Raw genomic sequence first — 57671 nt, 5'->3', positions numbered from 1 at the left:
TTCACAGCCATCACCCGAGAGGGTAGCAGTGCATAGAGAGTGAGACAGGTTAGCTAAAGGGTGACTCGTACCGAAAGCTGTGGAACAGGCAAAAGTCGCGATAAACGGATGCTTCCACCTACCTCAATTCCAAGCGCCTGTGGTACGATTAAAAAAGTAAATGGGGTCAGAACCACATTTTTATAATGCGTCGTTGCGACGTGCCGCATAAACTGCGTCACCGTCAACCATCATCCGCGGCCATGTGAGTCCAATTGGAGAAGTCTAAAGTGAAAGTAGTAAAAAACATCGCAATTAACGCCATCGCTGTTGCAGCTGTCATAATGAGTAGTGTTACTCAGGCTGCCGATGACGCCGCAATTAAGCAGAAACTTAGCTCAGTATTAGGCTTAACCGTAGATTCAATTGCCGATTCCCCTGTTCCTGGTTTAGTTCAAGTTTCTACAGACAGAGGCTTTTTCTATATCAGCGATGATGGTCAGTTTCTTATTCAAGCTCGCGTGCTCAATATCGATGAAGGGATGCGAGATGAGACCGAGGTAGCAATGACGTCGCTAAGACTTAAGGGCGTAGAAGAAATGGAAGCGTCGTCTATCACATTTAAAGCCAAAAATGAGAAGCACGTGATATCAGTATTTACCGATATCACCTGTGGTTACTGCCGCAAGCTTCACAATGAAATTGGCGAGTTAAACGACAACGGTATTACGGTAAATTATTTAGCATTTCCTCGCGCCGGGCTAAATAGCGAAAATTATGATGACATGGTGTCGGTATGGTGTGCTAAGAATCCCCAGCAAGCCCTAACCAATGCAAAAGCCGGCGACAATGTTGCATCGGCTACCTGTAAAAACAAAGTGGCTGAGCAATATAAGCTTGGTCAGAAACTGGGTGTAAACGGCACCCCTAACATTATTTTACCAGATGGCTCGCTTATTCCTGGTTACCAACCTGCTTCACTTATTGTCAGCGCTTTAGAGCAAGCGGGATAATATAAAAGCTTGTCAACAAGCTGAGCTCGTAAAAAAAGCAATGCTCGTAAAAAACAAAGAAAGAGTGGGAATCGTTCCCGCTCTTTTATCGTTCAGTTCTCTAATTTCTTTTTAGAGCCTCAGATTTTTAATGCCCCGACGTCAGTTCTTCATCACGTGTTTTTAAATTTATGCTGCGAAGTGAGTCCACTTTAAATGTAAAATGCAACGCACAAAGGTTTTATTGAATCACTGTACCCCTTTCTACCTCTGCGATAGAATCAATACCTCGAAACAACTCTTCAATACTTAGTGGTACCTCATGATATTGCCTATTGTGCGCCGAGAGTTAAGCCCGGTTATGCTTAGTTCACAGTTACACCCTGTTATCGATAGAATTTATAGAGGCAGGCAAGTCAGTCATACCGATGAACTTGAAAATAGCCTCAAGGGGCTTACCCATTACAAAGCGCTAAAAGGAATAGAAGCTGGAGCTGCGCTGCTTGCTGATGCAGTAGAGCAGAATAAGCGTATTATTATTGTTGGAGACTTCGATGCCGATGGGGCAACCAGCATCGCCGTATGCTTGCTATCAATGGGGTTAATGGGCTTTAACAATATCGATTATTTGGTCCCCAACCGCTTTGACTTTGGTTATGGCTTGAGTGTACCTATCGTTGATGTGGCTATAGAGCGCGATGCCGACGTTATTGTTACCGTAGATAATGGTATTTCCTGTATCGACGGTGTCACCCATGCCAAAGAAAAAGGCTTAGAGGTCATCGTTACCGATCACCATTTGCCTGGCGACACACTTCCGCCTGCCGATGCCATTGTTAACCCGAACCAACCTGGCTGTACCTTCCCATCAAAAAATTTGGCCGGTGTTGGCGTCTCTTTTTACATTATGCTGGCCATTAAGGCTGAGCTACAGCAACGCGGTTACTTTGAGCGCAGCGGTGTAGTGCCACCAAACTTAGCCACACTACTTGATATTGTTGCCGTAGGCACGGTGGCCGATGTGGTGGTTCTCGATAAGAATAATCGAATTCTGGTTCACCAAGGCTTGCAGCGCATACGGGCCGGTAAATGTCGACCGGGTATAAAAGCGCTGGTGGAAGTTGCTAATAGAGAGTGTTCACATCTGACGTCTACCGACTTAGGATTTGTTGTTGGGCCACGTTTAAATGCTGCTGGGCGCTTAGACGACATGTCGCAAGGCATTGCCTGCTTGCTAGAAGACGATAAGATTCAAGCAAGAATGATTGCCGCTGAACTTGACGCATTAAATAAAGAGCGTCGAGAAATAGAGACTGGCATGAAGGCGCAGGCTGAAGAAGCACTAGAAAAAATGTCAATTGATGAAGGCGATATGCCTGCAGCGCTGGTTGTATATCGCGCAGACTTCCACCAGGGTGTTATTGGCATTGTGGCAGGGCGATTGAAAGAAAAGTATTTAAAACCTGTTATTGCCTTTGCTCATCAAGATGAAGAGGTGATTAAAGGCTCGGCTCGCTCTATCCCGGGGGTGCATATTCGAGACGTGCTTGATGAAGTAAACACCCGTTACCCCAATGTTATTGATAAGTTTGGCGGCCACGCGATGGCGGCAGGGTTAAGTTTGCCCGTAGCTAAGCTCGCTGAATTTGAACAAGCTTTTGTGGACATCACGCAGGCTCATATGGACAAACTCGACACTGCGCATGCGCTATTATCCGACGGAGACTTGGGATCAGAGGAGCTATCATTGCCATTCGCTCATATGCTGCGCCAAGCAGGACCCTTCGGGCAGGGCTTTGAGTCGCCGCTTTTTGATGGTGAATTTCAGTTGGTCGACCAGCGACTGGTAGGGCAAAAACACCTTAAAATGGTTGTTAAGTCAAAAGAGGGCACGGAAATCGACGCCATTGCGTTTAATGTTGATTTAAAAACGTGGCCTAATGCCATGGTGAAAAATGTGCATATTGCCTATAGACTCGATATTAACGTGTTTCGCGGCCAAGAGTCTGTGCAGCTTATTGTTGAGCAGATTGATGCTGCATAGCAGCAAACGGCAGTGTTTGTTGCGCAGTCTGTGGCCAGCAGCGCAAAGCTTGTATTAGCAAAGCATAAAAGGTTGAAAAAGGTGAAAAGCGAAAGAGAAAAGCTTGTAGAAAAGCATAGCAAGCTTAATCAAACGGACAACGCCAAAGTGGTCTCTCACGTTCAACGGGAAGAGAAAGACGGCGACTGGATTCGGCACACTATTATGTTAGAAGGCATTGATGTGCCCTTTATTTATCGGCGCAAGCACAATTATAAATCCCTCACAGGTGCTAGGGTAAATCTAACCTACTATCGACACGTTGAAGAGGTTGCCGGTATTGAATTTGAAATCATGAAAGTGGTTCGGGTAAAGCGTAGTTAATTTGGTTAGGCTGGTTAAGTGAATTAAATGAATTACACAGTTAATTCAGGTGAAACACAGGCCAGAAAAGAGCCTGATAAAAGTCATATAACGCCCATTTAAGGGCAATATAAGGGCTTGGGGACAGACTAACGTAGACACGTTGAAGACGTTACGGTTGAGCGAAATATAATGAATAATGAATGGTTAACTGCGTACGTACTGCACCGTCGTCCTTATCGAGAAACCAGCTATATTGTGGATTTTTTCACCCTAGAAGAAGGTAGGGTTAGCGCTGTAGCAAAAGGCGTTAAAAATAGTAAATCAGACAAGAAAAGTTTATTGCAGCCCTTTCAAGCGCTGCGCCTTCAGCTTAGCGGCAAATCGGAATTAAAAAACTTACGCCACGTAGAAAGTACCGCTCCTTCTATTATCCTGCCTGGTACAACCTTATTTTGTGCCATGTATGTCAATGAACTTTGCAATCGCATCATGCCTATTGGGTTAGCAAGCGACCTGGTTTTTGAGGCCTATCAAGACGCCCTTGCGTCATTGAGTGAGCAAGGCGACGTAGAGATAACGCTACGCCAATTCGAGTTTGCCATTCTCGATGAAATGGGGCTACTTCCCGATTTTACCTTAGATGTAGAATACGAGCTTCCCGTTGAGGCGTCTCGCCAGTACAACTTTCAAGCAGAAGCTGGGTTTGTGGTTATTCCTGAAGACGCATTGCATCTCAAAGGGTTTCCAGGAGAAGCCTTACTAGACCTTGCACACGGTGAGTTCACACCACTGAGTAAACGAGTGGCGAAAGTCCTTTGTCGTGATTTACTGCGACCATTAATTGGCGACAAACCCTTAAAAAGCAGAGAGCTTTTTAGCCGTATGGCGCCAAAACGCTAGCGAAATTTGTTTTAGTAGCTGAGAACAGAAATTATTTTCTGTTAACACAAGCCGTTAGCAATCTAATTATCAGCAAAAATTTGATACACTTCACAGCGTAAATAATCACTTATTAGGCAGGTATATGAGCTCAATTTTGTTAGGCGTAAACATTGATCACATTGCAACACTGAGAAACGCACGAGGTACACACTACCCAGATCCTGTGCATGCAGCAGATATCGCGGAGCGCGCGGGCGCAGATGGGATAACGGTTCACCTACGTGAAGATCGCCGACACATTAAAGATAGAGACGTAAGAATTCTTGCTCAAACTATCAATACCCGCCTAAATTTAGAAATGGCAGTCACGGATGAAATGCTGGCTATTGCTGAAGAAGTAAAGCCAGTATTTTGTTGCCTCGTGCCTGAAAAACGCGAAGAGCTTACTACAGAAGGTGGCCTTGACGTAGCGGGTAATCTCGATGTTATGAAAGCGGCCTGCGAGCGCCTAGCTGCAGCCAATATTCAGGTATCGCTGTTTATCGATGCCGACAAAGCACAAATTGATGCAGCGGTAGCATGTAAAGCACCTTATATCGAAATTCATACGGGCCAATATGCCGAGGCAGAAAACGAGCAGCAACAAGAAGTAGAGCTCGCTCGATTGGTTGAAGGTATTGAGTATGCCGATAGCTTGGGCCTTAAAGTAAATGCAGGGCACGGTTTGCACTATCACAACGTTAAGCCTATTGCCGCCATTAAGCAGCTAATAGAGCTAAATATTGGGCACGCCATTATTGCCCGTGCCGCCTTCGATGGCTTGCACACTGCTGTTGCCGATATGCGCAAACTTATGTTGGAAGCAAGAGCCGGTATTTAATGGGGTATGGTGCTAGCGGTACTCACTGAGTATGAGCGCGTGGCTTGTAGTAAGCACTAGCACCGTCTAATACCTATTATTTGGTTTTATGAAAAAGGAAAGTTGAGTGGCCATAGCAGGATTAGGCACCGACATTGTCGAAATTGTGCGCTTAGGTAAAGACGAGGGAGCAATGCTGAGGCTTGCTAAGCGCGTATTAACCCCCAGCGAACTGCAGCAGTTTGAACAGCACCGCACGCCCCAGCGATTTTTAGCCAAGCGCTTTGCAGCGAAAGAAGCGGCAGTAAAAGCGTTAGGTACAGGTATTGGCAATGGGATAAGCTGGCAGCATGTCGAGGTTCAAAACAATGAACTGGGTGCGCCTACACTGGCGTTTAATGGTGAATTCGCGGCGCGTTGCGAGGCGCGTGGAATAACCAACAGTGTTATTAGCATTTCTGATGAACAGCACTATGCTGTTGCTACTGTTATTCTTGAATCAGCATAAAATACAATTTCCTTACGGAGCTTTCCTTGTCAAACCCCAATAAGCCTGCAAAAGGCAAAAAACAAAACGGGCTGTTTAGTACCCCAACATTGAAACGAAAAACCAGCGCTAATGCACAGGTAGCCAACCTGCGTTTTTCTGATAAAGCCAATGCCTCTCGCTCTTTAGTCTCTAACGCCGTAGCATCTGAACATGACTCCTCTGAAAGCCATGCTGCCAATCAAGTTACCAATCAGGCTCAATCTCCACTTCTCATAGAAAGTCTAGATTGGATGGGACAGGGAATAGCGCGAGCTACACCGGTGCATTTTGTCGAGGGCGCACTACCTGGTGAAACCTGTGATATCAGCGTTTTGCATGCAAAAAAGAATGTGGTGAACGCAAAAGCGACCACAATAACCCATCCATCTCCTATGAGAGCAACGCCATTTTGCCCTGTGTTTGACCAATGCGGCGGATGTCAGCTTCAACATATAGACGCTCAAAATGCCCTAACAGAGCGAGACAATGCGCTTAAGTCGATGATGGTTCGACAGTTGGCGATGGAAGATGGCGTATGGCAGGCTCCGCTTGCTGGCAATAAACCAGCCTACAGGCGAAAGGCGCGTTTAGCACTAGACGCAAGACGGACGGATAAACTCAAGCTAGGTTTTCGCTCACAGGCGAGTAGCGACATCGTTGATATTACCTCTTGTCCCGTACTTGTTGATGAGTTAAGTCGTCTTATCGCACCGCTGCGGGCAGTACTATTAAGGTGTGAAAGCACAAGGTTCATAGGCCATATTGGTCTGCTTGCTGGCGATAACGTGTGTCAGGTAACCATTAAACATACAAAAGCCCTTAGCCCCGAGCTATACAGTGAGCTCACTTTGTTTGCCAAGCAAGAGCGTATAAACGTGGTTCTGGAAAACAAGAAAGGGCGGTTTAACCCACTGCACTTTGAGGCCGCACTGACGATGAGTAGCTTTGATGAGTTCACGTTAAGCCCCGCGCCCAACGATTTTGTGCAGGTCAACAAATCCGTTAATACTCAAATGATAGAGCAGGCGTTGTCTTGGTTAGCGCCGAAGCCCCAAGAGCGAATAGCCGATTGGTTTAGTGGTCTAGGCAATTTTACACTGTCTATTGCAAAGCGCGGCGCGATTGTTCAGGCCGTGGAGGGGGTGGCTGAAATGGTGCAGCGTGCCAAGGAAAATGCGCAACAACAGGGCGTAGATAACGTAGAGTGGCTGCATTTAGATTTAGGCAACAATAAAAACGTGAGTGACGCGCTTGATGACGGCTTTGACAAAGTCTTGCTGGACCCATCAAGGGAAGGTGCCTTAACGGTTTGTCAGGCATTAGTTAATGCGAAACCAAGTACAATAGTGTACGTTTCTTGCAACCCAAGCACCTTTACAAGAGATGCAAATGTATTGATTCAGGGAGGATACTCGATGAAAAAAGCAGGGGCAGTGGAAATGTTTCCTTATACCCATCACATGGAAATGATGGCTCTTTTCACACGTTAGCAGCCGCAGTGAGTTACGGATATGGTATCAACAAGAAAGGTACACGAAGCGCATAGGCCACCCTTTGAGGCGTGGTTAGATAGTTTAGGGCTTCATAGTCACACAAAAGAAAAGTTACGCGCAGTGTCTGCTGCCCCCGAGCGGCTGCTTGTGGGTCAAGAGATGGTGGAAATTCTCTGTCAGCTCAATATGGACGACGTAACGCTTCAGGCCGCACTCGTCTTTCCCTATTGTGAACAGCACGGTTTAAATGAAGAAGATATTAGTGATGAATTTGGCGCTGAGATAAAAGAGCTTATCGTTGGCGTACGCAGAATGGATGCAATCAAGTCGCTTCATGCACGCAGGCTAAATAGCAAAGAACGCGCAGGCTCTTCAGATGAACAGCACACCGATAGTATTCGCAGAATGCTATTGGCCATGGTCGAAGATGTGCGCGCCGTTGTTATTAAAATGGCAGAGCGAATTTGCGCGTTACAGCAAGCTAAAGTTGCCGATGAAGAAACCCGAGTGATGGTGGCCAGAGAGTGCGCTAGCATTTATGCACCTTTAGCGAATCGATTGGGTATAGGGCAATTAAAGTGGGAACTCGAAGACTTAGCCTTTCGCTATCTGCACCCGGTTACCTATAAGCAAATTGCCAAGCAGCTTGATGGCAAACGCAAAGAGCGAGCTGAATACATCGATTCCATAGTCGACGATCTGCAGGGAATAATGAATACCGAAAACATCCGTGCAGAAGTATACGGAAGACCAAAACACATATTCAGTATTTGGAAAAAAATGCAGAAAAAGCGGCTCACGTTTGAGCAGCTTTTTGATATTCGTGCGGTGAGAATTATTGCCGATAGACTACAAGATTGTTATGCCGCCCTTGGCACCGTTCACGCCAACTATAAACATTTACCTACTGAATTTGACGACTATATCGCTACACCTAAACCCAATGGTTATCAGTCTATTCACACCGTAGTTGTTGGCCCCAAAGGCAAGCCTATTGAAATTCAAATACGCACACAGCAGATGCATCAAGATGCCGAGCTAGGGGTGGCTGCTCATTGGAAGTACAAAGAGGGTAGTGCGGGTAAACAGTCTGGTTACGATGAGAGAATAAACTGGCTGCGTCGTATTTTAGCGTGGCAAGAAGAAGTGGCAGAGTCTGGCGACTTGGTTGAAGAAATCCGAAGTCAGGTATTCGATGACAGAGTGTATGTGTTCACACCAAAAGGTGATGTTATCGATTTACCCCAAGGGGCTACACCGTTAGATTTCGCTTATTACATACACAGCAATGTAGGGCATCGCTGCAATGGGGCTAAAATAAATGGCAGGATTGTGCCCTTTACTTACCTGCTGCAAAGTGGCGATCAGGTGGAAGTGCTCACAGGAAAAGAGCTGAACCCAAGTAGAGACTGGATGCACCCCGGTTTGGGGTATGTCCATTCTTCTCGGGCACGCGCTACTATTCATTCTTACTTTAAAAAACAAGACAGAGAAAAGAATCTTGCCGCCGGTAAAGAACTGCTAGAGCGAGAGCTTCATCGTGCTCATTTACCTTTGAAAATCCCGGCACAGGCGTGTGAGAAGTTTAATCTGCAGACGAAAGACGACCTTTTCACTGCGGTGGGAGCAGGCGACGTTAGAGTGATGCAAGTTGTTAATTTCATTCATCACTTACAAGAGCCGCCCCAAGTTGAGCCTGAGATTAGCCCTAAAGTTAAAACCCGCAAAACGGCTGCTGGAACAGGTAAAAAAGACGCTGTCGTTGTGCAAGGTGTTGGCCACCTTATGAGTCAGTTGGCTAACTGCTGCAAGCCCGTACCTGGCGAGCCTATTATGGGGTATATCACTCAGGGCAGGGGAGTGAGTGTTCACAAAGAAAGTTGTGACCAATTGCAGAACTTATTGGTTCAACATCCCGAACGCCAAATAGAAGTTAACTGGTCACAAGAGCTTAAGGTGGGCTTTGAAACTGCGGTGGATATTCATTGTCACGACAGAACCGGACTACTTCGCGATGTCACTACCGTATTGGCAAACGAAAATGTACCGCTGCTTGGGGTAAACAGCTTAAGTGATAAAAACCGTCAAACCGCGTTAATTACCCTATCTATTGAAGTGCTTACGCTAGACAGTTTGTCCAAAGTCATCACTCGCCTGCGCCAGCTAAAAGGAGTCACTGATGCAAGACGTAAACAAAGCTAATTTGCCCGGCGTAACGCGTCTTTTATCTATTATGAACGCGCTGCGCTCTGATGACGGCGGGTGCCCGTGGGATCAACAGCAGACCATGGAGTCCCTAACGCGATTTACTATTGAAGAGGCGTATGAAGTTGTCGATGCTATCGCTGGTGGCGATATAGACGATATCCGAGACGAGCTGGGTGACTTGCTGTTTCAAATTGTCTTTTATGCTCATATTGCACAAGAAGACGGGCAGTTTGACTTTGACGATGTGGCAACAGCCATTAGCGACAAGCTGGTACGTCGCCATCCTCATGTCTTCGCTCAGGGGCAAACCAGCGTAAACACCGACGCCAAAACCAGTCAATCCGCTTTATCTCAGCAGTGGGAGGCCATTAAGGCCCAAGAAAAAGCAGAGAGAAAAGCAGCAAAACAGACCAACACTGACAGCAGCCAGCATCATCGAGTAAACAATGAGCCTCTTTTAGATAGTGTGCCCAAAGGAATGCCTGCACTGATGTACGCACAAAAATTGCAAAAAAAATGTGCCAAAGTAGGGTTTGATTGGCCAGATACTCTGCCCGTGTTAGATAAAGTTGAAGAAGAGTTAGAAGAAATTAAGCAAGAGCTTAACGCCTCAACACGAAACCAAGACGCCATTGAAGAAGAGATTGGCGATGCACTCTTTGCAATGGTGAATTTAGCCAGGCACTGCAACATAGACGCGGATACCGCACTGCGCAAAGCAAGTTTTAAGTTTGCAAAGCGTTTTACCGCGGTAGAGGAACTCGCTCACGCTCAACATCACTCATTAACCGATTTATCGCTAGATGAGATGGAGTCGCTCTGGGTGAAGGTAAAAGCGAAGGAAAAACTGTAAAAAAGTAGCTAGATTTCAGCGCTGTAATAACGAACCCGTGCTACGCTAATAGTATTATCAAATCGAAATTTGGCCGTTGTTGAATCGTCAGTGTACTGATTTGCTATTTTTATTCGTCACTGTCAGCGGTCTTAAGGGGAGTTCATTGAGCGTTCGCATCATTAAAAAAGTGGGTAAGCCATTTTTCGCCGTTCTCGGTGCGTTATTCACACTCTTAGGTGTCATTGGTGCTTTCTTGCCCGTTATGCCAACCACCGTTTTTCTCATTGGTGCGCTTTATTGCTTTACTCGCTCATCGCCTAAGCTTGAGCGCTGGTTGTTGCAACACCCTCGTTTCGGTGAAACCTTGCGCGCATGGCGCGACAATGGCGCAATATCTAAACGGACAAAGTGTGTGGCCTGCTGCAGCATGCTGCTTAGCTTCATCATATTTTGTATATTCGCCAACGCGCCGCTTTATGCATATGCTGGCGTTGCGGTGTTTATGAGCGCAGGCGCATACTTTGTCATATCTCGACCTGAATGCGTTAATGTTTAGCGGTTTCTGCCCAGTTTTTCATGACTAGACACCCATTCATTTGCGACAACGGCAGAACCAAGAGATAGATCGCCGCATAGCACAGTCGCCGCAATAATCTCTGCGAGCTTATTCACCTTTCCTTTTCCTGCACAGCCCAGAACATTTAAACACTCCTGCTGTGTTGCTAAGCCGGTCCCTCCACCATAGGTCGCAACGATGAGCGATGGTATGGTGACTGAAAAGTAATAGTCGCCGTTTGGTAAAATTTCAGCATAGGTGAAGCCTGCAGATGACTCAGCTACGTTCGCCACATCCTGACCGCAGGCAATGAATACCGCGGTAATGCCATTGGCAAAATGAGCGCCATTGTTAACACTGCCGGCCATCAAGGCTCCCATGTTGGAATACTGACGCTGCTTGAAAAGCGCCTCAGGGGGACAATGCATGATGTCTGTCATCAACTGCTTAGGCAAGGTGATTTCAGCAACAACTCGCTTACCTCTAGTGTGTAATGAGTTGAGGTGAGAGTGTTTTTTATCTGTGTCTAAGTTGGCAGCAAGTACAAAGTGGTCAACGTTTCCAGGATAGTTCTCTAATACCCAGTCGCATCCTGCCTTTGTTGCCTTACTCACCATATTTTGACCGGCTGCGTCACCACAGGTAAAGTTAAAGCGCAGCCAGCGCAGTTTTGAAACTGCATATTGTTCGATGTCTCTGAGTTTTCCCACTGAAGTGGTTTCTTCGCTCGCCACTTTAATCAAATCAAAGTTAGCCTCAATCCATTTCCCAAAGGCAAGCGCTTCTCTTGCGTCAGCAAAAGCAAACATAGGTGCGCGCTGCATAGCGTCGTCAATTACTGTGGTTTTAATGCCGCCTGCTTCCCGAGTTAAACGCATACCTCTGCTGTAGCTTGCGACTAACGTACCTTCTGTGGTCGCCATAGGCACATAAAATTCACCTTGAGCAGCTTCGCCGTTAACCAGTATGGGGCCTGCAAATCCAATAGGAACTTGCGCCACACCGGTAAAGTTTTCAATATTTCCGGCCAGAGATTCTGGTTCAAGAGAAAAATGACTCGAATGCGTAAGCGATGCATTGGTTTCGTTTTCGATAAACTGTCTGCGTTTTTCGCTCATGTCACGAGTGTAATCAAGTGCTGGAGAACGGGGTATCTTAGCCATAAACCATCCTTTCTACGTTTTAATTATAGTAGGAGCGTAATAGCCGAATTGAAACTGCTAAGCACTTATAGTTACTAATCATTCACATCAATAGCTAAAGAGGAGTAACCCATCTCTTGCTCAATGGCTTTAACCGCAAGATGCGGGGTTTTAACCCAATCTGCATAGTCAAGGGGGCCGGGAATGAACGGGTTTTTTAATTCATGGACTTGGCGTTTGGGGTCATTAAGCAGTTCGTTGGCAAGTAGGTGAGAATCTATACTAGAGAAAATGTCTTCTAATTCTCCCGATTGAATAAGTCTTATCAGTCCAAGGCGAACTCTATTGGCCAATTGCTGTTTGTCAGAGCGGACAAAGAAATACTCGTAGTTGGGGTAAGTAATCAAGTGGTTTTTATCTATGGCTAAGGCGTTATTGTCAAAATGCTGAATGTCATTATGTATTTCAATAATATTTCGAGGGAAACCGTCTACCACATTGCGCTCAACAAGCAGATACATAGAACGAAACCACGTGCTCCAGTCTTCGCTAACTACGCCAAATCCGTTGGCTTTGAGTATTTTCAAATCTGGCCAATCAGCCCCCTGCACAAACTGCTTTTCTTTTAAACTTTTCAGTGAGGTGATGCCGTCGAACTGTGCTTTTTCTTCTGCGTTAACTACGATGACGCGATGGCCTGAATATCCACGCAGTAAAGGTAAACGTATAGGCGTGAGTTTGCGCTCTCTAGACTTGCTCGTTACGCTCCACATAATATCGGCAGAGCCTTCAAGTAAGCTTCGCATTTGCCGGCTTTGAGACATGGGCTGTGGATGAAGGGATATGTTTAGCTCGCCGAACTCTGAAGTGACTTCAAGGGCTCGGGATAATACTGCTATTTGGTACTTTCCAAAGTCATCATTAGCGAAGGCTCTGGCAAGTACAACGGTGTCCGCTATAGCGTCTTTTTTATCCAGCGAGTCGTTAGACGTTTCATTAACCGTTTCGTTATTTACTTCAATAGCGGCCCCATTAACTGCGTTTTGAGCCGACTCAGGATAAAAGGCATTTGCGGGAAAGCACACAACAGATAGTGCGATAGCACACGCCAAAAGGTTTACAATAATAAATGCTGTAGAGCGATTCATAATGTCGTCGTTATTTTTCTAGTTATTTTCGTAGTTGCTTTTGTCGTTGTATTTATGGCTGCTTTTATGATTACTATAACTGGTCAAAAATAAAGCAGGTAAACGTTATCTTATATTGAAATGGAAGTCACCGTTTAAAGAAGAAAAACTGTACATTTTTTCACTCTAGGGGTTCGCATTTGCCATAAAATCTGTATAATTCGCGCCCTGCCCAGTTACGCCCACCTTTGGGAAGGTGGAAGAATCGACCGGCTCGAAGGGGTCCTTGTGTTGATTTTATGGTGATTTCTGGTGTTCAGAAATCAGTAACGACGATATTATTCGGGTGATATTTAAATGAAAACTTTTGTTGCAAAGCCAGAAACGGTACAACGTGACTGGTACGTGGTTGACGCCACAGACAAAACCCTAGGCCGTTTGGCTTCAGAAATCGCATTGCGCCTTCGTGGTAAGCATAAGCCAGAGTACACGCCTCACGTGGACACTGGTGATTACATTATAGTTATCAATGCTGACAAAATTACGGTTACTGGCCGTAAAGCGTTGAACAAAATCTATTATGCGCACAGTGGCTATCCAGGTGGTCTGAAAGAAACTAACTTTGAAAAGCTGCTAGCTTTCAAACCAGAAATGGTTATTGAGAAAGCAGTGAAAGGAATGCTGCCAAAAGGTCCTCTAGGCCGCGCAATGTTCCGTAAAATGAAAGTTTACGCTGGTGCAGAACATTCGCACGCAGCACAGCAACCACAAGTTTTGGACATCTAAGGGGCAATCGACATGGCAGATACTCAATACTACGGCACCGGCCGCCGCAAAAGTTCTACCGCTCGTGTGTTCTTGCGTCCAGGCTCAGGTAACATTCAAGTAAACAAACGCGCTCTAGATCAGTATTTCGGTCGTGAGACTGAGTGCATGGTTGTTCGTCAGCCTCTAGAACTTGTAGAAATGCTAGAAAAGTTTGACCTATACATCACTGTTAAAGGTGGTGGTTCAAATGGTCAAGCTGGCGCAATTCGTCACGGCATCACTCGTGCTCTTATGGAGTATGATGAAGCGTTACGTCCTGCACTACGCAAAGCTGGCTTCGTTACACGTGACGCACGTCAGGTTGAACGTAAGAAAGTGGGTCTACACAAAGCACGTAAGCGTCCACAATTCTCAAAACGTTAATTTACGTTTTTTGTTTTGCAAAAACCCGGCTCTGCCGGGTTTTTTATTGCCTGTAATATATTGAGCAAAATAAAAAAGGTTTAATTTCCCCTGCTTTTTAGGTGCTATTCATGCTAAAACCCTGATTTAAAGCGTTTATCACCGATTTTACCCCCAGCTTCAATGAATTAAATTTATGCTTAAATACCAGTAAAACCTTGTGTTTATAAGGGCTTTTCTTTTATCATTTGCAGTCGAAAAAATTGATAACTTTCGTGGAACCGTAAAACAGCGCCTTTTGCTGCTATTTCGTTCTTACGACAAGCCATATGATGCGGTAATACAGGCGAGATAAAACCAGTATAAGCCTTTTTAGATGGCATCATAATTATCCAAACCTGGAGAAATGTGGATGAGCAATGTATCTGTAGATGCAACAAAGTCTGCACACAACGAAAATCAGCCTGAGAACAACACCCGTCGTCGGTTTTTGACCGTTGCCACGTCGGTAGTTGGCGGTGTAGGTGTCGTTGGTGCTGCAGTGCCTTTTATTGCGTCCTGGAATCCAAGTGCCAAAGCGAAAGCGGCCGGTGCTGACGTTGAAGTTGATATCAGCGGGATTGAGCCTGGACAGTTAGTGCGTGTAATGTGGCGAAGCAAGCCCGTGTGGATTGTGCGTCGTACCCCTGAGCTTTTAGAGGCACTGGGCGGGCACGAAGATCAGCTTAAAGATCCAAATTCAGAAGCCGAGCAGCAACCTACTTTTGCGCAAAACCGCTTCCGCTCCATGAAAGAAGAATACTTAATCTTAGTGGGTATTTGTACTCACCTTGGGTGCTCTCCACAGCATCTAAAAGACGGTGCGTTTGAAGAATACGTTGAAGGTGTTCCTGAAGGTTTCTTCTGCCCGTGCCACGGTTCTAAGTTTGATATGGCAGGACGCGTATTTCAAAACGTACCTGCTCCATTAAACCTAGTCGTGCCGCCTTATCAGTTCGTTGATGATACAAACATCATCATTGGTTCAGAAGCGGAGGCTTAAATATATGAACGCTTTTCTAGGTTGGATTGAAGACCGTCTCCCAGTGGGGCGCGTTGCAAATATGCACGCTATTCAATACCCAGCGCCAAAAAACATGAACTTTTGGTATGTGTTTGGGTTTTTAGCAACTATCGTTCTGGTCAACCAAATAATTACTGGTATTTGGCTAACCATGAACTTTGTACCTTCAGCAGAGGGCGCTTTCGCTTCTGTTGAATACATCATGCGAGAAATCGATTACGGATGGATAATCCGTTATATGCACAGTACAGGCGCGTCAGCGTTCTTTATTGTTGTATACATGCACATGTTCCGCGGAATGATATACGGTTCGTATCAAAAGCCACGTGAGCTACTGTGGGTGTTTGGTATGTTTATCTATCTTGCGCTGATGGCTGAAGCCTTCATGGGATATGTACTTCCTTGGGGACAAATGTCTTACTGGGGTGCTCAGGTAATCGTTTCGTTATTCGGTGCCATTCCGGTAGTGGGTCCTGACCTCGTTATTTGGTTACAGGGCGACTATGTTATTTCCGGCGCCACGCTAAACCGATTCTTCGCCTTGCACGTTATTGCATTGCCGTTAGTGATTGTAATACTTGTATTCTTGCACATTATTGCGCTTCACGAAGTGGGTTCTAATAACCCGGATGGCGTAGCCATTAAGCACAAGAAAGGCTCTCTGCCAGAGTCAGAGAAAACGAAGTACAAAATTCACGAGTACTATACTAGCAAGTACGATATTGCTGACGACGTTCTACCGTTCTTCCCACACATTGTGTTGAAAGACTTGGTGGCGTTCTGTGTATTCTTGGCGTTATTTACTTACGTATTGTTCTTTGCGCCTGAAATGGGCGGTAAGTTCCTTGAACATCCTAACTTTGAAATTGCTAATCCTCTGAAAACGCCAGAGCATATATTCCCAGTGTGGTACTTCACGCCATTCTATGCAATTTTGAAAGCGGTACCTGACAAGCTGTTTGGTGTACTAGCTATGTTTGGCGCTATAGCTGCATTGTTCGCAATGCCATGGGTAGACCGTGGTCGCGTTAAATCATGGCGCTATCGTTGTGGTTTACACAAAGTGAACCTTGTCGTGTTCGCGATTGTGTTTATCTTCCTGGGTTACCTAGGTGGTACGCCACAAGAGAACTGGAAAATCATTGCGTCACAGGTTGCTACAATCATGTACTTTGGTTTCTTTATTGCATTGTTCTTGTACAGCAAAAACGAAAATACTAAACCTGTGCCAGAGAGGATTCCTAAATGAAAAAAATGATGTGCTTTTTAGCATTCTTTCTACCTGGCGTCGCGATGGCGGCAGGCGGGAACGTGCATCTAGACGAAGCGCCGATTGACTTGTCAGATAAGGCGTCACTACAACGCGGTGCGCAGTTGTTCATGAACTTCTGCTCAGGCTGTCACTCAATGAAGTATCAACGCTACCAGCGTTCATTTACCGATTTGGGTATCCCAGACGAACTAGGCGAAGAGTATCTGCAGTTTACGGGCGATAAAGTGTCTGATTACATGACACGTGCTATGCCTGAAGATGCCGCAGCACAGTGGTTCGGTGCTGCGCCACCTGATCTTACGCTAGTAGCTCGTGTTCGTGGTACAGATTGGATATACACCTATCTGCGCGCGTTCTATGTGGACGAAAGCAGACCGTTTGGTGTTAACAACACCGTGTTCCCAGAAGTGGGTATGCCGCATGTACTACAACCTCTTCAAGGCACGCCAACGCGTACCTATGAAGAGCAAATGGTAGATGGCGAGATGGTTAAGCGCTATGTGGGTATCAAATCTGACGGGACGGGTTCAATGTCTCCGGACGAATACGACCAAGCCGTTGCCGACATCGTGAACTTTTTGGAGTACACGGGTGAGCCAGCTAAACTTGAGTCTCACAAAATCGGTAAATGGGTACTTATCTTTATTGCCGTATTGTTTGTGTTTGTTTACTTGCTCAAGAAAGATTACTGGCGAGAAGTGCACTAATCGCACAGATTTATGTATAATACCGAAAGGGGGCTTCTCGCCCCCTTTTTTGGCATTTGTAATTCGCTCATTGTAACAGTGAGCTTTAACTTGTTTCTCGACGGAGGAAATTGAATGGCCGTAGCCGCGAATAAACGTTCTATCATGACGTTGTTCTCTGACACAATTGATATTTATAGCCACCAGGTTCGTATTGTGTTGGCAGAAAAAGGTGTGGGTGTTGAAATCAGCTACACAGATCCTAGTAACTTATCTGAAGATCTGTTGGAGTTAAACCCATACGGTACGGTACCCACTCTTGTTGATCGTGAACTCGTACTTTATAAGTCTCACATCATCATGGAATACCTTGATGAGCGCTTCCCGCACCCACCATTGATGCCGGTATACCCAGTATCTCGTGGTACAAGCCGTCTAATGATGCACCGCATCGAGCAAGATTGGTATTCACTTGCTGCACGCATTTTCCGCGGTGAAGGCGATGTTGAGTCATCACGTAATGAACTTCGTGAAGCTATTCTATCTTTAGCACCTGTTTTTGCTGAAATGCCTTACTTTATGAGTGAAGAGTTCAGCTTGGTGGATTGCTATCTTGCGCCGCTATTATGGCGTTTACCTGCATTAGGCATCGAGCTTAGTGGAACAGGAAGCAAAGAAATCAGTACTTACATGAACCGTATTTTCTCTCGCAGTTCGTTCAAGGCATCTTTGACTGACCAAGAGCGCGAGATCCATAACCCATTATGACATCTATGACGTCAAACCAGCCCTATCTACTTAGGGCTTTTTATGAATGGATAGTGGATAACGATATGACGCCATACGTTGTTGTTGATGCAACAAATGAATTGGTGGAAGTTCCGCAAGAATTTGTTAAAGACGGCCAGATTGTACTTAATGTATCACCGAGTGCCTGCGTGGGTTTTAACCTGGATATAAACGGTTTGTCTTTTCAAGCGCGTTTTGGAGGCCAACCTCGTCGTTTAAGCATGCCCTGCGAAGCGGTAATTGCTATATACGCTCGCGAGAATGGTGCTGGTACTGTGTTTGCCACAGAGGAAGACGTAGCACGTTCTGATGCTATTGAGCCAGCAGAGCCTATCTCAAGTGAGCCAGAACAAACAGGACCAACATCTATAGAAGATGCTGATGCTCCTGCCTCAAGCGATGCGCCCGTACCGCCTAAAAAGGGTAAGCCTACGCTGAAGGTCATTAAGTAGCTCAAGCGTAATTATCAACTAGGTTATAGATCGAATTATTCAAAAGCCGCAGTATTGTAAAATACTGCGGTTTTTTTATTTTAGACGGTTTTTTGAAAGGAGATGGCTGTTAAAGGTGATGGCTGTTAAACGTATTAGACAACCACCGCTACTTTTTAGATAGTAAAGTTATCTTGCCGAACACAGTCGCATCTATGTAACCACGGTTAAACTAAGCGCCTAATGATGCGTGGCAGATATCAATGGGGTATGTCTAATTAGTCTTTGCCGCTATACCAAAAACAATGTGGCGGTGCCTAGGAATGCAAAAATACCCACCACGTCTGTAATGGTGGTTAAAATGACACTTCCCGCTAGTGCAGGGTCTATCTTTAGCCGCTTCATTATCATAGGCAGCGTTGCGCCGGCTAATGCAGCCGCAATCATGTTAACAAGCATCGCAAATGCAATGATGACGCCCAGCATATAGTCTTGTTTCCACAGTGCGATGACAGAGGCTATTAATACCGCCCAAATGACGCCGTTTAGTACACCAATGGCAATCTCTTTACTAATCAGCCAGCGGGAGTTGTTTGCATTGACATGGCCCAGCGCCATACCGCGTATAACAAGAGTCAGGGTTTGGTTACCTGCCACACCACCCATGCTTGGTACAATGGTGTTTAAAATAGCGAGTACAGCTAAAGCGCTTAATGTGGCTTCAAATAAGTCGCTCACCATTGCTGCCATCAATGCCGTGGCTAGGTTCACCGCTAGCCACACTGAACGTCTCTTGGTACTTTGCATAACAGGGGCAAACGTATCTTCATCGTCGTCTAGACCCGCCATACTCATCATGGAGTGTTCGGCGTCTTCGCGAATAATATCAACCACGTCATCAATAGTAATTCGCCCGACGAGGCGATTATTTTCATCAACAACAGGTGCCGAGAGCCAGTTATAGCGTTCAAATAGGCTCGCTACTTCATCGTCTGGCATGTTAACCGGAATAGCTTCTGACTCTTCATCCATCACATCAGCGACTTTGTCGCTAGTGTCTGCGGTTAGAAGCCGTGTTACTGGTACGATACCCACGAGGTTATCGGTGCGATTGACCACATAAAAGGTATCGGTGTTTTCTGGGAGCTCGCCCTTGAGGCGGATATAACGCAATACCACATCAATAGTAACGTCGGGACGCAGGGTGATAGTGTCGGTATTCATGATGAAGCCGGCAGTTTCTTCACCATAAGATAGTGCTTGTTCGGCGCGCAACCGGTCTTGTGCATCCATGGAGTCTAGGATGTCGAGGAGGACCGTTTCTGGCAGGCTGCTTAGGGTCTCTGCCAGGTCATCGGTGTCCATTTCTTCAAGCGCGTCCACCACATTTGCAGGCAGCATTTTAGTAATTATGCCGTTACGAACATCGTCGGACAGTTCCTCTAAAATATCGCCGTGAAAGTCGCCGTCAATCAACTCCCATAGCTCGTCACGAGTGCGGCTAGGGCTAGACTCTAAAATGTGGGCTACGTCGGAAGGCGGAAGTTCAAGAAGGAGCTTTCTAACCGACACAAACTGGCCGTTACTCAGCGCATTGTTGAGCGTTCGCAATTGAGTTTGTACATATTTAGAAACGAGAGCTTCTGCCATGAAAAGCAATTCCTAACCAAGAGTGTGCCCAAAGAAAGCGTATTTCACGCCGTAGACAATGACCAAATAGATTGAGCTTATAGAATAGCGTATTTACCCTAGCAGTGTCATGATAAATACATTGTTTTAGAATGAGTTTTTAAGTGTTGGCTGTCGTGTCGGCAGTTATATCATCGGTTATATAAGCCTTTACGTAAACGCTTATATCTGCGCTCATATAAACGCTTAGCCAGCGGCCAGAAAAGAGGGAGCCTATGGGAAGGTCTACGAGATTACTCGTCTTCGTTAAAGCGTCCTTCAATGAGTGTTTCAATAGCGGCTAAGGCGTCCTCTGCATCATCGCCTTCAACAATCACGTTAACTTGCTCACCCTGATGGCTTTCAAGCATCATCAATCCAAGTACACTGTTCGCGTCGGCCTGTTTATCGCCTTTTTCAAGAATTATTTTGGCATCAAATTGATTAGCTAGCTGCACCAGTTGGGTTGCCGCTCTTGCGTGAAGGCCAAGTTTATTGACGATGGTGAGTGTTTTCTCAATGGTCACTAGTATTTACGCTCTTTTTTATGATTGCGAGTGATTAATTTAGCTCTCTGTGACGAATCTGCACATCCGGATGAATTTCACCGAATGTTTTTGACAACGTCTGCGCAATATAGACAGACCGATGCTGACCACCCGTACAGCCAATGGCTACCGTGACATAGCTTCTATTATTTCGCTCGAGATGAGGCAGCCATGTGGTCATTAAGTTTTGGATTTGCCATACAAATTTAGTTACCACAGGTTGTGAGCCAAGAAATACTTCTACAGGTGCATCTAAACCCGTCAAATGCCGCAAATCAGGCTCCCAGTGAGGGTTCGGTAAGAAACGAGCATCAAATACATAGTCGGCGTCTTTCGGTATACCATGCTTAAAGCCAAAAGATTCAAACACCAACACTAACCGAGAACTCTTTTTACCTAAAATCCGCTCGCGAATAATTTCGGCCAGCTGATGTATAGTAAGCTTATCGGTGTCTAAGTAGAGGTCAGCACGCTCAACAATAGGCCCAAGCAACGTTGATTCTGCCTTTATGGCCTCAGAGAGCGATTTATTCAATTTTGCTAGAGGGTGTAAACGTCTAGTTTCGCTAAAGCGCTTTACTAACACGTCGTCACTGGCGTCAATGTAAACAATCGTCATCGACCAAGATGAGGGAAGGTAGTCTAATATTTCTACCAAATCGTTGGGATTCTTTGGTAAATTGCGTACGTCGATACTCACCGCTACCTGATCGTATTCATCCACAACAGTATGGGTGAGCGTTGGTAGCAAATTGACGGGAATGTTATCGACACAATAGTAGCCCAAATCTTCCAGTGCTCTTAATGCCACCGACTTTCCTGAGCCTGAACGACCACTGATAATGATCAGCTTCACCGATATTTCTCCCTAAACAAAAAAATGACGAAAACGTCAATGTATCTTTTGAAACTGTCTTTAGATGCCAAGTGCTGAAAAAATATCTTCGTTGGTTTTGGCTCTTCGTATTGCTTTGACAGTGTCTTTGTCGCTCAGCTTACCAGCCACTGTCGCTAAGGTTTGTAAATGTCCCTCTGTCTGTTCTTCAGGCACTAGCAGTGCAAAAAATATATCGACAGGCTTTTCATCGAGAGCGTCAAAATTAATCGCTGGAATGCAGGTTACAATAATGGCCATAACGTGTTCTAAACCCGCTAAACGACCATGAGGGAGCGCTATACCGTTACCTATTCCTGTACTGCCCATCCGCTCTCTAGATAGAAGACTATTCAACACGGTGACTTGGTCAATGTCGGTATTGTCTTGGGCAGCAATATCGGAAATGATCTCTAATATTCGCTTCTTGCTATTGCACTGAACCGCACACTCGGTGCGGTCCAGGCTTACGATGGCTTTAATATCCATACTTAATTATCTATTAATGCTTTTTCAGTTTTTCCTTATGCTTGATCACCTGCCTGTCGAGTTTATCGACCATGCTGTCAATCGCTGCATACATATCGGTATTTTCTGAGGATGCAAATACTTCGGCACCACTTAAGTGCATCGTAGCTTCTGCTTTTTGATTTATTTTTTCTACGTTCAGGATGACATGCACATTAGAAATGTGATCAAAGTGACGCTCAAGTTTACTAAACTTCGTATCGACATAATTACGCAAAGAATCGGTGATTTCCACATGATGACCAGTTAGGTTGATTTGCATATTTCGTCTTCCTTTTTAATATAACGCCTTTAGATAAGGCTTTTGCGTTGGTTAGACGGGGGTATCGATAAAGACTCCCGGTATTTTGCTATTGTCCGCCGAGCGACTTTTATGCCTTGCTCTGCCAACAATAAAGCAATTTTGCTATCGCTTAATGGTTTGCTTGGCGTTTCTGCTGCTACCAATTTCTTTATTAACGCACGAATAGCCGTTGACGAACACTCGCCGCCAGACTCGGTTGCTACATGACTAGAAAAGAAATACTTCAATTCGTAAATACCGCGCGGCGTATGCATATACTTCTGAGTCGTTACTCGCGATATTGTGGATTCGTGCATATCCACCATTTCTGCGACATCATTGAGCACCATTGGTTTCATCATTTCTGGTCCGTGCTCAAAAAATCCCATTTGCTGCTGAACGATACAGTTAGCTACTTTCATTAAAGTATCGTTTCTAGACTCTAAACTCTTTATAAACCATTTAGCTTCTTGCATATGAGAACGAATAAACTGAGAGTCACTGCTGTTCTTCGCCTTTCGACTCATTGCTGCGTATTGCTGATTTACACCTAGCTTAGGCAAGCTGTCGGGGTTGAGTTCAACAGTCCAGCGACCGTTTTTCTTCGCCACCGATACATCTGGAATAACATACTCAGGCTCTTTAGTAACTAAAGCACTACCTGGGCGAGGATTCAAGGTTTGAAGTAAACGCATTGCCTCGCGCAGTTCATCTTCCTTCAAGCGGCTCTTGCGCATAAGGGTTCTATAATCTTTGCTACTGAGCAGGTCAGAATAGTCCTCAATGAGTCTTCTCGCTTCATCTAACCAAGGCGTGTCGTCAGCAAACTGGCGCAGCTGCACCATTAAACACTCTTGCGGAGAGCGAGAGCCAGAACCGATAGGGTCAAACATTTGAATGCGTTTCAGTACACACTCAACTTCATCTAATTCGATTTCTTCTTCAACATTTTCTGTTTCGATATCTTCAAAATTTACCGCTTCTAATATCTCATCTAGCGTAGCGGTTAAATAACCGGACTCGTCAATCGAGTCGATAATGGCAACAGCGATAGCTCTGTCGATATCAGAAAAAGGAGTTAAACGCATCTGCCAAAGCAGATGAGTTTGAATGTCGTCAGTGGTTTCGCCTTGGAAAACGTGGTCATCATCGTTATTTGACGGGCCAGGCGCAGGCGCTGAAGAGGCTGAGTAATATTCGTCCCAGGTGCTATCAATTGGCAGTTCATCGGGTAAGTCGTTCTTTTCTAAAGCATCACCCGACTCTAGTGTGTCGCTGGACGCTGACGCGGTAGCTTCGATTTGGCTATCGTCATTATCCATATTGTTTTTTTCTGCCTGAGGCTCGTCATTACCTTCTTCTACTTCTAACAGAGGGTTTGAGTCGAGGGCCTCCTGAATCTCCTGTTGAAGATCGAGTGTAGACAGCTGCAGCAGCTTGATTGCCTGCTGCAACTGTGGAGTCATCGTTAGTTGTTGACTAAATTTTAACTGTAAAGATGGTTTCATCTATATCTTATTTTAATGCTCTTGAGTGAATATACCTGAGCGCTTATGAAAAATGACAATTAGGTTACACACAATAACTATAGCCTGAATTGTTCGCCTAGGTATACATCCCTTACTTTTTGATTACTTAAAACCTGTTCCGCCGTTCCTTGCGCAATAAGTTCACCATGACTTACGATGTACGCCTTTTCACAGACATCCAATGTTTCTCGAACGTTGTGGTCGGTAATGAGTATACCCAACCCTCTGTCGCGCAAGTGCTGTATTATCTTCTTTATATCATTAACTGATATGGGATCAACACCAGCAAAAGGTTCATCAAGCAAAATAAATTCAGGTTTTGCTGCTAATGCTCGTGCTATTTCTACTCGGCGACGTTCTCCACCGGAAAGACTCATGCCCATACTATTACGTATATGGTTGATATTAAATTCATCAAGTAGCGCATCGGCTTCTTCTTCCTGCTGCTGTGAATTTAAATCCTTTCTGGTTTGTAAAATCGCCATAATATTTTCATGCACAGTGAGCTTTCGAAAAATGGACGCTTCTTGTGGTAAATAGCCAATACCGCCTCTTGCACGCTCATGCATAGGCTGATGAGTTAATTCATTATCATCAATAGATATTTGGCCTTTATCTGAGGGAACCAACCCTACAATCATGTAAAAGGTTGTGGTTTTGCCGGCGCCGTTAGGCCCCAACAACCCAACAATTTGCCCGGTAGAGACTGACAGGCTAACATCAATCACTACCTGTCGTGATTTGTATGCCTTAGCAAGGTTCTTTGCACTAAGAGTTGCCATCGTTACTGCTCGCTTTTGCCGTCGTTGTTGCCGTCACCATTGCTACCGTCATTATCGTTACCGTTATCATTTTCGCTGGTCTCGTCGTTCGCTTTGCGAATAGACTCAGGCGTAAATACGGTAGTAACGCGTCCACTAGCATCATCAGCACCACCTGTGGCTAGCAGTTGTTCGGTGATCATATCAAAGGTAATGCTGTTGCCTTTAACTTGGCTTGTATCCTGTTTAAGTTCTGCGTTTCCGGTAAGAGAAATAGTGCGCTTAGCCACTTCATACCGTATCTCGTTCGCCCTTGCAGATACAGGGTTACCGTCTTCAAGTTCTTGCGAATAGCTGGCCGGGTTTCCACGAGCAACAAAAATCTCGCGGCCGCTTCCTTGTGAGGCAATAACTTCAACTTCGTCAGCCTCGATGATAAGCGAACCTTGAGTAATAAGTACGTTGTTTTTATATAGCGCTGTCTTATTTTTACCATCGATGAACTGGGAGTTAGAGCCAATCTCGATAGGCAGCGTAAAATCATTTTCATTACTTAATGCAGGGCTAGTGCATAGCACTAGCAGCGCACTAGTTGCTAGGAGAATACGTAGTTTGTACATGGTCGATAAGCTCATAATTTTGGGTGCGCAGGTTTGCGTTGAATCCGTTACTTTGAATAACATATTGCATGCCGCGTATTTCTACGGGTTGATCTGACGTCATCTGCTTGTTATTCAAATTAATTTGAATGTATTCAGTGGTAATTGACTTTACAAAGTCGTCCTGACTTTGGTTTTCAATTGTCACATTGTTTTCTAATTGTATTAATTCATTGTTATACAAGGTTCCCTCTTGCGCTGTCACGACCCACGGTGAACCTGCATCATTCGTATAGAGAGTGTAGTTTGGCCGGTCGAAAGAAACAAAGCCAAGCTGGTCGTAATGCTCCATGGAAGAAGCGAAAACTTTATGGTTCAGTTGCCCTTCATTGTTATAAAGGGTTGTGGTTAAGTTTTTGGCTTTATAAGCAGGCTTTAACGCATCCAGTCCTTCAGACGTTTCTAATACTGGGCCTTCCTCCATCCAGGTAGGAATGTACATCAGCATGGCTAAAATAAATAGCGCCGAAATACTTATGCCAAGACGGTTGAAACCGAATTGATTCATACGCTGGCCCCGAAGATACCGTTGCTTACGCCTTGCGCCTGCAAAATCGTGTCACTTATCTCTCTCACTGCGCCATAACCGCCCGGTAGGGTGGTGATCCAATTTGCTTGTTTCACAACATAGGGGTGTGAGTCGGCAACGGCTATTTTAACGCTCGCGTGTTTAAACATGCCGGTATCAGGCATATCATCACCAACAGCGGCGACGTGTTCAGGTGATAATTCAAGGCGGCCCATAAGCTGTTTTAACGCGTCGAACTTGTTCTCTTCGCCTTGAATAATATGCGCTACCTGTAGTGCCTTCATTCTGTTGTCAACAATAGCTGAGCGTCTACCGGTAATCACCGCAACATCAATGTTATGACTGACAAGTGCTTTAACGCCGTACCCGTCGCGAGTGTGAAAGGCTTTTAATTCCTCACCGTCATTTCCAAGATAAATCCGTCCGTCTGAAAAAACACCGTCAACATCACACACCAACAGTTTAATATTGGCTAGTGCATCAAATAAGTCCGTATTGAGTTCGGTGTACAGCGTGGTTGTCGTGTCCTGTTTCTTGTTCATTTACAGTACTCCTGCTTTTAATAGCATATGCATATTAAACGCGCCGACTGGATGGTCATTATCGTCAAGCACCATCAATGCACTTATTTTAAAACTCTCCATAACATTAAGCGCTTCAACGGCAAGTTGGTCGGCTGAGGTTGTTTTGCCGCCTTGGGTCATTACGTCACTCACGGTTGCCTCATGAAGGTCAACCCTAGCATCAAGAATACGGCGAAGGTCGCCGTCGGTGAATACGCCCGTTAGCTTACCGGATTCATTCACAATACCGGTCATGCCTAAGCCTTTTTGCGATATTTCAAGTAGCGCTTGGGCAACGGTTGCTGTGGGTGCTATTAGCGGAATATCACTGCCGGTCAACATAATATCACTGACTTTTAACAGTAGTTTTCGCCCAAGGGAGCCCCCTGGGTGTGATAGCGCAAAGTCGTCGGAGGTAAATCCTTTCTTGTCGAGTAATGCCACCGATAGGGCATCGCCCATCACTAATGTAGCGGTAGTGCTTGTAGTTGGCGCTAATCCTAAGGAGCAGGCTTCCTGTTCCACACTGATGTTCAGTACTACATCGGCGTACTGACCTAGCGTACTGGAAACACTGTTGGTCATGGCGATGACTTTAACGCCAAGACGTTTTACAACCGGCAGCAAATTCACTAACTCGCCGGTTTCGCCTGAATTTGAAATGGCTACAAGCACATCGTTTTTACTGAGCATTCCCAAGTCGCCATGATTCGCTTCACCTGGGTGCATGAAAAAAGCTGGGGTGCCAGTGCTTGCCAACGTGGCGGCTATCTTATTGCCAATATGCCCCGACTTGCCCATGCCGCTAACTACCACCTTGCCAGAGCAGGCGTAGAGCATTTCGCAGGCAGCGACAAAACTCTCGTCCAGTCGCTGTGCTAAGTTGTCAATTGCACGAGCCTCAATGTCGATGACACGTTTTGCAGAGGTAATGTAGTCGTTTTGTTTATCAGTCATTATCCGAACAGCCAAAATTGATAGCCTACGAAGCAGGCTAAAAGTATTGCACCATTTGTGCGGGATATTTTACGTTTGCCAATTAAGTCAAAACTAAACAGAAATAGTAGCAATGTTAAACCCAACATGACGTACATATCTCTATTGTGTACGTCTGGGTCGAGAAACCCAGGTGCAATAAGACCTGGCATGCCTAGAACTGCAAGCAAATTAAAAATGTTAGAACCAATAATATTACCCAGCGCTAGGTCATCCTCACCTTTTAAGACTCCAGCAATACTCGCAGCAAGCTCTGGAAGGCTGGTGCCAAACGCAATAATTGTTAGTCCAATAACTAAGTCAGAAAGCCCCATGTACCGCGCTATTTCGACGGCTGAGTTAACCAAAAAGTGAGCGCTGAGGGGCAACATAATTAAGCCCAGACCAATCCACATAAGAGCGGCGGTGTTAGACACTCCTTTTGGAATTTCATCAGCAGTTTCTGCAATTAAAGGGTCTTCTTTATCAACTTGCAGTGACAACCACGCCATCATTGCAAGCATGAAAATAAACAAACCGAGCAGAATCACACCTTCATAAGATTTCAGCTCGCCATCAAACATAAATGCGATGGCGATAAGTGAGATTATCAGTAAGGCGGGAAGTTCACGCTTAAGCGTTGTCGATGAAACAAGAAGTGGCTTTACGAGTGCTGTTATACCAAGCACTAACGCGATATTGGTAATGTTAGAACCTAATGCGTTACCCACAGCAGTATTCATATTGCCATTTATTGAGGCAATAGCCGATACGACGATTTCAGGTGCGGATGAACCCATAGCAACGATAGTTAATCCTATCATCATGGGGGAAATACCAATATTTTTCGCTAATGCAGAAGCGCCGTAAACAAAACGATCAGCACTCCAGCTCAAAACAATCAATCCGATGATGAAAATAACAATGTTTAAAAGCACAACGACCTGTATTTAAATGCCTATTTCATAAGATTGTCGCAAAAACGGTGCCCTTTGCCTATGCTGCTAGGCTTTTATTTTTCATTATCGAGCTGAACTGTACGAAAAAGGACGCTTGTTCAGGTTTCGTTAATGAGATTCAGCCTATGTTATGAATCATTCGTCTTCATCGAACATAACTTGTAACTTTTTGACTTTGGCGAGTGATTCAAAAAAGCGTACAATGCTGAAAAATTTAAACTTACCGCTCATATCGGGGTCAGTTACTGTTCGAAGGCATGAATTTTGTATTGCTTTTGGACGATTGAAATCTAATTAGCACAACGCGCTTTGCATACTGCGCGTTATTTATGCAGCGATGTCTAGTCGAGGGTCGACAACAAAACACTATGGAACATTTAGTTGAGATAGATAATTTAACCTTTAGTCGGGGCGACCGCGTTATTTACGACGGCATAACGCTTAACGTACCTAAAGGAAAAATCACTGCAGTTATGGGGCCTAGCGGGATTGGTAAAACCACCCTGTTGCGCTTAATCGGCGGGCAGTTGATTCCAGACGAGGGCGATATTCTTTTTGATAAAGAATCTATTGTGTCTATGTCTCGCAAGGCACTTTACAAAGCGCGGCGTAAAATGAGCATGTTGTTTCAAAGCGGCGCGCTGTTTACTGACATGACCGTGTTCGACAATGTCGCTTTTCCACTTAAAGAGCACACCAACTTATCCGATGACGTCATTGCTACCATTGTTGCATTAAAGCTACAGGCAGTGGGCCTTCGTGGCGCTGCCGATTTAATGCCAAGTGAATTGTCTGGAGGCATGGCAAGGCGTGCTGCGTTAGCACGGGCCATCGCGTTAGACCCCGACCTTATTATGTACGACGAACCCTTCGCAGGCCAAGATCCTATTTCTATGGGCGTACTGGTAAAGCTAATTCGCGAGCTCAACGATGCCCTAAACTTGACTAGCATTGTGGTAACCCACGATGTGAAAGAGGTACTGACTATTGCCGACTATATTTATATTTTGGCTGACAAGCGAGTAATTGGGGAAGGAACCGCTCAACAAATTAGAGACAGCGATTCCGAACTGGTACAGCAGTTTTTGAACGGAAAAGCCGATGGGCCTGTTCCTTTTCATTATCCTGCGCCAGAGCTAGAAAAGAGTTTCTTGGGAGAGCGTAAATGAGGTTCTTGCAGTCTTTAGGCGCTTCTACTATTTCAAAATTGACCGCTATCGGGCGGGCGACATTAATGCTTTTCGGTGCGTTAGTGGCTGTGCCTCGGGTAAAAAATATCCCTCTGGTGATACAGCAGCTCTACGTGGTGGGCGTGCAATCTCTGCTAATCATTATGGTTTCGGGTTTGTTCATCGGCATGGTAATGGCTTTACAAGGCTATACCATCTTAGTGGACTACGGCGCTGAGGGAAGCCTTGGGCCCATGGTCGCGTTGTCCTTGTTACGAGAGCTTGGTCCTGTAGTGACGGCCTTGCTGTTTGCTGGGCGCGCAGGTTCTGCGTTAACCGCAGAGATTGGGTTAATGAAAGCGACTGAACAGTTAAGCAGCCTTGAGATGATGGCCGTAGACCCCTTGCGCAGAATAGTCGCTCCGCGATTTTGGGCTGGCATGCTCGCTATGCCAATGTTAGCGGTCATTTTCAGTGCTATCGGTATTTTGGGCGGACACTTAGTGGGTGTTGATTGGCTAGGCGTAGATTCAGGCAGCTACTGGTCTATCATGCAGTCCACGGTAGATTGGAACCAAGACGTTATTAACGGCGTAATAAAGAGTGTCGTGTTCGCCTTGGTGGTGACGTGGATTGCCATATTTAAAGGTTACGATTCTATTCCTACATCGGAAGGGATCAGCAAAGCGACTACTGAAACAGTGGTCTATTCATCATTAGCAGTATTGGGGCTGGATTTCGTGCTAACCGCCCTCATGTTTGGTATCGAGTAGAGGATAGAATGAACAAGTATAAAACGGAAGTCATGGTAGGGTTCTTCGTTGCCCTTACTATTAGCGCATTACTGTTATTGGCACTGAAAGTTGCCGAGCAGTCTGTTGCCACTGAAGGCGACAGTTATACCCTTTACGCAAAATTCGACAACATTGGTGGCTTAAAAGCACGTTCTGCGGTGAAAGTGGGCGGCGTCACAGTGGGAAGAGTTTCTTCCATTACGCTAGATAAAGACGATTTCACCCCAATAGTAGAGTTGTCCATTCTTAAGCAGTACAACGGCTTTCCTGAGACAAGTTCAGTATCAATATTGACGTCTGGTTTACTTGGCGAGCAATACGTTGGTTTCCAGCCTGGGTTTTCGTTTGATGGCGTGGCAGATTTGCAAGACGGTGATTATTTACAAGACACCAAATCAGCATTAGTGCTTGAAGACCTCATCGGCCAGTTTTTATTCAATCGCGATAGCGACGAATAGAGTAGAAGATTATTAAAAATTTATCAGGAGCGCGGGTGAAACTTATTAAGCATCAGTCCGGTCTGCTGTATAGCATGTTTTTGTTAGGAGAATTACGTTGAAAAAATTAATCGCCATATTAGGTATGGTTGTATTGTCGTTATCGAGCGCCGTAAGTGCACAAGAGGTAGACGAGCAAAATCCCTATAAATTAGTTCATGGTGTAGCTAACACTACCTTCGAGCGTATTAAGGCCAATCAGTCTGAAATACAAGCTGACCCTGAAATGCTGCGCACAATTATGCAAGAAGAATTGGTGCCTCATATCGACTATAAATTTGCTGCATTTATGGTGTTGGGCAAACATTTTAAGTCAGTGCCTAAAGAAAAAATGGGCGAGTACATCAGTGTGTTCCGTCAGTATCTTGTGACTACCTACGCGGTAGCAATGGGATATTATGATAACCAAGAAGTGATTTTTGAGCCTGAGTCAGACTTCTCTAAAGAAAAGTCAGTTACGGTACGTGCTGTGGTAAAAGATCCTACCCGTCCAGATATCAAAATTGCGTTTAAAGTGCGCAGAGATAGCAAAACCAATGAGTGGAAAGCTTACGACATGGTTGCTGAAGGTATCAGCATGCTGAACAGCAAGCGCAGTGAGTTTGAGTCTATCTTACGCACAGACGGTATTGACGCGGTTATCTCGCTAATGCGAGAAAAAATTGGCAAGCCGGTAGAACTCAAAGCCGGCGAATCTATCGACATTGACGGAGAGTCTGTGTGAGCCTTTTCGACGTTGGCAAAAACGGAGATATTGTCGTTCACGGAAATTTAGACCGTGACACACTCTCTACGAACTTTTGGCAGCGTCTTAGTTCACAGCAGCAAGACAGCCTGAAAAACGCAGGCACTTGTACCGTTGACCTAGGCGATGTAGAGCGGGTGGATAGTGCTGGATTAGCTTGGCTAATAAATGCCGTTAGGGATACGAACCAAAACGGTGTTAGCATGGTCATACAGCATATGCCTGTTAAGCTTCACAAGCTTGCTAAAATAAGCGATGTAGATAGCTTTTTGCCGGTAAAATAACGCCAATTTTTAAGATTAAAGAAGTACATTATGGAATTGTCAGAAATCGAAAGCATTTTGAAGGACGCATTAGACCTTCACGAAGTTCATGTAAAAGCCGAAGGCTCTCATTTTAATATCATTGCCGTTAGTGATGCCTTTAACGAAATGAGCCGTGTTAAACGCCAGCAAGCTGTTTATGCGCCGCTTGCCGATAAAATCGCAGACGGTTCAATGCATGCGATTTCAATCAAAACTTTTTCAGTGAAAGACTGGGAGCGCGAGCGCCAGTTTAATATTCCTCAGTAATAGGCGCTTTTCGTGGATAAACTTGTTATTAAAAAGAGTCCTGCTCTTAACGGAACAGTGCGAATTTCTGGTGCCAAAAATGCGGCTTTACCGCTACTGATGACCAGTCTGCTGACAGACTCTCCATGCCGTTATACCAACGTGCCTCGCCTCAGAGATATTAATACAACAACGGCGTTACTGCGGGAGCTTGGCGTTGAAGTAGCTCAGCCATCTCCTAACGACGTGTTAATCGATTCAAGCACACTTGAGAGTGTGACGGCGTCTTACGACCTTGTACGTACTATGCGTGCATCTATTTTGGTGCTTGGGCCTTTGCTGGCTAAACAGGGTAAGGCAAACGTGTCTTTGCCCGGTGGATGTGCCATTGGCGCCCGTCCGGTGAACCTTCATCTTACTGGCCTTGAGAAAATGGGCGCTATTATTGAGGTAGAAGAAGGCTATATTCGTGCCCATGTAGACGGTCGTTTAAAAGGTGCCCGTATCTTTATGGATATGGTCAGCGTAGGCGCAACTGAAAACCTTCTTATGGCGGCAGCACTGGCAGACGGTACGTCTATCCTAGAAAATGCTGCAAGAGAGCCTGAAATTGTTGACCTCGCCAACTGCCTCATTCAAATGGGCGCTAAAATCAAAGGTGCAGGGACTGACAAAATTACCGTTGAAGGCGTAGAAACCCTAAATGGTTGTGATTATGCCGTGCTTCCAGATCGCATTGAAACAGGTACGTTCTTAGTGGCAGCGGCAGCGACAGGCGGTAAAGTGCGCTGTACGCATGCGGCTCCAGATACTCTCGATGCCATTATTGACAAGCTTGAACAAGCCGGTGCTCACATTACTGTTGGTGAGAATTGGATAGAGCTTGATATGAAAGGCCAAAAGCCAAAAGCGGTTAGAGTGAAAACTGCACCTCATCCTGCATTTCCAACAGATATGCAGGCGCAATTTGTTACGCTTAACTGCGTTGCCGAGGGCACGGGTGTTATTACAGAAACTATTTTCGAAAATCGCTTTATGCATGTGCCTGAGTTACAGCGAATGGGCGCTGAAATAGCACTTGAAGCGAATTCTGCGGTATCTAAAGGAAGCTCAGTACTCAAAGGGGCGCCAGTAATGGCCACCGACTTACGTGCGTCAGCAAGTTTAGTGATTGCCGGGCTTATTGCAGAGGGTGAGACTCACGTTAATCGTATTTATCACCTAGATAGAGGCTATGAAGCCATTGAAGAAAAGCTGGGCGGCCTTGGCGCTATCATCGAGCGCATAAAGGAATAGAAAGTAAAGGAATACAGTGCAGAGTAACAGAACACAGCTACTGCTCTGCGGAACAGACATAAAAAAAGCGCCTAAGGCGCTTTTTTTATGTCTGTTTGTTTCTTATGTTTACTGACCCGTACGAAGTTCAGCCACGGTAGCAGTTAAGATCATCGATTTTTCATTGCGACTAATTTCAATTTCAAGCTTGGTGCCAGGCTCTGTCTCAGCAATCATATCCAGAGTTTTTGATGCACTTTCTGCTCTTACGCCGTCAATAGACAGAATAATATCCCCAGGTTGTAATCCTGCGGTATCGGCAGGACTGCCCTTAGCGACAGCAGTAACGTCAATACCCAGTATGCCAGCTAGGTTACGCCTTTCACTGCCAATAAAGCCAAGCTGCCCGCGAATAACCCTGCCGTTGCTAATAATTTCATCCATTACTCGCTTCGCCAATTCATAAGGAACCGCAAAGTTAATTCCATCGACGTTTCGTACTCTATTTCGCGAGTCTCTTACTTGAAAGTTAGCATTGGTTATTCCTAACAGAATACCGTTACTGTCAACAAGTGCACCGCCAGAATTACCCTGGTTCAAAACGGCGTCGGTTTGAATGAAATCGACATAGTTCGATAGTCCATTGCGGCCAGCACGACTCACAATGCCTTGTGTAATAGTTTGACCAAGGTCGAAAGGATTACCGATGGCCATTACCACATCACCAACGTGTGTATCGGGTTCGGCAACTTGTGGAATGATATTAAGGCCTTCTGCGGTGACTTTTAATACCGCGAGGTCAGTAAGCGGATCGTTGCCCACTATCTGTGCTTCTAGCACTCGCCCGTCTTGAACGGCAACATAAATACTGTCTGCATTTTCCACCACGTGATGGCAGGTAAGGATATAGCCGTTCTCGGTCATTATCACACCAGAGCCCAAGCTTGCTCGCTCACGAGGTTGATTTCTAAATAGGCCCGCATCAGTTTCTATGCTTACGCTATATATATTGACCACAGCTGGCGCCGAACGACTCAGTGATGCGAAGTAGCTTTCTCTACTTGCGCTTACCGAGGGCTCTGTAAACAGGCCGTTAGTAAATCCGTTACCCTGACGTAAATCGGGCAAGAATAAGAGTAGGAGCGCTGCTACTGCGGCACCAAGAACAACAGATTTGATGAAAAAACGGATAATTGAGCGGCTTGTCACTGGTCACACTTTTTTGTTAGTTAGCACGGTGTTCTTTTATCGTCAGCACATTTGTCGTTATGGGTTAAGTGTCAAAAACAGTTTTCCATTAACTCAATGCCTCACCGATACGAGAAACAGCTATTTATTATAACTTGTGGAACGAGGATATCATTTTATTTACTAAACTACTCTAACCCAAATTATTTTTTATATATCCGTGAGGAGAGGGGGAATGAAAGAAATACTAGAGACGAAAACAGCGCCCTTAGGCGCTGCTTTAAGTACTCAATGATCATTTTATGAAGAAAAATGTTCTCAAATCACAGTACATCGAGAGATGTTTATTGGCGAATCACCAAATACAAGGTTGAATTGCCACGTTTCACATTAAGTGCTATTACCCCTTTTGCTTCGTCAAGGGCATTGCGGAAATCTGCTACACTTGCTACGCGAACGCGGTTCACACCAATTATGACATCATCAGACTGTAAGCCGATGCGAGCAGCAGGTGCGCCTCGTTCGATTTCAGAAACAATGACACCTGCATTTCCAGCACCATCGCTACCGTTTGTCAGCGTCGCACCCTCTAGTGCAGGATGAATTTGCGCTGCGGTGACTGTTTGTTCTGTGGCGTCGTCTAAGGTGACATCCACGCTCATTTCATCGCCTTTGCGCATCACAGTTAGTTCAACTTCCGCTCCCGCGCCCATACTCGCGATTTTCGCGCGCAACTCTTGGAAGCTATTGATTTTTCTACCATTAATAGCGGTGATAATGTCGCCAGCTTGAAGGCCTGCATCTTCGGCTGCCGATTCTGGCTGAACTTCGCTAACAAATGCGCCAAGATTAACTTCGGCATTCATGGCTTCAGCAAGGCCAGCGTCAATATCACTACCTAGTATGCCAAGTAGACCACGACGCACTTCGCCGAACTCTGCAATTTGGTCTACTAAGCTTTTCATCATATTGGCAGGAATGGCAAAACCAATACCTACATTGCCACCATTAGGGCCAAATATAGCAGTGTTAATACCCACAAGTTCGCCATGAAGGTTTACAAGGGCTCCACCAGAGTTACCGCGGTTAATAGCTGCATCGGTTTGAATAAAATCTTCGTAGCCGCCAATGTTTAACCCAGAACGTCCCAGCGCGCTCACTATACCCGAGGTCACAGTTTGAGATAGCCCAAATGGATTACCGATTGCTACCACGAAATCGCCCACTCTAGCTGCATCAGAGTCAGCTAAGGGGAGTGCTTTTAGGTTATCGGGATCGATTTTGAGAAGGGCAATGTCGCTTTGCTCGTCAGCGCCAAGTTTCTTGGCAGTGAACTCTCGACCGTCCGTTAACTTAACCGTGATTTCGTCAGCGTTATCAACAACGTGATTATTCGTTACCACGTAGCCTTTTTCAGCGTCTATTATTACGCCCGAGCCGAGCCCTCTAAAAGGACGTTCTTGTGCTTGTTCTTGCGGTGCGCCAAAAAAGTAGCGGAACATTTCAGGCACCCGTTGACGAGATGTTTGCGTTCCCTCAACAGCAATACTTACTACAGCAGGCGTGGCCTCTTCGAGCATGGGGGCTAAAGAGGGCACTTCTGCTTTTTTATCAGAAAAGAAAGGCAACGCCGCTTGCGTAGTAGCGGTAAAGCCTAATGAACTTGCTACAACGGCTGACGCCAAAACACAATGGCGGAAAGACATTTTCATGTTCGGTTACACTCCTTAATATTATATGCAATAAAGCATGGTCTCACTCAAAGAGTCTGCGGCCTTTCAAAAGTTCCCGATGTTACTGTTTTTCTGCGGTATTCTTACCAGAATCGCCGACGAACAGCCCAGAACCTGAATTTGCAAAGTCTTTTGGCTGAGTGTCTGAAACACGTTTAACCTTCGACCCATCAGACCCTTTTAAGTTATTTCGAAGATAAGTTGTTGCTTGTTCCCCATAAAAAGGGACATTGCTTTCATTATCATCGCCGCTTTGATCAAGCAGCGTCTCATACTCTTCAAGTTGTTGCTTTAATATATCGCACTGACCTTCAATACTTTCAAGGCTTTGACGCGTTTGATGTATATGGTGTTGCGCTTGCTGTGCAAGGATCTCTTTTACTTGCTTCTCTGTTTGTGCAGCATTACCTGCTCCTTTTTTCGACTGAGCAAAACGACCGACAAAAAAGCCGATAATTAAGCCGACGACTAACAACGCAAGAGATACTAACAATTCCATTATATTCTCCGAATCAATCTACATCCCACAGCACAACCATTGATACGTGGGTTTTGCTGCTTTCGACCAAAGCTTGAATATAGCAAGGTCGAACCTGAAAAGCGCATTGTTCGTAAACATTAATTCTGATGGTTACGAGATAGCGCACTGTGAACGAGTGATTCTACCGTGATTTTCATTAAAATTAAGGTCATAATTAAGAAATTCAAGCAGGTCGGTGCAGCGTGCACCACTATTGACATTCGTATGGAGTGATTTTTGGCGATGACGCCCTGGGAAAAATATCAGCAAGATCTCGAATTAGCCGATTTTCATTACGACGCAGCGCAAGAAACTGCCGTGAAAGAGCTTCAACGTTTATACGATGAACTTACTCAACCAGAAAGTAAAGCGAACTGGCGAAGCAAGTTAAAAGCGGCCTTTGGTAAAGAGGATGCTCAGACGGATATCAAAGGTATTTATTTTTACGGCGGCGTGGGTCGGGGTAAAACCTACCTTGTAGACACCTTTTATGAGTGTTTACCCTTTGAGCGTAAAATGCGTGTGCATTTCCACCGCTTTATGCACCGAATTCACGACGAGTTAAAATTGCTGAATAATGCACAAGACCCGCTTAAAACGATTGCGCTTAAAATTGCCAAAGAAGCGCGGGTTATATGTTTTGATGAGTTTTTTGTGTCAGATATTACTGATGCCATGATACTCGGGACTTTAATGGAAGAATTGTTTGGTCACGGTATTGTACTGGTGGCAACCTCTAACATCATTCCCGACGAGCTTTATAAAAACGGGCTGCAGAGAGCACGCTTTTTACCAGCGATAGATTTGCTAAACCAAAACACTAACGTGGTGAATGTAGATAGCGGCATTGACTACCGATTAAGAACGCTTGAACAAGCTGAAATTTATCATTATCCACTCGATGCGCAAGCAACGGAAAATCTGAATAATTACTTTACCCAACTTGCGCCAGAAGCAGGTACACAAAACGAAGATATAGATGTCAATCATCGTCAAATTCCCACAATGAGAAACGCTGATGGCGTCCTCATGATTGAGTTTAGCAGTTTATGCAAAGGGCCGCGAAGCCAAAGCGACTACATAGAGCTTAGCCGCTGTTATCACTCAGTATTGTTAGCTAACGTTGAACAAATGGGGCAGGGAACGGATGATGTGGCAAGGCGATTTATTGCCATGGTTGATGAATTTTATGAGCGAAACGTTAAGTTAATCATTTCAGCACAGGTTGCGTTAGAAGAACTCTATACAGAGGGTCTGTTAAGCTTCGAGTTTAGACGCTGTTTAAGTAGGCTAAAAGAAATGCAATCTCATGAATACCTAGCTACCGAGCACCTTCCATAGTGCACACTGGATAAAGTAAAACGCTATAAACACTGTATTGTTGTGCATAAACTAGGTAGAATTTTACAATATTTATCTGCGTTTCGCGTGTCGAAGCGACACGTATTGCTAACCAATTTAGTGTATTGGTGACGACAGACGCAGCAACCCGATAAAATACGCAAAGTTGCACTGAAATTGCGAGGAAGAGAATCTTAAGATGGGAAGAGCATTCGAAGTAAGAAAAAACGCCATGGCAAAAACCGCTGGCGCGAAAACCAAGGTTTACTCTAAATACGGTAAAGAAATTTATGTGTGCGCCAAAAATGGCGGAACCGATCCTGACACAAACCTGTCGCTGCGTCGGTTGATGGAAAAAGCTAAAAAAGACCAAGTGCCTGGCCATGTTATAGACAAGGCTATAGACAAAGCTGCGGGCGGCGTTGGAGAAGATTTTCAGCCAATGCGCTATGAAGGCTTCGGGCCTGGTAACTGTATGGTTATCGTCGATTGCTTGTCTGACAACGCTAACCGTACTATCACTGAAGTGCGTAATTGTTTTACTAAAACCAATGCAAAACTTGGTGCGCAAGGTGCGGTTTCACACATGTTTGACCACCAAGCTGTGTTCCAGTTTGAAGGTAACGACGAAGACGCTATTTTAGAAGTATTGATGGAAGCCGACGTAGACGTTACTGACGTGGAAGTAGACGATGGCAAGGTAACGGTATACGCGCCACATACTGAGTTCTACCAGGTTAAAACTGCGCTTACAGAAGCGTACCCAGATATTAACTTTCTAGCTGATGAAATGAGCTGGATGCCTCAAACAGAAACACAAATCAGCGAAGATGATATGCCAATGTTTGAAAAGTTCATGGACATGCTTAACGACTGTGACGATGTTCAAGACGTTTATCACAACGCAATAACACCTAATTAACTGTTCACAGTTGTTCACAGTAATTAAGTTGTTTAACGGCTTTTTTAAACTTTTATTGAAAATAAGCTGTTTAACAAATCGTAAAAGAAAAAATATAATGCGAGTCTAATAAACCATACACCTTCGAGCCTTACAAAAGTTGTAAGGCTTGTTTTACATCTTCGCATAGTGCGAAGTTCAGTCATTTAACTTAATTGAAATAGTATCGCATTCTCACTATTTATGCATTGCTCTCCCATTTCGGGACTTAAGTATTGATAGTGTGTTTACTGCTTGCACCGAGCTTTTATCATCAGCCACTTCTCAAAGGTTCTTTAAGCAGTTCGCTGTTAGCATGCGGCAAATGTCTTTGTATAAATGACGGGCAGACAGCAGTCTTGATGAATATCTGTTGATCTCGAATATTTTGATTATTTTTAAATTAAGCTCTGCAAGTTTGCGGTCTAAGGCGATTTTCTCGTCTTGGCTTCGAAAGTCTTTTATAAGAATGTTAGATTTTCCAGCATTGCACAAATTACAAAGGATCTGAAGATTTGCGAGCTCATATTCAAGCGCGGGAAATTTGCTTCTTGGATACACATGGTCGACTTCGATACGTACCCCATCATCAGCAGCCCGATTACAACACATACAGTGCTGACCGTATTTATCAAAGGCTTTAAAACGAAGCGTTAGCCAACGCTTCGTGTTGTAAAAAGATACGCTCTTAGACGTTACTTCCTCTAGCTGCGATTGACATCGAAAAATACGCACGGGCTGGTGAGGTGAAATGATCGTTACTACAGATATTGGCGTGTTTTCATGTAACATCAAAAACTTATTTGTTGCATTGAGCGCACCAGATTCTCTCTTATATTTTCTTCTAGTGATTGTACTACCGGCGCGAAACGTAACGTGATGCAAAGCCATAAATATAACTCCCTAGTATGCGATAAAATTCCATTTGATTTGAGTATACTCGACAATGTTGCGGTTAACTCAAAGTCACCACTAAATAATCAAAAATAGGTTTTCTGATACTACAACTCAATTGTTTATCGAGTCGTATTAAAGTCAAGTTGAGACACTAGCCTAGGTGCTCTACTAAAAAGTCTATAAGAGTGCGCACACGCAATGGAAGAAATTGTGTATTGGGATAAATAGCATACAGCCCCATTCCGTACCATTTGTTACTGTCACGAAAGTGCTAGCGTGTGTACTGCATCTACTGGCAAATTTGCTATTTTCTGACTTGGGTTCGGTAATCACCTTTGGTTAAAAAGGGCCTCTATCAACATATCGATTTCATTGGCTACCATTAATTTTACTTGTTCAATTATCCATCTATCTACTATGATTCATTACGCTACATAACAGTGAAATTCGCTAGAGCGTACACTGTAAAGATTGCTCATAACGTTCTCATGGAAGAAAAATAGTGTATCGATTTTTTATTGTTCTATTACTCATAATATCTCCCCTGTTTGGAGCAGCTCACGAAGAGCGTATCGCAACAATAGAACGAGAACTTGCTAAGCTAGAGACGAACAGTTCGGCGCAACTGCCTTTGCTTATAGAGCTTGCGACCACCTACTTGTACAAAGATCCTAGTTTGGCCGAGAAGTATGCTTTAAAAGCGCTACCGATAAGTGTTCAAAGTGAGGATGACGTTAGCCGCTCGAGAGTTTCTCGATTACTTGGTATGGCAACCATGTATCAAGGTAAAAATGATGAGGCTTTCACTTATCTGAATCAGGCGGTTGCGGTGGCAACCACTACCGATGACCCCCATTTACTGTCTATTTGCAACCGTTCGCTCGGTGTTTTTTATGAGCTAACGGTAGATTACGACAACGCCATGAAGTTTTATATAGACGCGTTAAAATTTGCAAAAAAGAGCGACGATATTACCGATTTAGCAATGGTATACGGCAATTTAGGAAATGTGCTGAATTCTCAAGGCGACTTTAGCGAAGCAATAGATTATTTCCAAAAAGCCAAGAATATTCACAGGCAAACAAATAACGTAGAAATGGAGTTAAACATGACTGTTGGCCTTGGTGTGTCGTATCTCAGCTCGAATCAATTAGACAAAGCAAGAGAGTTACTGGAAGGTGTTTTAGCTAGCGATAGTCTTATCGTCAACTTTACCTACAGCGAGGCCAGTGTCAATTTAGCCCATGTTTATAAAGCGCAGGGACAGCACAAAAAAGCGATTGCAATGTATAAACATGTTATTGACGATCCTAAGGCGGGTTCTTACCCTCAGGCATTAGCGTCTGCATACCTTGGTTTAGCAGGGCTGTATGAAACGCTAGAACGATTCAACGATGCGCAGCGTTTGTATCAGCAGGGAATTAGCGTGGTAAAAAATAAGACGTCGGTAGAAAGTGAAATTGCGCTGTATGAAAGTGCTGCTATGTTACAACTCCAGCTCGGAAATTATGAAGAAGCAGCAAGAATTCAAGCTGAATATATCGAAAGGCGAAATACGATCCAACCTGTTACTCAATCAGGAATAATCAGAAAATTAGAAGCGCAGATTAAAAGTGAGAGGGAATCAATTAAATTACAGGAAAATTTACTTCAGCGAGAGCGTGAGGCACGTAATTCCTCGTTCTATTTATTTTCAGCTGTAGTCATCTCACTAATATGCGCACTATTGTTTCTCACATTATTATTGCGCAGACAAAAACTACTAAGGTTGGAGCATGCCAATGAGGTGTTAATAGATGCCTCTGAAACGGATTATCTAACTGGAATTGGCAATCGTCGTTACCTAGACCGTAAGTTTCGAAGTCAACGGGGCATTGATATAGATATGGCCTTTCTGTTACTAGATATCGATTATTTTAAAGCTATAAACGATACTCACGGTCACGATGCAGGTGATAAAGTGCTTGTTACGTTGGCTAATACACTTAAAGGGCAATGTCAAAGTGATGATGTTTTTGCCCGTATTGGGGGCGAAGAGTTTGTCATTATGACTTTCAACAAAAGTGAAGTTGACGCAATGGCGTTTGCTGAACGTTTGAGAGGGCACGTGGAGGCGATGATTCCACCAAGTGAATGCCCGCAAGATATAAGCGTTACGGTAAGTATAGGCGTTGCTATCGGAAGTATGAAATGTGCTAAGTATGATGAGTTATACAAGCAGGCCGATTTAGCGTTGTACCAAGCTAAAACTCTTGGTCGAAATCAGGTTAAGCTGCATAAGGCGCCTTAGTTAAAAGGCATATTTCAATAGGGTAATCGTTCTCTGATATACATACTGACAGCACAACAAGTGGTTCTCGCTGTGCCGTCACTCATGGCTCTTTAGAGAAGAGTTAACGAGCCATATTAGGTGTTATTAATACGTAGTCGACGACTACGGATTAATTTTTACTAACCAGTTATGTGTATCTTCTGCCTTGCCCCACTGTATGTCGTTCAGCGCTTGACGAAGCTTCATAGTAACGGGGCCTGCCTCGCCGTTACCTACTTGATACTCTTTTTCGTTGTGAATAAGTGTGCCCACAGGCGTTAGCACTGCCGCTGTGCCAGATAGAGCAGCCTCTGCGCCAGGCTTGGCTGCACGTTCTAGCAATTCACTCACCGTAAGCTCTCTTTCGCTTACCGTCATGCCATGGTCTTTTGCTAGTTGTAGAACTGTCGCGCGAGTTACACCGTGCAGGAAGCTAGAATCTAGGCCTTTGGTGATGATTTCGTTGCCATCGATAAGTAAGAAATTTGCCGCGCCAGTTTCCTGTACGTCACCATTTGGGCAAAACAGAATTTGATCGGCCTGCACTTCTTCTCTCGCCTTTAGGATAGGCGGTAATGCACTGGCGTAGTTACCACCACTTTTTACCATACCCATGTGCGGCGCACAGCGTATACCCGTTTCGTCTAGCAAAAGACGAAGCGGCTTTAAACCACCGGCAAAATAATCACCAACGGGTGATAAAAGCACGTATAGCATTGATGTGGCCGACGGTGCGGCTGCTTTACCAATAGACGCTTCAGTACCTACATGCGTTGGGCGAATATACATTGAACCAGGAGGCTCTGGCACCTCCAAGCTGTACTTCGATACCACGTCGATAATCATTGCTTCTACTTGCGCTTTATCTATCTCAGGCAAGTTGAGCAAACGACTGCTTTGCGCAAAGCGTTCGATATTTTTGTCCATACGAAAAATGTTAATACTGCCATCTTCGTGCTTAAACGCCTTAAGACCCTCAAAGCATGTGCTCGAGTAGTGAAGAACATGCGCGCCAGGATGCATTTGTATGGCGTCTGAATTGACAAACTCAGTCTCAGACCATGCGTCGTTTTCAAAGCGGGTAAGCGCCATTTCAGGCATGAATACGGTACCGAATACGGCCATTGGGGTTTCCTGTTTATGTGTTCTCAAAAATACTGCGGTGAGTTTATCAAAAATTACCCTGTTTGCTAAAAGAATGTGCAAAAGGAAATTATCTTTGTCATGTGAATTGTAAACTTAAGCGTTGGCCTTTCTCGACACAAAGAAAAGGCCCTATGCTTTTATGAAGCTAGGGCCTTAAGATGAAAGCGCTTAAAATACTAGCGCTTTTACATGCTGAAGCCGACGGGCATACTGTGGCTTTCCGCTTATCCACAGTATTACCGCGTATTTAGGCCTACTAAAGCAGACTAAAGCGCTCTAAAGTGCACTAAAGGACAGCGCCGTGAATATCCAGTTCTACCAGAGGAGAGTCTAGAGAGGCCGCGAATGCAGCTACCTTCTCTCGCTGAGTATTACCGTCGCCCGCAACAACGTAAATCATGGCTGGCTCTTGTATATACTGCTCGATTACCCGATGCACCTCATCTAAGTTGGCATCTAGCGCATAGTTTTGCTGTAGCTCTACGTAATTAGAAGGGCGATTGTATTCGCTGATTTCCTCTAGCATACGTAGCTTGCTTCTTAGTGTTTCAAACGCTCGCGCATTGCCCTTAATCACCATGTTTTGCATGACAGACAAATCTTCCTCGTTAAACGTATCTTTGTAATCACCCACAAGACGTTTAAATTCCTCTAACGATTCTTTAGTTACATTGCTTCTCACCTGCGAACTTGCAATAAATGCTGAATGATAAGGGCCACCTCTTACATATGAATATGCGCCGTAGGTGAAACCTTTCTCAATTCTCAATGTTTGGGCTAAACGCCCGCTAATGCCACCGCCAAGAGATGTGTTGGCATATTCAATGGGATAAATATCGTCGTTTTGTGCATTTGGAAGCAGCTTGCCCATATAGATAACCGATTGCTTTGCATCTGGAATATCAATAAAGAATACGCGGCTATCTGTCGATGTAACGGCAGGTTTTAGGTTAGGTAGTGAACCCGTTGCGCCAGACCAATCGCTGAACGAGGAGAGCGCGGCAATTACCGATGCTTTATTTACCGCACCCACACTGTGGTATTGGCTACCTCGTGGCTTGATGTTGGTTGCGTAATAGGCTTCAACATCTTCCAGCGTAATACTTTCTATACTGGTAAGTGTTCCACCCGTGGCAATGCCTAGCGGATGTTCATCACCGTAAAGTTTGGTAGAGAAAACGTTGAATGCTGTGCGCGATGGGTTACTTAAGCTCTGCTTGATGTTCGTCAGCTGAGCTTGTTTTATTCTATCGAAATCAGCTTGTTTAAAGGCAGGCATGGTGAGCATTTCAGAGACCAACGCCATTGTCTCGCGGTAGTTTTTAGCGAGCACACTTCCTCGAAGCGTAATATCGTATTTCGATGCACTTACGTTAACCGACGCACCAAGCAGACCAAGTGCTTGTTCAAACTCTGCCGCCGTTCTTTTTTCAGTACCCTCAAATAACATATCGGCAAGTAGTGCTGATGTGCCTTCTTTACCGCTTGCGTCTAACAGCTGGCCGCCTGGAAAGCGCATGCTGAAATTCACTAATGGCAGCTCGGTATCTTCAATACCATAAGCATTAATACCTAACTTAGTAGTATGCTGCCACACATCGGGTACGTTAATAGCAGGCAAGTCTGTGAGTGCGGGTTCACTGCGATCGTTTTTCGTCTTAGTGCGTTTGAATACGACGTTATCAGACTCGTTAAACTCCTTTTCCGCCCCTTCTATAATTTGCTCTTCAACCACATTTGCCTTGGTGGCGATGTCCATAGCAAGTTGAACTTCGCCTTTAGGAACGAAGTTGGTAATAACGGCGGGCTTGTTTAGTACATATTTGCTAAATACACGCATGATATCTTCGGTAGTCACACTGTTAATCTGTGCGATTTCAGTAGTATAAAAATCAGGAGATTGTGCATACTCATTGTATATCCCAAGCTGAAGGGACTTGTTCAGGATGCTTTCAAACTGTTCATAAAACGCGGTTTCGGTTTGCGCGCGTATGCGAGTCAGTTGTGCATCGGTAACGCCTTTCTCTTTGAAAGTGGCTAAACCTTGTTCAATAAGGGCATGGACTTCATCTAACGGTTGGCCTGAATTTGCCCGTACTCGCAATGTGAATGTTCCAGCAACTTCCTGGGCAGAGTGATAAGCAGAAACATTTGGAGCCACTTGCTTTTCAGTCACGAGTAACTCGTATAGCGGTGTGTCTTTAGACCCTGCCAGTAATTCGCCAAGCATATCAAGGGCGTATGCATCAGGGTGATATTGCTCAACAGTAGGTAATGTAATTCTAATTTCAGGAAGGCGCGCAAAATTATCTTCATGTACCAGAGTAATATCGCTGTCTAATGACACTGGCATAGGCTTTATCGGAGCCACCGACTTGCCGGCATCAATTTCGCCAAACCAATAAGCCACTTTTTCTTTTGTCGCTTCAATGTCGATATCACCAGCAATCACTAGCGTTACGTTCGATGGGGTATAAAACTCGTTATAAAAGCCTTTCACATCTTCCAGCGTAGCCGCCTGTAAGTCTTCTAAGTCGCCAATCACCGTCCAGCTATAAGGGTGTCCAGCGGGGTAAAGCGCTTTGCGAATAACGTGGTCGGTATGGCCGTAAGGGCGGTTATCCACACGCTGGCGTTTTTCATTCTTCACCACTTGTTTCTCGCGCTCAAGAGTCGGCTCGGTAACTGTATTGATCATAAAGCCTAAACGGTCTGAGTCTATCCAAAGCAGCTTATCAAACGCATCTTTTGGCACCACTTCGTAGTAAATAGTACCGTCACTCCAGGTTCCTCCATTTCGACTACCACCTAATTCAGGGATCATTTTGCGATTGGCGCCTTTAGGTACATTTTCAGAATCGTTAAAGGCCATGTGCTCAAAGAAGTGGGCAAATCCTGTTCTTCCAGGCTTTTCCCTGTTGGAGCCTACGTGTACCACAGTGGCAAGGGATACGATAGGATCAGATTTATCCTCATGTAGAATTACGGTTAAGCCGTTGTCTAACTGATATTTCTCGTAATCGATTTTAAGACCTGCTTCTTCGGCCTTCGTTTCTTTTTTTACACTTTCTTTTGAGGATGGTGCAGTAGGGGCACATGCGGTTACCGCCGTTGCCAAAGCAAAAATACCAAAGAGGTAAGTGCCTGCTTTCATGGAGTAAATCCTTTTTTAAGTGGATGCTAATCGCTCTACAATAGTAATTATTGGTGATGGGTACAAGTTGCTGGTGGTTTTAGAAATAGGCGAAAGTGCCTTTTTCGTAAAGTACAACTGACTGCATAAGTACAACAGCCAGCACCGTGTACCGACTAACTCTTATGATTGCCTATCCACCTAAGTTATTCGCGTACGGCTTTTCTTAGTGCTAGCGTAAGGTTATAAGCAAACGCTATTACTAAATACAATTACACGGAGAATGGTTACTGTGACAACATCAAAACAACTACTAACAAAAATTACTTCGCAAGGTCAGCTAGAAATTAACCTCGTTGACTCGAATATTCCTGAGCCAAAAGCGCACCAGGTTGTTGTTAAAATTGAAGCCACACCTATCAATCCGTCGGATATGTGGCCCATGTTTGGCCCTGCAAATTTGAATGAAGCCACCTTCGATGCAGACAAGGGACAGCTAACGGCACCCGTGCACCCTGGTTTACTACCTCGTATAAAATCCCGCTTAGATATGTCACTGCCTATCGGTAATGAAGGGGCTGGCGTAGTAGTAGCTGCCGGTGAAAGTGATGCGGCGCAGTCTATGATGGGTAAAACAGTCGCAGTGCTCTCGGGGGCGTGTTTTGCGCAGTACTGCTGCGTTCCGGTTCAAGCGTGTATCGTTCATAAAGAAGAAACTACGCCACAGCAAGCCGCGTCTTCATTTGTTAATCCGCTAACGGCATTGGGTATGGTAGAAACTATGCGCATGGAAGGTCATAGCGCATTAGTGCATACAGCAGCGGCCTCTAACTTAGGTATTATGCTTAACAAAATTTGTATTGCCGAAGGCGTGCCCTTGGTCAATATAGTACGTAAGCAGTCTCAAGCTGATTTACTCACTGAGATTGGCGCGAAATACGTGTGTAATTCGTCAAGCGATAGCTTTAAGAAAGACCTCTACAAAGCCATTGAAGAAACCGGTGCCACATTGGCGTTTGATGCCATTGGTGGAGGAGAGTTAGTTAGCGACATACTAACGGCAATGGAAGCGGTTGGAAGCAAGGACGCGGAAGGTTTTAATACCTACGGCTCAGATGCCAACAAACAAGTGTATATTTACGGTGGCCTAGACTTTTCACCTACTATATTAAACCGTGCTTACGGCATGACTTGGGGAATTGGCGGGTGGCTATTAATGCGTTTCTTAGGCAAGCTAGCCCCAGAAAAAGTGGGTGCGCTACATCATCGCGTGGCCAATGAAATTAACACCACGTTTAAAAGCGACTTTACCGACGTATTAAGCTTAGAAGAGGCATTGCAGCCTGAAAGAATAGCTCAATACAATGCAAAGAAAACCGGCGAGAAGTATTTAATTAATCCTCAGAAATAGGGTTTGTTGACAGCCTTGAGCGCATTAAGCTGAAACTAAAAGGCCTGAGTCCGATACAATATCGAAATCAGGCCTTGGTTGCCGCTTAGAAATGAGTCCAACTATTGGGGGTCACTTCACAATAGGTGGCTTTTTTATTTGGCCGCTAATTGCTTTTCTTTATAGTTAAAAGCTCTTTAGTACCGCCAAAGGCTTTCCATTAACGCTAAAGGCTTTCCATTAACGCTAAAGGCTTATCTGCAACGCTAATGGCTTCTCTGTAGCGCTAAAGGCTTCTCTGTAGCGCTAAAGGCTTTGTAACAGCAGCTAGAAGTTTATGAGCGTTTAAACTTAATGCACCGGCATACTACCGCTAAACTAAGTAAGAAAAAGCCTAAGCTTCCTCCGCCAGACGAATTGTTGCCAGAGCCTGGAACATCCGGAGTGACTGCGTCTATCAACGTATTTTCAACGGGAACAATATCTGGGTTGGTCACCGTTGCGCTATCTGTCACTACTACATCGGTAATAATCACCAAGTTGTCGCCTGTTACTTCAACATCATTACTCGCATCGGCGTTGGTATAGTCTTGCAGCGGAATAGAGTCCGCTGCGCCGCCTAAATTAAAACGTGGTAGGTCTTCAATAGCATCAAGTACCTCCATGCCGTTACCTAACACTTGGCCAAACACGGTAAACCCGCCATTTTGTACATCTAAGTTTGCGCTGTTGTCAGATAGATTGATAAACCATTGTGATGTGGCGCTATCTGGTGAACTGGCAAGCTTTGCCATTGCAATAGTGCCACGAACGTTAGATAACGTTGGTTCATTAATAACAGGTGTTCCTGTGGGCACGCTATCAAGAGGGAACATACCGTTATAAACAAAACCACCGCTTTGCGCGACAAAGCCTGGCTCTAAACGGTGTATCACTGTGTTCGCATAAGCACCTGAGTTTACATAGTCCAAAAAGTTCTCGACGGTTTCAGGAGTCTCTTCATCGAAAAGATTTATTTGAACGTTGCCTAGTGCGGTTCGTACCTCAACCACAGTGGCCTGTACTGTGCTGGCCATTATAAGACCTAGAACACCCATTACTCGTAAAGAGTTTGATTTAGCTAAAGTAAACATCAATTTATACGCTTATAGAAAAAATGAGAGCCTGATTCTACGGTAGAAGCCGAAACGAATACAAATAAAGATGAATCTGCATTTTTTCTCGTCAAAGGCGTTACCTAGTCGCTATTCATGTTGGCTTACTGTAGAATGCGCCGCGGAGTTGGCCAGGCAATCGCCGCTTTCGTAAGAAAGGGGAGGAAAGTCCGGGCTCCACAGGGCAGGGTGCCAGATAACGTCTGGGCGGCGCAAGCCGACGACAAGTGCAGCAGAGAGAAGACCGCCTAAGCATGTTTACATGCCGGTAAGGCTGAAAGGGTGCGGTAAGAGCGCACCGCACCTCTGGTAACAGAGTGTGGCGAGGTAAACTCCACCCGGAGCAAGACCAAATAGGATCCCTTAACGTGTGGCCCGCATGGGGATCGGGTAGGTTGCTTGAATCAGTGAGTAATTGCTGATCTAGAGGAATGGTTGCCCACGACAGAACCCGGCTTATCGGCCAACTCCACCTTTATTTTAAAAGTAAAAGGTTGTCAGTAACCTGTTTATACCTCCAGAACACAGCAGGCCGCACTGCCCAAAGCTTTACATATTTGGAAGGAGATTACCTTTCGGCAGACAGGGCAAACACATTCCACATGCCAATTACGGCCACTAGCGCACCCAATATACCCAAGTACTCAATTCCAAACGTGTTAATTACCAGCGCTGCTAGAAAAGCGCCTAAGCCTTGTCCCAAATACAGCATGGTGCCGTTAAGCGCGAATGCAATAGTTGTAGCAGCTCCTGCGTTTTGTGTCAGTTTTGCTTGAATAATAGGTAGTGAGGCAAACAAAGCCGCAGAACCAATTGCCATGGCAAGTAACAGCGTGAGTAAGGTAAACATTGCAAGGTCAAACAACATACCAATGCTGAATAAAACCTGTGTGATACAGGTTATGGTTAGCAAACACAAAAGTGCATTTCGCACTCCGAGCTTTGACAAACGAGCACCTAGCGGAAGGCCAACAATTCCGCCCACTCCAGTTGCAATTTGAACCCAACCTATACCTTGTCCATTTATATTGCTGGTTGCAGTTATCACGGGGCCAATAAATGAAACGGTCGAAAAAGTAGCAAAGAAAATGAGCATGCTGGTAATCATGAGGCGTGGATTGTCGCCAGACAGTGCCGACGAAAAATTGATAGATGAATTATTAACAGCCACAACATGGGGCGGGGCTAATAGAGCAATTGTAAGCAGTCCAACTGCCGAAATGGCTGCGGTAAACCCAAAGGCGGTTTGCCAACCAAATGCATCACCCAACATGCTTCCTAAAGGAATGCCAAGTAAAAAAGCGATAGTGTAGCCAACTAATACCGTAGAAATTGCAGAAGCGCGTTTATCCTCTGCCACCATAGTTACTGCAATTGTTGTGGCTAAAGGCAACGTTAAAGCCGCGAACATACCGGTGCCTAAACGCAAAAATAAAATGAAAGTAAAGCTTGTAGCAAATGCAGTGGCTGTATTGAGTACCGCAAGAATGAACATTACAAATACCAGCAGTTTTTTGCGGTTCATGTGCGAGGTTAAGCGCGCTAGAAAAGGTCCGCCGATGCCGCAAGATAACGCAAAAGCCGCTTGCAAATATCCAATTTCTGCAACCGTTACGCTAAGGTCGCTAGCGACTGGCGCAATTAAACCTAGAAGCACAAACGCACTGGTACCAAATGCAAAGGGAGCAAAACAAAGGGCAATCAAGCGAAAATTCAAATTTATCCCCTACGCTTTAAAAAGGACTAAGGTAAAGACAGTCAGTATGTGCACTTGGCTCTCTTCATTTGCTTTTCCACACTACTAACAAACAGATACTTTATCTACTTTTTTAACACTGACACTGCTTCTTTGTGAACTCCATGCAGCTGAGTGTTGGCGCGCAAAACTTGCAACTATGAATAGTGGCATGATTCTACTATTGCTTTTCTTACTTTATCGCCTAAGTTGAATTGACGATGAGTCTTTGGTTTTACAGCTTGGGCAAAGTGTGTAGTCAATATAACGCCCTAGTAATTAATTATGCGGAGAAAAAGTGCAAAATAGATGGCTCCCTTCTATCGTCGATGTTGAAGCAAGTGGTTTTGGGGCGGCGAGTTACCCCATTGAAGTCGGCATCGTGCGCTATGATGGTGCAAAGTGGTGTAAATTGATCCGCCCGTTTGATTCGTGGATCCACTGGGATGACAAAGCTGAACAACTGCACGGTATAACAAGAGAAATGCTTCACACTCGTGGAGTAGAACCTGTGAGAGTGTGTCACGAGCTTAATCACTTTTTAGGCAATACCATAGTATACAGCGACGGTTGGGTGGTTGATAATCCATGGCTGATCAAGCTGTATAGCGCCGCTCAGGTTGAGATGGCGTTCACGTGCAGGGCAATGGAATACATTTTGAGCGAGCCGCAGATGAACATGTGGCATGAGGTGAAGGATGATTTATCAGTTAATTTAGATACCCAGCGACATAGAGCTAGTGCCGACGCCTATTTAATTCAGCAAACGTTTTTACAAACTCAGATTAAGACCAGTAAAAAGACTCACCAGTCGTCCAAACAAAGTAAATAAAGGCAAGACAAATAAGGGCCGAACAAATAAAGGAAAGACAAATAAAGCCAAAACGAACTAAGAGCATGCCTTTGAAACACAACCCCTTAAAAGAGGTAATGCACACCTAGAGAGAGCGCCATGTTTTCTTCTTCTCCAACCTGTCGATGTTCAATTTCTACTGCCATGTTCAACCCTTTATTATCGCCTAAAAGCCACCCCAACCGGGTAAACGTGCCTATATCTGTTGGAACATACAGCCACTCTGCGTAATGACTAAATGCCGTGTTTTTCGTATTGTACGTGGCGTACACATGCTGAGGTAAACGTGTATTAAAACTGCGTTTGGCACTCACAAACGTTTGCGAACCGGCAGGGTAGGTAAAGCTGCTGTCGTACTGATGGGTTTCCGTGGTGGAATGTGGTCTGTAGCGGCTTTTCAGCTGCCAGTTTGCCATCTTTGCGCTTTTAAAATGAATAGGACCAAAGTTAGATTTCACACTTCTTTCACGCGCGCACGCATTGCTAGCGGCAAAACAGAGTCCGCATAGTAGCAATAAAACGTAGAAGCGCTTGGTTGTCATGTGTTTCACTTTAAGTGTCAATTTCATTGCTTGTTACAACACAATCAGCAACAAAGCAGTTTGGAGTAAAGAAGTAGAGAATAAAAGCACCACTCTTTGCTCAACAATCTTATTATGGCACTGCTTGTCGGCGTCTACGGTATCACGCTGATGCAGTACGTATTTTTCTGGCTACATATTAAATAGCGACTTATTTAGCAGCTACTTATTAATTGGCTAACTATTAAAAGCATAAATAGCCTTTATCTAAGCATAGACAAAAACGCAGGTTACGGAAATGCATTTAAAATACTTAACGCATATTCTTTTACTTTTAAAAACAAAAAGCCCCCGCTATAAATATGCTTTTCGCATTAACGAGGGCTTCTTTGGCGGCGCTGACACGCCTAGTTTATTTTACTAAACCGATGCTTTAAGCGCTTCGGCTTTGTCAGTCGCTTCCCAAGGGAAAGCTTCACGACCAAAGTGACCGTAGGCCGCAGTTGCTCGGTAAATTGGACGCTCAAGGTCTAACATCTTAATTAGGCCGTACGGGCGAAGGTCAAAATGTTCGCGCACTAGCGCAACCAATGTTTTTTCATCAACCACGCCGGTACCAAAAGTATCGATGCTGATAGAGGTAGGCTGCGCAACGCCGATAGCGTAAGAAATCTGAATTTCACAGCGTTTTGCTAACCCTGCCGCTACGATATTCTTCGCTACATAACGTCCAGCATACGCGGCACTGCGGTCAACTTTTGATGGATCTTTACCTGAGAATGCACCACCACCGTGACGTGCCATACCTCCGTAGGTATCAACAATTATTTTACGGCCTGTCAGCCCGCAGTCGCCCATTGGGCCACCAATGACGAATCGACCGGTTGGGTTAATATGAAATTGGGTATTTCCATCAATCCATTCGCTTGGTAGAACCGGTTTAATTATCTCTTCCATGACTGCTTCGCGAACGGTTTCAGTAGACACTGAGTCGCAATGCTGTGTTGATAACACTACTGCATCAATGCCAACAGGCTTGTCATTTTCGTATTTAAACGTGATCTGGCTTTTCGCATCAGGACGCAGCCAATTAAGCTTGCCCGATTTGCGTACTTCAGCTTGCTTTTGTACTAAACGGTGCGAGTAAGTGATAGGCGCTGGCATAAGCACGTCGGTCTCGTCACTTGCGTAACCAAACATTAACCCTTGGTCGCCTGCACCTTGCTCTTCTAAGCTAGCGCGGTCTACACCCTGATTAATGTCTGGAGACTGCTTACCAATAGCGTTAAGTACAGCGCACGAATCGGCGTCAAAACCCATATCTGAATGAGTGTAACCAATTTCTTTCACTGTATTGCGAGTGATTTCTTCAATATCAACCCACGCTGAAGTGGTAACTTCACCACCAACCAAAACCATACCTGTTTTTACATAGGTTTCGCAGGCAACACGTGCCCGAAAGTCTTGCTCTAATATAGCGTCAAGCACTGCATCAGAAATTTGGTCAGCGATTTTATCCGGATGTCCTTCAGAAACCGATTCAGAAGTGAATAGATTCGTGGCCATGTGTACTCCGTTTGCATTTAATTATCGAAATTATTTGTATTGTACTAAATCAAGTTATAAATACCAGTCTTTACTTCTAGACGTCTAAAAGTCTTTTGGCTCTAAACCGTTACGATTTGTTGACATTTACTGATCAGATTCTTTTTGTGTATCGCTTTTTAGTTGAGTATTGAAATCGTTCGGGGTCGAGTACTGACATACAAATTTGCGTTTTATCAATGAGCATTTACGTATGTTCTGCGTAATAGACCATTTTTTGTGAGTAGTTTCGCTTTTGGCATTATAAACCCATTGAACTGTGCGGTGGCATGGGTAAGAATAACGCCACATTCAAACGTACATAAAACGCAGAGCTTAAGTCGAATGCGCGACTTACCTCCACGCTCGCTTAGATACGAATTATAACCAGGAGACAACATGCCCTCTCGTCGCGAACTCGCCAATGCTATCCGTGCACTAAGTATGGATGCGGTTCAACAAGCTAAATCAGGTCACCCAGGCGCCCCAATGGGGATGGCCGATATTGCTCAAGTATTATGGCAAGATTTTTTATCTCACAACCCAGCTAACCCATCATGGGCTAATCGCGACCGCTTCGTGCTATCGAATGGTCATGGGTCGATGCTTTTATACTCGCTACTTCATCTCTCGGGCTACGAACTGCCGATTGAAGAGCTGAAGAACTTCCGTCAATTGCACTCTAAAACTCCAGGTCACCCAGAGTATGGCTATGCACCAGGTGTAGAAACCACTACCGGCCCACTAGGCCAGGGCGTGAGCAATGCAGTCGGTATGGCGCTAGCTGAGAAAGTACTTGCAGCCCAGTTTAACCGCGATGACCACGACATTGTTGACCACTATACCTATGCATTCCTTGGTGATGGCTGCTTAATGGAAGGTATCTCACACGAAACGTGTTCACTTGCAGGTACCTTAGGTTTAGGCAAACTTATCGCGTTTTGGGATGACAACGGCATTTCGATTGACGGTGAAGTCGAAGGTTGGTTTACCGACGACACGCCAGCACGCTTTAAAAGCTATGGCTGGGATGTAATTGAAGGTGTAGACGGTCATGATGCTGAGCAAGTTAAAGCGGCCATCGAAAAAGCGCAAGAAAACAGCGCTAAGCCAACCCTTATTTGCTGTAAAACGACTATTGGTTTTGGTTCTCCAAACAAAGAGGGTACTGAGTCTTGTCACGGTGCACCATTAGGTGATGATGAAATTGTAGCAACACGTGAAAAGCTAGGCTGGAAACACGGCGCGTTTGACATTCCTGATGACATTTATGCTCAGTGGGATGGCAAAGGTAAAGGCGGCGAAGCAGAGTCGGCATGGAACGACGCTTTTGCAGCCTATGAAGCCGCATACCCTGAACTAGCCGCAGAATTTAAGCGTCGCGTTAACGGTGAACTGCCTGCTGATTTCAGTGACAAAGCAGATGCAATTATTGCTGAGCTGCAAGCTAATCCGCAAAACATTGCGTCGCGTAAAGCGTCTCAAAATGCGCTGAATGCGTTTGGTCCATTGTTGCCAGAATTATTAGGTGGCTCTGCTGACCTAGCAGGCTCTAACCTAACAATTTGGGAAGGCAGTAAAGGCGTTGAAGCTAACGATGCATCGGGTAACTATGTTTACTACGGCGTGCGCGAGTTTGGTATGTCTGCCATGATGAATGGCATTACGCTACACGGCGGCTTTAAAGCATACGGTGCAACATTCTTAATGTTTATGGAATATGCACGTAACGCAGTGCGCATGGCTGCACTAATGAAGCAGCCTGCTATTTTTGTGTACACACATGACTCAATTGGTTTAGGCGAAGATGGTCCAACTCACCAACCTGTTGAGCAAGTGGTTGCGCTTCGCTCTACACCGAATCTTGATAACTGGCGCCCCTGCGACCAAGTTGAATCAGCGGTGTCGTGGAAGTCGGCAATCGAGCGTACTGACGGCCCAACCACACTTATCTTTACGCGCCAAGGTTTAGCGCAGCAAGAAAGAACCTCACAGCAAGTGGCTGATATTGCGAAAGGTGGCTACGTACTTATCGATAGTGACAGCACGCCTGAACTTATTCTTATTGCTACGGGTTCTGAAGTTCAGCTGGCAGTAGAAGCCGCCGCTGCATTAACCGAGCAAGGCAAGGCCGTGCGCGTGGTATCAATGCCATCAACAGACGTGTTCGATCGCCAGTCGAAAGACTACCGCGAGAGCGTATTGCCTTCGTCAGTCACCAAGCGTGTAGCGGTTGAAGCACTGTCAAAAGATAGCTGGTACAAGTATGTTGGCCTTAATGGCGCTATTATTGGTATGGATACCTTTGGCGAATCGGCACCTGCGGGCGACCTGTTCAAGCATTTTGGTATTACTACCGACGCTGTCGTAGAGGCCGCGCTGTCTCTGTAAGAGGTAAATAAAAGCCAATGGTAAATATTGCCATAAATGGGTTTGGTCGAATTGGTCGTAACGTATTACGCGCACTCTACGAGAGTGGGCGTAATAACGAGTTTAATGTTGTGGCCATTAACGACATTGCCAAGCCCGAAGGCATTGCACATTTACTGAAATACGATACCGCCCACGGGCGGTTTCGTTTCGATGTGGCCTTAAAAGATAAAACACTGTCGGTAGCAGGCGATGATATACAGCTGCTAGCTGAAGCCGACATTAGTAACCTGCCCTGGAAAACCTTAGGTGTAGACATTGTGCTTGAATGTACCGGTATATTTGATGATCGTGCTTCAGGGCAGTCTCATCTTAATGCAGGTGCTAAAAAAGTGCTGTTTTCATCCCCAGGTTCGCCCGATTTAGACAACACAGTCATTTTCGGTACTAACGAAGATACCTTAACCAGTGACCATAAATTAGTCTCTAACGGCTCGTGCACCACAAATTGTATTGTCCCTGTAATTCAGGCTCTCGATGCGGCATTTGGTGTACTAAGTGGCACGATTACCACCATTCATGCATCAATGCATGACCAGCAAGTTATCGATGCATACCATGAAGATTTACGTCGGACTCGGGCTGCAAGCCAATCTATCATTCCTGTCGATACGCGCTTAGCGGCGGGGATTGAGCGTATTTTACCCAAGTTTGCCGGCAAGTTCGAAGCAATTGCGGTACGGGTACCCACCATTAACGTCACCGCGATGGACTTAAGTGTTAGCCTTAAAAATGAAGTGTCTATTGAGCAAGTTAACCAAGCGTTGCGAAACGCAAAAGACGGTCGCTTGCAGGGAATTTTAGACTACACCGAAGAGCCTTTGGTATCAGTAGATTTCAATCACGACCCGCACTCGTGTATTGTAGATGGCACACAAACTCGCGTAAGCCACAAGCAGTTAGTTAAAACTCTGGTGTGGTGTGACAATGAATGGGGCTTTGCAAATCGAATGCTAGACACAGCCAAAGTGATGTTTGAAGCAAAATAAATCGTAAATGCTGCCAGGGTTGGTGGCACCAACCCGCGCAGCTTTCACACGTTAATGAATGACAACATTTTTAAATTAACATAGGAAAGATGATGCCAATTCCAAGTATGAACGATATGGCCTTGCACGGTCAGCGTGTTCTCATTAGACAAGATTTAAACGTACCGGTTAAAAACGGCAAAGTAACCTCAGATGCTCGCATTAAAGCATCAATTCCAACCATTAAAGCCGCGCTCGACGCTGGCGCAGCCGTTATGGTGATGTCTCACCTTGGCCGTCCAAATGAAGGTGAGCCTGCCGAAGAGTTTTCACTTCAACCTGTTGTCGATTACCTAAACGACGCCCTCGATGTACCTGTAAAGCTAGTTAAAGATTACCTAGACGGTGTTGAACTTTCCGATGGCGAACTAGTGATCCTAGAAAACGTACGCTTCAATCAAGGCGAGAAGAAAGACGACGAGACCCTTTCCAAACAATATGCTGCACTGTGCGATAT

Annotated in this window: 57 protein-coding genes, 1 other RNA gene and 1 pseudogene (2 of these 59 only partly in view); 35 read left to right on the top strand and 24 right to left on the bottom strand. The window is 45.0% G+C overall.

Annotated features, from left to right (window positions below):
* From xerD to V7R39_RS02495, 11 genes are all read left to right on the top strand, one after another.
* Window positions 1-26, top strand: partial view of a site-specific tyrosine recombinase XerD gene (gene xerD, locus V7R39_RS02545; RefSeq protein ID WP_334027821.1) — the final stretch only. 901 nt of this gene lie to the left of the window's left edge; the window shows 26 of its 927 coding nt (coding positions 902-927); its start codon lies beyond the left edge, outside the window; the stop codon is at window positions 24-26.
* 261 nt (window positions 27-287) lie between these two features.
* On the top strand, window positions 288-992 hold the full coding sequence (dsbC, locus tag V7R39_RS02540; RefSeq protein WP_438823504.1) for a bifunctional protein-disulfide isomerase/oxidoreductase DsbC: 705 nt from the start codon (window positions 288-290) through the stop codon (window positions 990-992).
* A 301-nt stretch (window positions 993-1293) separates the two neighbouring features.
* Entirely contained in the window at window positions 1294-3015 is a 1722-nt protein-coding gene (gene recJ / locus V7R39_RS02535; RefSeq protein WP_334027819.1) for a single-stranded-DNA-specific exonuclease RecJ, read from the top strand.
* Between the two features lie 81 nt (window positions 3016-3096).
* Complete coding sequence (locus tag V7R39_RS02530) at window positions 3097-3378, top strand: hypothetical protein (protein ID WP_334027817.1); 282 nt, start codon at window positions 3097-3099, stop codon at window positions 3376-3378.
* Window positions 3379-3549: 171 nt separating this feature from the next.
* A complete protein-coding gene (gene recO / locus V7R39_RS02525) occupies window positions 3550-4260 on the top strand; it encodes a DNA repair protein RecO (protein WP_287009992.1) in 711 nt (236 codons plus the stop codon).
* 124 nt (window positions 4261-4384) lie between these two features.
* Entirely contained in the window at window positions 4385-5122 is a 738-nt protein-coding gene (pdxJ, locus tag V7R39_RS02520) for a pyridoxine 5'-phosphate synthase (RefSeq protein WP_334027814.1), read from the top strand.
* A gap of 106 nt (window positions 5123-5228) precedes the next feature.
* A complete protein-coding gene (gene acpS / locus V7R39_RS02515; protein ID WP_287009990.1) occupies window positions 5229-5609 on the top strand; it encodes a holo-ACP synthase in 381 nt (126 codons plus the stop codon).
* 26 nt (window positions 5610-5635) lie between these two features.
* Complete coding sequence (gene rlmD / locus V7R39_RS02510) at window positions 5636-7120, top strand: 23S rRNA (uracil(1939)-C(5))-methyltransferase RlmD (RefSeq protein ID WP_334027811.1); 1485 nt, start codon at window positions 5636-5638, stop codon at window positions 7118-7120.
* Window positions 7121-7141: 21 nt separating this feature from the next.
* A complete protein-coding gene (relA, locus tag V7R39_RS02505; RefSeq protein ID WP_334027809.1) occupies window positions 7142-9325 on the top strand; it encodes a GTP diphosphokinase in 2184 nt (727 codons plus the stop codon).
* Window positions 9303-10184 (top strand): nucleoside triphosphate pyrophosphohydrolase, encoded by an 882-nt coding sequence (gene mazG, locus V7R39_RS02500; RefSeq protein WP_334027807.1) that lies wholly within the window; start codon window positions 9303-9305, stop codon window positions 10182-10184. The genes relA and mazG overlap by 23 nt, the downstream gene beginning before the upstream one ends.
* Before the next feature lie 145 nt (window positions 10185-10329).
* Window positions 10330-10722, top strand: a complete 393-nt coding sequence (locus tag V7R39_RS02495) for a YbaN family protein (RefSeq protein WP_334027805.1) — start codon at window positions 10330-10332, stop codon at window positions 10720-10722.
* On the opposite strand, the gene V7R39_RS02490 is transcribed toward V7R39_RS02495, so the two are convergent.
* On the bottom strand, window positions 10719-11885 hold the full coding sequence (locus V7R39_RS02490; protein ID WP_334027803.1) for a hydroxymethylglutaryl-CoA reductase: 1167 nt from the start codon (window positions 11883-11885) through the stop codon (window positions 10719-10721). The genes V7R39_RS02495 and V7R39_RS02490 overlap by 4 nt on opposite strands.
* Before the next feature lie 74 nt (window positions 11886-11959).
* Window positions 11960-13012 carry a transporter substrate-binding domain-containing protein gene (locus V7R39_RS02485; RefSeq protein ID WP_334027801.1) on the bottom strand — a complete coding sequence of 351 codons (1053 nt, stop codon included), beginning with the start codon at window positions 13010-13012 and terminating at the stop codon, window positions 11960-11962.
* 336 nt (window positions 13013-13348) lie between these two features.
* Between V7R39_RS02485 and rplM the strand changes: the two genes are divergently transcribed.
* The 7 genes from rplM (at window position 13349) to V7R39_RS02450 (ending at window position 18424) form a co-directional block, all read left to right on the top strand.
* Window positions 13349-13777 carry a 50S ribosomal protein L13 gene (rplM, locus tag V7R39_RS02480; protein WP_032096325.1) on the top strand — a complete coding sequence of 143 codons (429 nt, stop codon included), beginning with the start codon at window positions 13349-13351 and terminating at the stop codon, window positions 13775-13777.
* Between the two features lie 12 nt (window positions 13778-13789).
* The gene (gene rpsI, locus V7R39_RS02475) at window positions 13790-14182 is read left to right on the top strand and encodes a 30S ribosomal protein S9 (protein WP_032096326.1); all 393 of its coding nucleotides are present in this window, start codon (window positions 13790-13792) and stop codon (window positions 14180-14182) included.
* A gap of 391 nt (window positions 14183-14573) precedes the next feature.
* Window positions 14574-15203, top strand: a complete 630-nt coding sequence (gene petA, locus V7R39_RS02470) for a ubiquinol-cytochrome c reductase iron-sulfur subunit (protein WP_032096327.1) — start codon at window positions 14574-14576, stop codon at window positions 15201-15203.
* A gap of 4 nt (window positions 15204-15207) precedes the next feature.
* The gene (locus V7R39_RS02465; RefSeq protein WP_334027799.1) at window positions 15208-16473 is read left to right on the top strand and encodes a cytochrome b; all 1266 of its coding nucleotides are present in this window, start codon (window positions 15208-15210) and stop codon (window positions 16471-16473) included.
* Window positions 16470-17204: a cytochrome c1 gene (locus V7R39_RS02460; RefSeq protein WP_334027797.1), complete on the top strand. Its 735-nt coding sequence runs from the start codon at window positions 16470-16472 to the stop codon at window positions 17202-17204. Before V7R39_RS02465 ends, V7R39_RS02460 begins: the two co-directional genes overlap by 4 nt.
* A gap of 114 nt (window positions 17205-17318) precedes the next feature.
* A complete protein-coding gene (gene sspA / locus V7R39_RS02455; protein ID WP_032096330.1) occupies window positions 17319-17951 on the top strand; it encodes a stringent starvation protein SspA in 633 nt (210 codons plus the stop codon).
* Window positions 17948-18424: a ClpXP protease specificity-enhancing factor gene (locus tag V7R39_RS02450; protein ID WP_334027794.1), complete on the top strand. Its 477-nt coding sequence runs from the start codon at window positions 17948-17950 to the stop codon at window positions 18422-18424. The genes sspA and V7R39_RS02450 overlap by 4 nt, the downstream gene beginning before the upstream one ends.
* A 270-nt stretch (window positions 18425-18694) precedes the next feature.
* On the opposite strand, the gene mgtE is transcribed toward V7R39_RS02450, so the two are convergent.
* The 12 genes from mgtE to V7R39_RS02390 form a co-directional block, all read right to left on the bottom strand.
* Complete coding sequence (gene mgtE / locus V7R39_RS02445) at window positions 18695-20053, bottom strand: magnesium transporter (protein ID WP_334027792.1); 1359 nt, start codon at window positions 20051-20053, stop codon at window positions 18695-18697.
* Between the two features lie 272 nt (window positions 20054-20325).
* A complete protein-coding gene (locus V7R39_RS02440) occupies window positions 20326-20598 on the bottom strand; it encodes an HPr family phosphocarrier protein (protein WP_334027790.1) in 273 nt (90 codons plus the stop codon).
* A 34-nt stretch (window positions 20599-20632) separates the two neighbouring features.
* Window positions 20633-21475, bottom strand: coding sequence for an RNase adapter RapZ (rapZ, locus tag V7R39_RS02435; protein WP_163107415.1), 843 nt, complete (start codon window positions 21473-21475; stop codon window positions 20633-20635).
* Between the two features lie 60 nt (window positions 21476-21535).
* Entirely contained in the window at window positions 21536-21982 is a 447-nt protein-coding gene (gene ptsN / locus V7R39_RS02430; RefSeq protein ID WP_334027787.1) for a PTS IIA-like nitrogen regulatory protein PtsN, read from the bottom strand.
* Between the two features lie 13 nt (window positions 21983-21995).
* Complete coding sequence (gene hpf / locus V7R39_RS02425) at window positions 21996-22283, bottom strand: ribosome hibernation promoting factor (RefSeq protein WP_032096336.1); 288 nt, start codon at window positions 22281-22283, stop codon at window positions 21996-21998.
* Window positions 22284-22312: 29 nt separating this feature from the next.
* Window positions 22313-23812, bottom strand: a complete 1500-nt coding sequence (locus V7R39_RS02420; protein WP_334027784.1) for an RNA polymerase factor sigma-54 — start codon at window positions 23810-23812, stop codon at window positions 22313-22315.
* A 77-nt stretch (window positions 23813-23889) separates the two neighbouring features.
* A complete protein-coding gene (gene lptB, locus V7R39_RS02415) occupies window positions 23890-24615 on the bottom strand; it encodes an LPS export ABC transporter ATP-binding protein (protein ID WP_032096338.1) in 726 nt (241 codons plus the stop codon).
* 2 nt (window positions 24616-24617) lie between these two features.
* On the bottom strand, window positions 24618-25214 hold the full coding sequence (lptA, locus tag V7R39_RS02410) for a lipopolysaccharide transport periplasmic protein LptA (protein WP_334027781.1): 597 nt from the start codon (window positions 25212-25214) through the stop codon (window positions 24618-24620).
* Complete coding sequence (lptC, locus tag V7R39_RS02405; RefSeq protein ID WP_334027779.1) at window positions 25183-25761, bottom strand: LPS export ABC transporter periplasmic protein LptC; 579 nt, start codon at window positions 25759-25761, stop codon at window positions 25183-25185. The genes lptA and lptC overlap by 32 nt, the downstream gene beginning before the upstream one ends.
* Window positions 25758-26324: a 3-deoxy-manno-octulosonate-8-phosphatase KdsC gene (gene kdsC, locus V7R39_RS02400; protein WP_334027777.1), complete on the bottom strand. Its 567-nt coding sequence runs from the start codon at window positions 26322-26324 to the stop codon at window positions 25758-25760. The genes lptC and kdsC overlap by 4 nt, the downstream gene beginning before the upstream one ends.
* On the bottom strand, window positions 26325-27302 hold the full coding sequence (locus tag V7R39_RS02395; RefSeq protein ID WP_334027775.1) for a KpsF/GutQ family sugar-phosphate isomerase: 978 nt from the start codon (window positions 27300-27302) through the stop codon (window positions 26325-26327).
* Complete coding sequence (locus V7R39_RS02390) at window positions 27302-28258, bottom strand: calcium/sodium antiporter (RefSeq protein ID WP_334027773.1); 957 nt, start codon at window positions 28256-28258, stop codon at window positions 27302-27304. The genes V7R39_RS02395 and V7R39_RS02390 overlap by 1 nt, the downstream gene beginning before the upstream one ends.
* Window positions 28259-28647: 389 nt before the next feature.
* Between V7R39_RS02390 and mlaF the strand changes: the two genes are divergently transcribed.
* From mlaF to murA, 7 genes are all read left to right on the top strand, one after another.
* Entirely contained in the window at window positions 28648-29448 is an 801-nt protein-coding gene (gene mlaF / locus V7R39_RS02385; RefSeq protein ID WP_163107409.1) for a phospholipid ABC transporter ATP-binding protein MlaF, read from the top strand.
* Window positions 29445-30221, top strand: a complete 777-nt coding sequence (gene mlaE / locus V7R39_RS02380) for a lipid asymmetry maintenance ABC transporter permease subunit MlaE (protein ID WP_032096343.1) — start codon at window positions 29445-29447, stop codon at window positions 30219-30221. The genes mlaF and mlaE overlap by 4 nt, the downstream gene beginning before the upstream one ends.
* Window positions 30222-30229: 8 nt before the next feature.
* On the top strand, window positions 30230-30700 hold the full coding sequence (mlaD, locus tag V7R39_RS02375) for an outer membrane lipid asymmetry maintenance protein MlaD (RefSeq protein ID WP_334027768.1): 471 nt from the start codon (window positions 30230-30232) through the stop codon (window positions 30698-30700).
* A 124-nt stretch (window positions 30701-30824) separates the two neighbouring features.
* Window positions 30825-31463, top strand: a complete 639-nt coding sequence (locus V7R39_RS02370) for an MlaC/ttg2D family ABC transporter substrate-binding protein (RefSeq protein ID WP_438823503.1) — start codon at window positions 30825-30827, stop codon at window positions 31461-31463.
* Complete coding sequence (locus tag V7R39_RS02365) at window positions 31460-31768, top strand: STAS domain-containing protein (protein WP_334027764.1); 309 nt, start codon at window positions 31460-31462, stop codon at window positions 31766-31768. Before V7R39_RS02370 ends, V7R39_RS02365 begins: the two co-directional genes overlap by 4 nt.
* A 30-nt stretch (window positions 31769-31798) precedes the next feature.
* A complete protein-coding gene (locus tag V7R39_RS02360; protein ID WP_032096347.1) occupies window positions 31799-32056 on the top strand; it encodes a BolA family protein in 258 nt (85 codons plus the stop codon).
* A 12-nt stretch (window positions 32057-32068) separates the two neighbouring features.
* On the top strand, window positions 32069-33331 hold the full coding sequence (gene murA, locus V7R39_RS02355; protein ID WP_334027761.1) for a UDP-N-acetylglucosamine 1-carboxyvinyltransferase: 1263 nt from the start codon (window positions 32069-32071) through the stop codon (window positions 33329-33331).
* 108 nt (window positions 33332-33439) lie between these two features.
* Here murA and V7R39_RS02350 read toward each other — a convergent pair whose 3' ends face one another.
* From V7R39_RS02350 to V7R39_RS02340, 3 genes are all read right to left on the bottom strand, one after another.
* Entirely contained in the window at window positions 33440-34519 is a 1080-nt protein-coding gene (locus V7R39_RS02350; protein WP_334027759.1) for a trypsin-like peptidase domain-containing protein, read from the bottom strand.
* A gap of 323 nt (window positions 34520-34842) precedes the next feature.
* Window positions 34843-36204 (bottom strand): DegQ family serine endoprotease, encoded by a 1362-nt coding sequence (locus V7R39_RS02345; RefSeq protein ID WP_334028142.1) that lies wholly within the window; start codon window positions 36202-36204, stop codon window positions 34843-34845.
* Window positions 36205-36292: 88 nt separating this feature from the next.
* Entirely contained in the window at window positions 36293-36730 is a 438-nt protein-coding gene (locus V7R39_RS02340) for a ZapG family protein (protein WP_334027757.1), read from the bottom strand.
* A 264-nt stretch (window positions 36731-36994) separates the two neighbouring features.
* Between V7R39_RS02340 and zapE the strand changes: the two genes are divergently transcribed.
* Complete coding sequence (gene zapE / locus V7R39_RS02335) at window positions 36995-38092, top strand: cell division protein ZapE (protein WP_334028140.1); 1098 nt, start codon at window positions 36995-36997, stop codon at window positions 38090-38092.
* Window positions 38093-38291: 199 nt separating this feature from the next.
* The gene (locus V7R39_RS02330) at window positions 38292-39014 is read left to right on the top strand and encodes a YebC/PmpR family DNA-binding transcriptional regulator (RefSeq protein ID WP_334027755.1); all 723 of its coding nucleotides are present in this window, start codon (window positions 38292-38294) and stop codon (window positions 39012-39014) included.
* A 303-nt stretch (window positions 39015-39317) separates the two neighbouring features.
* Here the strand turns inward: V7R39_RS02330 and V7R39_RS02325 are convergent, their stop codons facing one another.
* Entirely contained in the window at window positions 39318-39923 is a 606-nt protein-coding gene (locus tag V7R39_RS02325; protein ID WP_334027753.1) for an HNH endonuclease, read from the bottom strand.
* Between the two features lie 508 nt (window positions 39924-40431).
* On the opposite strand from V7R39_RS02325, the gene V7R39_RS02320 reads away from it, so the two are divergent.
* Window positions 40432-42219 (top strand): diguanylate cyclase, encoded by a 1788-nt coding sequence (locus V7R39_RS02320; protein ID WP_334027751.1) that lies wholly within the window; start codon window positions 40432-40434, stop codon window positions 42217-42219.
* Between the two features lie 144 nt (window positions 42220-42363).
* Here the strand turns inward: V7R39_RS02320 and V7R39_RS02315 are convergent, their stop codons facing one another.
* Both V7R39_RS02315 and V7R39_RS02310 read right to left on the bottom strand, forming a co-directional pair.
* Window positions 42364-43392, bottom strand: a complete 1029-nt coding sequence (locus V7R39_RS02315) for a branched-chain amino acid aminotransferase (RefSeq protein ID WP_334027749.1) — start codon at window positions 43390-43392, stop codon at window positions 42364-42366.
* Window positions 43393-43672: 280 nt separating this feature from the next.
* Window positions 43673-46540 carry a M16 family metallopeptidase gene (locus V7R39_RS02310; RefSeq protein ID WP_334027747.1) on the bottom strand — a complete coding sequence of 956 codons (2868 nt, stop codon included), beginning with the start codon at window positions 46538-46540 and terminating at the stop codon, window positions 43673-43675.
* Between the two features lie 271 nt (window positions 46541-46811).
* Here V7R39_RS02310 and V7R39_RS02305 point away from each other — a divergent pair, with 271 nt between their 5' ends.
* Window positions 46812-47930: a zinc-binding dehydrogenase gene (locus tag V7R39_RS02305; protein WP_334027745.1), complete on the top strand. Its 1119-nt coding sequence runs from the start codon at window positions 46812-46814 to the stop codon at window positions 47928-47930.
* A pseudogene (locus V7R39_RS02300) lies at window positions 47918-48019 on the top strand (IS3 family transposase); the annotation flags it as partial. The gene V7R39_RS02305 and the pseudogene V7R39_RS02300, both read left to right, overlap by 13 nt.
* 225 nt (window positions 48020-48244) lie before the next feature.
* Here V7R39_RS02300 and V7R39_RS02295 read toward each other — a convergent pair.
* Window positions 48245-48985: a peptidylprolyl isomerase gene (locus tag V7R39_RS02295; protein WP_334027743.1), complete on the bottom strand. Its 741-nt coding sequence runs from the start codon at window positions 48983-48985 to the stop codon at window positions 48245-48247.
* 201 nt (window positions 48986-49186) lie between these two features.
* Between V7R39_RS02295 and rnpB the strand changes: the two genes are divergently transcribed.
* Window positions 49187-49538: RNase P RNA component class A (gene rnpB / locus V7R39_RS02290), an RNA gene on the top strand.
* A 93-nt stretch (window positions 49539-49631) separates the two neighbouring features.
* Here rnpB and V7R39_RS02285 read toward each other — a convergent pair.
* Complete coding sequence (locus V7R39_RS02285; RefSeq protein WP_334027741.1) at window positions 49632-50780, bottom strand: MFS transporter; 1149 nt, start codon at window positions 50778-50780, stop codon at window positions 49632-49634.
* A 316-nt stretch (window positions 50781-51096) separates the two neighbouring features.
* Between V7R39_RS02285 and V7R39_RS02280 the strand changes: the two genes are divergently transcribed.
* Window positions 51097-51630, top strand: a complete 534-nt coding sequence (locus V7R39_RS02280; RefSeq protein ID WP_334027739.1) for a 3'-5' exonuclease — start codon at window positions 51097-51099, stop codon at window positions 51628-51630.
* Between the two features lie 86 nt (window positions 51631-51716).
* Here the strand turns inward: V7R39_RS02280 and V7R39_RS02275 are convergent, their stop codons facing one another.
* Together V7R39_RS02275 and metK are read right to left on the bottom strand one after the other, a co-directional pair.
* A complete protein-coding gene (locus V7R39_RS02275; protein WP_334027737.1) occupies window positions 51717-52067 on the bottom strand; it encodes a hypothetical protein in 351 nt (116 codons plus the stop codon).
* Between the two features lie 525 nt (window positions 52068-52592).
* Window positions 52593-53738 (bottom strand): methionine adenosyltransferase, encoded by a 1146-nt coding sequence (gene metK, locus V7R39_RS02270; RefSeq protein ID WP_334027735.1) that lies wholly within the window; start codon window positions 53736-53738, stop codon window positions 52593-52595.
* A gap of 417 nt (window positions 53739-54155) precedes the next feature.
* Here metK and tkt point away from each other — a divergent pair, with 417 nt between their 5' ends.
* From tkt to V7R39_RS02255, 3 genes are all read left to right on the top strand, one after another.
* A complete protein-coding gene (tkt, locus tag V7R39_RS02265) occupies window positions 54156-56147 on the top strand; it encodes a transketolase (RefSeq protein WP_334027733.1) in 1992 nt (663 codons plus the stop codon).
* A 17-nt stretch (window positions 56148-56164) separates the two neighbouring features.
* Window positions 56165-57175: an erythrose-4-phosphate dehydrogenase gene (gene epd, locus V7R39_RS02260; protein WP_334027731.1), complete on the top strand. Its 1011-nt coding sequence runs from the start codon at window positions 56165-56167 to the stop codon at window positions 57173-57175.
* A 92-nt stretch (window positions 57176-57267) separates the two neighbouring features.
* Window positions 57268-57671, top strand: the 5' portion of a protein-coding gene (locus tag V7R39_RS02255) for a phosphoglycerate kinase (protein WP_334027729.1). The gene runs 772 nt beyond the window's last position; 404 of the gene's 1176 nt are visible here — the first part of the coding sequence; its start codon is at window positions 57268-57270; its stop codon lies beyond the right edge, outside the window.

The organism is Alteromonas sp. P256, assembly GCF_036864455.1.
Taxonomy (GTDB): domain Bacteria; phylum Pseudomonadota; class Gammaproteobacteria; order Enterobacterales; family Alteromonadaceae; genus Alteromonas.
The sequence above is the reverse complement of the archived record's forward strand: the minus strand, read 5'-3'. Positions and strand labels throughout refer to the sequence as shown.

Bases quoted from the DNA above. Each gene is read 5' to 3' on its own strand.
- recO (WP_287009992.1), top strand. From the start codon at position 3,550: ATGAATAATGAATGGTTAACTGCGTACGTACTGCACCGTCGTCCTTAT.
- V7R39_RS02275 (WP_334027737.1), bottom strand. From the start codon at position 52,067: ATGGCAAACTGGCAGCTGAAAAGCCGCTACAGACCACATTCCACCACG.
- mlaE (WP_032096343.1), top strand. From the start codon at position 29,445: ATGAGGTTCTTGCAGTCTTTAGGCGCTTCTACTATTTCAAAATTGACC.
- tkt (WP_334027733.1), top strand. From the start codon at position 54,156: ATGCCCTCTCGTCGCGAACTCGCCAATGCTATCCGTGCACTAAGTATG.
- V7R39_RS02460 (WP_334027797.1), top strand. From the start codon at position 16,470: ATGAAAAAAATGATGTGCTTTTTAGCATTCTTTCTACCTGGCGTCGCG.
- lptA (WP_334027781.1), bottom strand. From the start codon at position 25,214: ATGTACAAACTACGTATTCTCCTAGCAACTAGTGCGCTGCTAGTGCTA.
- V7R39_RS02465 (WP_334027799.1), top strand. From the start codon at position 15,208: ATGAACGCTTTTCTAGGTTGGATTGAAGACCGTCTCCCAGTGGGGCGC.
- V7R39_RS02330 (WP_334027755.1), top strand. From the start codon at position 38,292: ATGGGAAGAGCATTCGAAGTAAGAAAAAACGCCATGGCAAAAACCGCT.
- lptB (WP_032096338.1), bottom strand. From the start codon at position 24,615: ATGGCAACTCTTAGTGCAAAGAACCTTGCTAAGGCATACAAATCACGA.
- zapE (WP_334028140.1), top strand. From the start codon at position 36,995: ATGACGCCCTGGGAAAAATATCAGCAAGATCTCGAATTAGCCGATTTT.
- V7R39_RS02420 (WP_334027784.1), bottom strand. From the start codon at position 23,812: ATGAAACCATCTTTACAGTTAAAATTTAGTCAACAACTAACGATGACT.
- V7R39_RS02395 (WP_334027775.1), bottom strand. From the start codon at position 27,302: ATGACTGATAAACAAAACGACTACATTACCTCTGCAAAACGTGTCATC.
- hpf (WP_032096336.1), bottom strand. From the start codon at position 22,283: ATGCAAATCAACCTAACTGGTCATCATGTGGAAATCACCGATTCTTTG.
- V7R39_RS02295 (WP_334027743.1), bottom strand. From the start codon at position 48,985: ATGGCCAGCACAGTACAGGCCACTGTGGTTGAGGTACGAACCGCACTA.
- V7R39_RS02325 (WP_334027753.1), bottom strand. From the start codon at position 39,923: ATGGCTTTGCATCACGTTACGTTTCGCGCCGGTAGTACAATCACTAGA.
- metK (WP_334027735.1), bottom strand. From the start codon at position 53,738: ATGGCCACGAATCTATTCACTTCTGAATCGGTTTCTGAAGGACATCCG.
- relA (WP_334027809.1), top strand. From the start codon at position 7,142: ATGGTATCAACAAGAAAGGTACACGAAGCGCATAGGCCACCCTTTGAG.
- V7R39_RS02310 (WP_334027747.1), bottom strand. From the start codon at position 46,540: ATGAAAGCAGGCACTTACCTCTTTGGTATTTTTGCTTTGGCAACGGCG.
- rplM (WP_032096325.1), top strand. From the start codon at position 13,349: ATGAAAACTTTTGTTGCAAAGCCAGAAACGGTACAACGTGACTGGTAC.
- lptC (WP_334027779.1), bottom strand. From the start codon at position 25,761: ATGAATCAATTCGGTTTCAACCGTCTTGGCATAAGTATTTCGGCGCTA.
- mlaF (WP_163107409.1), top strand. From the start codon at position 28,648: ATGGAACATTTAGTTGAGATAGATAATTTAACCTTTAGTCGGGGCGAC.
- sspA (WP_032096330.1), top strand. From the start codon at position 17,319: ATGGCCGTAGCCGCGAATAAACGTTCTATCATGACGTTGTTCTCTGAC.
- V7R39_RS02370 (WP_438823503.1), top strand. From the start codon at position 30,825: ATGGTTGTATTGTCGTTATCGAGCGCCGTAAGTGCACAAGAGGTAGAC.
- V7R39_RS02490 (WP_334027803.1), bottom strand. From the start codon at position 11,885: ATGGCTAAGATACCCCGTTCTCCAGCACTTGATTACACTCGTGACATG.
- petA (WP_032096327.1), top strand. From the start codon at position 14,574: ATGAGCAATGTATCTGTAGATGCAACAAAGTCTGCACACAACGAAAAT.
- V7R39_RS02345 (WP_334028142.1), bottom strand. From the start codon at position 36,204: ATGTCTTTCCGCCATTGTGTTTTGGCGTCAGCCGTTGTAGCAAGTTCA.
- V7R39_RS02485 (WP_334027801.1), bottom strand. From the start codon at position 13,012: ATGAATCGCTCTACAGCATTTATTATTGTAAACCTTTTGGCGTGTGCT.
- rpsI (WP_032096326.1), top strand. From the start codon at position 13,790: ATGGCAGATACTCAATACTACGGCACCGGCCGCCGCAAAAGTTCTACC.
- epd (WP_334027731.1), top strand. From the start codon at position 56,165: ATGGTAAATATTGCCATAAATGGGTTTGGTCGAATTGGTCGTAACGTA.
- pdxJ (WP_334027814.1), top strand. From the start codon at position 4,385: ATGAGCTCAATTTTGTTAGGCGTAAACATTGATCACATTGCAACACTG.
- V7R39_RS02340 (WP_334027757.1), bottom strand. From the start codon at position 36,730: ATGGAATTGTTAGTATCTCTTGCGTTGTTAGTCGTCGGCTTAATTATC.
- kdsC (WP_334027777.1), bottom strand. From the start codon at position 26,324: ATGAACAAGAAACAGGACACGACAACCACGCTGTACACCGAACTCAAT.
- ptsN (WP_334027787.1), bottom strand. From the start codon at position 21,982: ATGGATATTAAAGCCATCGTAAGCCTGGACCGCACCGAGTGTGCGGTT.
- mgtE (WP_334027792.1), bottom strand. From the start codon at position 20,053: ATGGCAGAAGCTCTCGTTTCTAAATATGTACAAACTCAATTGCGAACG.
- mlaD (WP_334027768.1), top strand. From the start codon at position 30,230: ATGAACAAGTATAAAACGGAAGTCATGGTAGGGTTCTTCGTTGCCCTT.
- V7R39_RS02450 (WP_334027794.1), top strand. From the start codon at position 17,948: ATGACATCTATGACGTCAAACCAGCCCTATCTACTTAGGGCTTTTTAT.
- mazG (WP_334027807.1), top strand. From the start codon at position 9,303: ATGCAAGACGTAAACAAAGCTAATTTGCCCGGCGTAACGCGTCTTTTA.
- recJ (WP_334027819.1), top strand. From the start codon at position 1,294: ATGATATTGCCTATTGTGCGCCGAGAGTTAAGCCCGGTTATGCTTAGT.
- V7R39_RS02360 (WP_032096347.1), top strand. From the start codon at position 31,799: ATGGAATTGTCAGAAATCGAAAGCATTTTGAAGGACGCATTAGACCTT.